58 protein-coding genes and 4 tRNA genes (1 of these 62 running past the window's edge) are annotated in these 54,968 nt (G+C 70.2%); 37 read left to right on the top strand and 25 right to left on the bottom strand.

The window, feature by feature from the left end; translation table 11 throughout:
* Positions 1–362: the start of a histidinol dehydrogenase gene (gene hisD / locus ACFULQ_RS24045; RefSeq protein WP_383547027.1), read on the bottom strand. Its footprint begins 961 nt before the window's first position; only the first 362 of its 1,323 coding nucleotides appear in the window; its start codon is at positions 360–362; the stop codon falls past the left edge of the window.
* 183 nt (positions 363–545) lie between these two features.
* Between hisD and ACFULQ_RS24040 the strand changes: the two genes are divergently transcribed.
* From ACFULQ_RS24040 to ybaK, 4 genes are all read left to right on the top strand, one after another.
* A complete protein-coding gene (locus tag ACFULQ_RS24040) occupies positions 546–2,132 on the top strand; it encodes an oxidoreductase (protein WP_383547025.1) in 1,587 nt (528 codons plus the stop codon).
* A gap of 121 nt (positions 2,133–2,253) precedes the next feature.
* Entirely contained in the window at positions 2,254–3,261 is a 1,008-nt protein-coding gene (locus tag ACFULQ_RS24035; RefSeq protein WP_383547023.1) for a hypothetical protein, read from the top strand.
* Positions 3,262–3,272: 11 nt separating this feature from the next.
* On the top strand, positions 3,273–4,013 hold the full coding sequence (locus ACFULQ_RS24030; protein ID WP_383547022.1) for an LON peptidase substrate-binding domain-containing protein: 741 nt from the start codon (positions 3,273–3,275) through the stop codon (positions 4,011–4,013).
* Between the two features lie 17 nt (positions 4,014–4,030).
* A complete protein-coding gene (gene ybaK / locus ACFULQ_RS24025; RefSeq protein ID WP_383547020.1) occupies positions 4,031–4,534 on the top strand; it encodes a Cys-tRNA(Pro) deacylase in 504 nt (167 codons plus the stop codon).
* A gap of 361 nt (positions 4,535–4,895) precedes the next feature.
* On the opposite strand, the gene ACFULQ_RS24020 is transcribed toward ybaK, so the two are convergent.
* Both ACFULQ_RS24020 and ACFULQ_RS24015 read right to left on the bottom strand, forming a co-directional pair.
* Positions 4,896–6,239, bottom strand: coding sequence for a sensor histidine kinase (locus ACFULQ_RS24020; RefSeq protein WP_383547018.1), 1,344 nt, complete (start codon positions 6,237–6,239; stop codon positions 4,896–4,898).
* A gap of 126 nt (positions 6,240–6,365) precedes the next feature.
* A complete protein-coding gene (locus ACFULQ_RS24015) occupies positions 6,366–7,583 on the bottom strand; it encodes a sensor histidine kinase (protein WP_383547016.1) in 1,218 nt (405 codons plus the stop codon).
* A gap of 204 nt (positions 7,584–7,787) precedes the next feature.
* Between ACFULQ_RS24015 and ACFULQ_RS24010 the strand changes: the two genes are divergently transcribed.
* The 14 genes from ACFULQ_RS24010 to ACFULQ_RS23945 all read left to right on the top strand — a co-directional run bounded on the left by ACFULQ_RS24010 (position 7,788) and on the right by ACFULQ_RS23945 (position 22,219).
* Positions 7,788–8,210 (top strand): NADH-quinone oxidoreductase subunit A, encoded by a 423-nt coding sequence (locus ACFULQ_RS24010; RefSeq protein WP_383547014.1) that lies wholly within the window; start codon positions 7,788–7,790, stop codon positions 8,208–8,210.
* Positions 8,201–8,878 (top strand): NADH-quinone oxidoreductase subunit B, encoded by a 678-nt coding sequence (locus ACFULQ_RS24005; protein WP_383547012.1) that lies wholly within the window; start codon positions 8,201–8,203, stop codon positions 8,876–8,878. The genes ACFULQ_RS24010 and ACFULQ_RS24005 overlap by 10 nt, the downstream gene beginning before the upstream one ends.
* The gene (locus ACFULQ_RS24000; protein WP_383547011.1) at positions 8,875–10,833 is read left to right on the top strand and encodes an NADH-quinone oxidoreductase subunit C; all 1,959 of its coding nucleotides are present in this window, start codon (positions 8,875–8,877) and stop codon (positions 10,831–10,833) included. Before ACFULQ_RS24005 ends, ACFULQ_RS24000 begins: the two co-directional genes overlap by 4 nt.
* A complete protein-coding gene (locus ACFULQ_RS23995; protein WP_123762475.1) occupies positions 10,830–11,798 on the top strand; it encodes a complex I subunit 1 family protein in 969 nt (322 codons plus the stop codon). The genes ACFULQ_RS24000 and ACFULQ_RS23995 overlap by 4 nt, the downstream gene beginning before the upstream one ends.
* Before the next feature lie 2 nt (positions 11,799–11,800).
* Positions 11,801–12,511, top strand: a complete 711-nt coding sequence (locus tag ACFULQ_RS23990; RefSeq protein WP_383547010.1) for a 4Fe-4S binding protein — start codon at positions 11,801–11,803, stop codon at positions 12,509–12,511.
* Positions 12,508–13,284 carry an NADH-quinone oxidoreductase subunit J gene (locus ACFULQ_RS23985; RefSeq protein ID WP_383547008.1) on the top strand — a complete coding sequence of 259 codons (777 nt, stop codon included), beginning with the start codon at positions 12,508–12,510 and terminating at the stop codon, positions 13,282–13,284. Before ACFULQ_RS23990 ends, ACFULQ_RS23985 begins: the two co-directional genes overlap by 4 nt.
* Positions 13,284–13,691, top strand: coding sequence for an NADH-quinone oxidoreductase subunit NuoK (gene nuoK, locus ACFULQ_RS23980; protein WP_383547006.1), 408 nt, complete (start codon positions 13,284–13,286; stop codon positions 13,689–13,691). Before ACFULQ_RS23985 ends, nuoK begins: the two co-directional genes overlap by 1 nt.
* Positions 13,688–15,682 (top strand): NADH-quinone oxidoreductase subunit L, encoded by a 1,995-nt coding sequence (locus ACFULQ_RS23975; protein ID WP_383547005.1) that lies wholly within the window; start codon positions 13,688–13,690, stop codon positions 15,680–15,682. Before nuoK ends, ACFULQ_RS23975 begins: the two co-directional genes overlap by 4 nt.
* Before the next feature lie 6 nt (positions 15,683–15,688).
* Positions 15,689–17,263: an NADH-quinone oxidoreductase subunit M gene (locus tag ACFULQ_RS23970; protein ID WP_383547004.1), complete on the top strand. Its 1,575-nt coding sequence runs from the start codon at positions 15,689–15,691 to the stop codon at positions 17,261–17,263.
* Positions 17,264–17,319: 56 nt separating this feature from the next.
* Positions 17,320–18,822: an NADH-quinone oxidoreductase subunit N gene (locus ACFULQ_RS23965; RefSeq protein WP_383547065.1), complete on the top strand. Its 1,503-nt coding sequence runs from the start codon at positions 17,320–17,322 to the stop codon at positions 18,820–18,822.
* 240 nt (positions 18,823–19,062) lie between these two features.
* Positions 19,063–19,926, top strand: coding sequence for a zinc metalloprotease HtpX (htpX, locus tag ACFULQ_RS23960; RefSeq protein WP_383547002.1), 864 nt, complete (start codon positions 19,063–19,065; stop codon positions 19,924–19,926).
* Positions 19,923–20,315 (top strand): YccF domain-containing protein, encoded by a 393-nt coding sequence (locus ACFULQ_RS23955; RefSeq protein ID WP_383547000.1) that lies wholly within the window; start codon positions 19,923–19,925, stop codon positions 20,313–20,315. The genes htpX and ACFULQ_RS23955 overlap by 4 nt, the downstream gene beginning before the upstream one ends.
* A 16-nt stretch (positions 20,316–20,331) precedes the next feature.
* Positions 20,332–21,492: a barstar family protein gene (locus ACFULQ_RS23950; RefSeq protein WP_383546998.1), complete on the top strand. Its 1,161-nt coding sequence runs from the start codon at positions 20,332–20,334 to the stop codon at positions 21,490–21,492.
* 157 nt (positions 21,493–21,649) lie between these two features.
* Positions 21,650–22,219 (top strand): SMI1/KNR4 family protein, encoded by a 570-nt coding sequence (locus ACFULQ_RS23945; RefSeq protein WP_383546997.1) that lies wholly within the window; start codon positions 21,650–21,652, stop codon positions 22,217–22,219.
* Positions 22,220–22,337: 118 nt separating this feature from the next.
* Here the strand turns inward: ACFULQ_RS23945 and ACFULQ_RS23940 are convergent, their stop codons facing one another.
* Positions 22,338–23,579, bottom strand: coding sequence for an APC family permease (locus ACFULQ_RS23940; RefSeq protein ID WP_383546995.1), 1,242 nt, complete (start codon positions 23,577–23,579; stop codon positions 22,338–22,340).
* Between the two features lie 239 nt (positions 23,580–23,818).
* Here ACFULQ_RS23940 and ACFULQ_RS23935 point away from each other — a divergent pair, with 239 nt between their 5' ends.
* Entirely contained in the window at positions 23,819–24,085 is a 267-nt protein-coding gene (locus ACFULQ_RS23935) for a GlsB/YeaQ/YmgE family stress response membrane protein (protein WP_123762486.1), read from the top strand.
* A gap of 106 nt (positions 24,086–24,191) precedes the next feature.
* Here ACFULQ_RS23935 and ACFULQ_RS23930 read toward each other — a convergent pair whose 3' ends face one another.
* Positions 24,192–24,680 carry a YajQ family cyclic di-GMP-binding protein gene (locus ACFULQ_RS23930; protein ID WP_007384029.1) on the bottom strand — a complete coding sequence of 163 codons (489 nt, stop codon included), beginning with the start codon at positions 24,678–24,680 and terminating at the stop codon, positions 24,192–24,194.
* 235 nt (positions 24,681–24,915) lie between these two features.
* Here ACFULQ_RS23930 and ACFULQ_RS23925 point away from each other — a divergent pair.
* Positions 24,916–24,997: transfer RNA gene (locus ACFULQ_RS23925), tRNA-Tyr, on the top strand.
* Between the two features lie 176 nt (positions 24,998–25,173).
* Here ACFULQ_RS23925 and ACFULQ_RS23920 read toward each other — a convergent pair.
* The 13 genes from ACFULQ_RS23920 to ACFULQ_RS23860 form a co-directional block, all read right to left on the bottom strand.
* Complete coding sequence (locus tag ACFULQ_RS23920) at positions 25,174–26,553, bottom strand: tyrosine-type recombinase/integrase (RefSeq protein ID WP_383546992.1); 1,380 nt, start codon at positions 26,551–26,553, stop codon at positions 25,174–25,176.
* Positions 26,554–26,614: 61 nt separating this feature from the next.
* Positions 26,615–26,803: a helix-turn-helix transcriptional regulator gene (locus ACFULQ_RS23915; protein WP_383546990.1), complete on the bottom strand. Its 189-nt coding sequence runs from the start codon at positions 26,801–26,803 to the stop codon at positions 26,615–26,617.
* Between the two features lie 74 nt (positions 26,804–26,877).
* Positions 26,878–28,335 (bottom strand): phage/plasmid primase, P4 family, encoded by a 1,458-nt coding sequence (locus ACFULQ_RS23910; RefSeq protein WP_383546988.1) that lies wholly within the window; start codon positions 28,333–28,335, stop codon positions 26,878–26,880.
* Complete coding sequence (locus ACFULQ_RS23905; RefSeq protein WP_383546987.1) at positions 28,332–28,691, bottom strand: hypothetical protein; 360 nt, start codon at positions 28,689–28,691, stop codon at positions 28,332–28,334. Before ACFULQ_RS23905 ends, ACFULQ_RS23910 begins: the two co-directional genes overlap by 4 nt.
* Positions 28,688–29,581 (bottom strand): bifunctional DNA primase/polymerase, encoded by an 894-nt coding sequence (locus tag ACFULQ_RS23900; protein ID WP_383546985.1) that lies wholly within the window; start codon positions 29,579–29,581, stop codon positions 28,688–28,690. Before ACFULQ_RS23900 ends, ACFULQ_RS23905 begins: the two co-directional genes overlap by 4 nt.
* Positions 29,578–30,327 (bottom strand): DNA methylase, encoded by a 750-nt coding sequence (locus tag ACFULQ_RS23895; protein WP_383546983.1) that lies wholly within the window; start codon positions 30,325–30,327, stop codon positions 29,578–29,580. The genes ACFULQ_RS23900 and ACFULQ_RS23895 overlap by 4 nt, the downstream gene beginning before the upstream one ends.
* Before the next feature lie 88 nt (positions 30,328–30,415).
* Entirely contained in the window at positions 30,416–30,736 is a 321-nt protein-coding gene (locus ACFULQ_RS23890) for a MazG-like family protein (protein WP_383546982.1), read from the bottom strand.
* Between the two features lie 12 nt (positions 30,737–30,748).
* Positions 30,749–31,216: a hypothetical protein gene (locus tag ACFULQ_RS23885; RefSeq protein ID WP_383546981.1), complete on the bottom strand. Its 468-nt coding sequence runs from the start codon at positions 31,214–31,216 to the stop codon at positions 30,749–30,751.
* A 207-nt stretch (positions 31,217–31,423) separates the two neighbouring features.
* Positions 31,424–33,544, bottom strand: coding sequence for an FtsK/SpoIIIE domain-containing protein (locus ACFULQ_RS23880; RefSeq protein WP_383546980.1), 2,121 nt, complete (start codon positions 33,542–33,544; stop codon positions 31,424–31,426).
* Positions 33,545–33,646: 102 nt separating this feature from the next.
* Positions 33,647–33,889: a hypothetical protein gene (locus tag ACFULQ_RS23875; RefSeq protein ID WP_383546978.1), complete on the bottom strand. Its 243-nt coding sequence runs from the start codon at positions 33,887–33,889 to the stop codon at positions 33,647–33,649.
* 59 nt (positions 33,890–33,948) lie between these two features.
* On the bottom strand, positions 33,949–34,266 hold the full coding sequence (locus tag ACFULQ_RS23870; RefSeq protein ID WP_383546977.1) for a hypothetical protein: 318 nt from the start codon (positions 34,264–34,266) through the stop codon (positions 33,949–33,951).
* Between the two features lie 49 nt (positions 34,267–34,315).
* A complete protein-coding gene (locus ACFULQ_RS23865; protein ID WP_383546976.1) occupies positions 34,316–35,185 on the bottom strand; it encodes a protein spdB in 870 nt (289 codons plus the stop codon).
* Positions 35,182–35,475 carry a DUF6284 family protein gene (locus tag ACFULQ_RS23860; RefSeq protein WP_383546974.1) on the bottom strand — a complete coding sequence of 98 codons (294 nt, stop codon included), beginning with the start codon at positions 35,473–35,475 and terminating at the stop codon, positions 35,182–35,184. The genes ACFULQ_RS23865 and ACFULQ_RS23860 overlap by 4 nt, the downstream gene beginning before the upstream one ends.
* A gap of 798 nt (positions 35,476–36,273) precedes the next feature.
* Between ACFULQ_RS23860 and ACFULQ_RS23855 the strand changes: the two genes are divergently transcribed.
* Positions 36,274–37,032 (top strand): GntR family transcriptional regulator, encoded by a 759-nt coding sequence (locus tag ACFULQ_RS23855; RefSeq protein WP_383546972.1) that lies wholly within the window; start codon positions 36,274–36,276, stop codon positions 37,030–37,032.
* Positions 37,029–37,718: an AAA family ATPase gene (locus ACFULQ_RS23850; RefSeq protein WP_383546970.1), complete on the top strand. Its 690-nt coding sequence runs from the start codon at positions 37,029–37,031 to the stop codon at positions 37,716–37,718. The genes ACFULQ_RS23855 and ACFULQ_RS23850 overlap by 4 nt, the downstream gene beginning before the upstream one ends.
* A 352-nt stretch (positions 37,719–38,070) precedes the next feature.
* Here ACFULQ_RS23850 and ACFULQ_RS23845 read toward each other — a convergent pair whose 3' ends face one another.
* Positions 38,071–38,742, bottom strand: coding sequence for a hypothetical protein (locus tag ACFULQ_RS23845; protein ID WP_383546968.1), 672 nt, complete (start codon positions 38,740–38,742; stop codon positions 38,071–38,073).
* A 476-nt stretch (positions 38,743–39,218) separates the two neighbouring features.
* On the bottom strand, positions 39,219–39,689 hold the full coding sequence (locus ACFULQ_RS23840) for a hypothetical protein (RefSeq protein ID WP_383546966.1): 471 nt from the start codon (positions 39,687–39,689) through the stop codon (positions 39,219–39,221).
* Positions 39,690–39,894: 205 nt separating this feature from the next.
* On the opposite strand from ACFULQ_RS23840, the gene ACFULQ_RS23835 reads away from it, so the two are divergent.
* Positions 39,895–40,107 (top strand): hypothetical protein, encoded by a 213-nt coding sequence (locus ACFULQ_RS23835; RefSeq protein ID WP_330265030.1) that lies wholly within the window; start codon positions 39,895–39,897, stop codon positions 40,105–40,107.
* Between the two features lie 216 nt (positions 40,108–40,323).
* Here ACFULQ_RS23835 and ACFULQ_RS23830 read toward each other — a convergent pair whose 3' ends face one another.
* Positions 40,324–40,980: an NAD(P)H-binding protein gene (locus tag ACFULQ_RS23830; RefSeq protein WP_383546964.1), complete on the bottom strand. Its 657-nt coding sequence runs from the start codon at positions 40,978–40,980 to the stop codon at positions 40,324–40,326.
* Positions 40,981–41,211: 231 nt separating this feature from the next.
* Positions 41,212–42,504, bottom strand: coding sequence for an amidohydrolase family protein (locus ACFULQ_RS23825; RefSeq protein WP_383546963.1), 1,293 nt, complete (start codon positions 42,502–42,504; stop codon positions 41,212–41,214).
* A gap of 255 nt (positions 42,505–42,759) precedes the next feature.
* On the opposite strand from ACFULQ_RS23825, the gene ACFULQ_RS23820 reads away from it, so the two are divergent.
* The 8 genes from ACFULQ_RS23820 (at position 42,760) to ACFULQ_RS23785 (ending at position 48,035) form a co-directional block, all read left to right on the top strand.
* A tRNA-Thr gene (locus ACFULQ_RS23820) sits at positions 42,760–42,832 on the top strand.
* Between the two features lie 46 nt (positions 42,833–42,878).
* Positions 42,879–42,951 (top strand) — tRNA-Met (locus ACFULQ_RS23815).
* Positions 42,952–43,040: 89 nt separating this feature from the next.
* Positions 43,041–43,205 (top strand): 50S ribosomal protein L33, encoded by a 165-nt coding sequence (gene rpmG / locus ACFULQ_RS23810; RefSeq protein WP_003948671.1) that lies wholly within the window; start codon positions 43,041–43,043, stop codon positions 43,203–43,205.
* A gap of 102 nt (positions 43,206–43,307) precedes the next feature.
* Positions 43,308–43,760 carry a MaoC family dehydratase N-terminal domain-containing protein gene (locus ACFULQ_RS23805; RefSeq protein ID WP_356455881.1) on the top strand — a complete coding sequence of 151 codons (453 nt, stop codon included), beginning with the start codon at positions 43,308–43,310 and terminating at the stop codon, positions 43,758–43,760.
* An 8-nt stretch (positions 43,761–43,768) separates the two neighbouring features.
* On the top strand, positions 43,769–44,197 hold the full coding sequence (locus tag ACFULQ_RS23800) for a MaoC family dehydratase (protein ID WP_383547063.1): 429 nt from the start codon (positions 43,769–43,771) through the stop codon (positions 44,195–44,197).
* A gap of 112 nt (positions 44,198–44,309) precedes the next feature.
* Entirely contained in the window at positions 44,310–44,879 is a 570-nt protein-coding gene (locus ACFULQ_RS23795) for a TetR/AcrR family transcriptional regulator (RefSeq protein WP_383546961.1), read from the top strand.
* An 82-nt stretch (positions 44,880–44,961) separates the two neighbouring features.
* Complete coding sequence (locus ACFULQ_RS23790) at positions 44,962–46,419, top strand: MFS transporter (RefSeq protein WP_383546960.1); 1,458 nt, start codon at positions 44,962–44,964, stop codon at positions 46,417–46,419.
* A gap of 560 nt (positions 46,420–46,979) precedes the next feature.
* Positions 46,980–48,035: a UDP-N-acetylmuramate dehydrogenase gene (locus ACFULQ_RS23785; RefSeq protein ID WP_383546958.1), complete on the top strand. Its 1,056-nt coding sequence runs from the start codon at positions 46,980–46,982 to the stop codon at positions 48,033–48,035.
* Between the two features lie 46 nt (positions 48,036–48,081).
* Here the strand turns inward: ACFULQ_RS23785 and ACFULQ_RS23780 are convergent, their stop codons facing one another.
* On the bottom strand, positions 48,082–48,714 hold the full coding sequence (locus tag ACFULQ_RS23780) for an NAD(P)-dependent oxidoreductase (protein ID WP_383546957.1): 633 nt from the start codon (positions 48,712–48,714) through the stop codon (positions 48,082–48,084).
* A gap of 131 nt (positions 48,715–48,845) precedes the next feature.
* On the opposite strand from ACFULQ_RS23780, the gene ACFULQ_RS23775 reads away from it, so the two are divergent.
* Positions 48,846–49,463: a TetR/AcrR family transcriptional regulator gene (locus ACFULQ_RS23775; protein WP_383546955.1), complete on the top strand. Its 618-nt coding sequence runs from the start codon at positions 48,846–48,848 to the stop codon at positions 49,461–49,463.
* A 19-nt stretch (positions 49,464–49,482) separates the two neighbouring features.
* Here ACFULQ_RS23775 and ACFULQ_RS23770 read toward each other — a convergent pair whose 3' ends face one another.
* Positions 49,483–50,523 carry an adenosine deaminase gene (locus tag ACFULQ_RS23770; RefSeq protein ID WP_383546953.1) on the bottom strand — a complete coding sequence of 347 codons (1,041 nt, stop codon included), beginning with the start codon at positions 50,521–50,523 and terminating at the stop codon, positions 49,483–49,485.
* A gap of 112 nt (positions 50,524–50,635) precedes the next feature.
* Positions 50,636–51,862 carry a pyridoxal phosphate-dependent aminotransferase gene (locus ACFULQ_RS23765; protein ID WP_383546951.1) on the bottom strand — a complete coding sequence of 409 codons (1,227 nt, stop codon included), beginning with the start codon at positions 51,860–51,862 and terminating at the stop codon, positions 50,636–50,638.
* A gap of 248 nt (positions 51,863–52,110) precedes the next feature.
* Here ACFULQ_RS23765 and ACFULQ_RS23760 point away from each other — a divergent pair.
* From ACFULQ_RS23760 to rplA, 5 genes are all read left to right on the top strand, one after another.
* Positions 52,111–52,183, top strand: a tRNA-Trp gene (locus ACFULQ_RS23760).
* A 108-nt stretch (positions 52,184–52,291) separates the two neighbouring features.
* The gene (gene secE, locus ACFULQ_RS23755; protein ID WP_123762496.1) at positions 52,292–52,579 is read left to right on the top strand and encodes a preprotein translocase subunit SecE; all 288 of its coding nucleotides are present in this window, start codon (positions 52,292–52,294) and stop codon (positions 52,577–52,579) included.
* Positions 52,580–52,660: 81 nt separating this feature from the next.
* Positions 52,661–53,512 carry a transcription termination/antitermination protein NusG gene (nusG, locus tag ACFULQ_RS23750; protein WP_383546949.1) on the top strand — a complete coding sequence of 284 codons (852 nt, stop codon included), beginning with the start codon at positions 52,661–52,663 and terminating at the stop codon, positions 53,510–53,512.
* Positions 53,513–53,678: 166 nt separating this feature from the next.
* Entirely contained in the window at positions 53,679–54,113 is a 435-nt protein-coding gene (gene rplK, locus ACFULQ_RS23745; RefSeq protein WP_030317334.1) for a 50S ribosomal protein L11, read from the top strand.
* A gap of 83 nt (positions 54,114–54,196) precedes the next feature.
* Entirely contained in the window at positions 54,197–54,922 is a 726-nt protein-coding gene (gene rplA / locus ACFULQ_RS23740) for a 50S ribosomal protein L1 (RefSeq protein WP_383546947.1), read from the top strand.
* The last annotated feature ends 46 nt before the right edge of the window (positions 54,923–54,968 follow it).

Genomic DNA, 54,968 nt, shown 5'->3' with positions numbered 1-54,968 from the left:
CACTTCTCGGTCACGCTGCCGCCCGGCACGACCTGGGTGGTGTGGGTGCCGCGGCGCTGCTCGCGGTGGACGAGACGGGCGCGGCGGATGGACTCCTCCAGGGCCGCGCGCACGGCGGGGTCGAGCTCTTCGAGCGCCTTTTCGAGCGCGGCCGCGGGCACCCGCACCCGGTCCAGCTTCACCCCGTCGAACTTCTCGGCGAAGTCGATCAGCGCCGCGTCGCCCCGATGATGCACGGCCTCGCAGATCGGACGCACCTTCTCCAGGGCGGCCGAGACGTCGAAGTCGGCTCGGGGCAGCAGGTCGCGCAGGGCGGGACCCTCGGGGAGGGCGTCGCCGCGCAGATCGATTCGGGAGATCACGGACCCAATTCTCTCAGACCCGCGTCAGGGCCCGTCCGCGCATTCCAATGGCTGATACGCCCCCTTCCAGGAACCCGGAAGATCCCCTTCACGTCTAGTGTTCCGGGCGTCACTCAACGGGCATGAACGGTTGTACGAATCCCACGAGCCGCAGGGCACGAGCCGCAAGGAGCTGGAAGAACCGTGACCGAGGGGGCCGGCATCCGGGGCATCCGCGACGGAGACCTGCCGGACGATCTGACCGCCGCCGAGGCCGGGATGTGGCAGGCCTTCCGCAACGGCAGCGTGTACGACCTGAGCAGCGGCGACACCGTCGTCGACGACCCGCACGGCGGGCATCCCTGGGGGCCCGAGCGGACGGTACGCGCGCGGATCATCTGCTGGCTGCTCCTGGACGGGCCGCCCGCGCTCGCGGGCCGGGTGTCGTCCCTGAAGCTCACCGGAGTGCAGATCAGCGGCACCCTGGACCTCGCGGGCGGCACGATCGTGCCGTACCTGGAGATGAAGGGCTGCCGCTTCGAGCGGGAGATCCTGCTGCCGGAGGCCCGCTTCACCACCGCGCGGTTCGTGGACTGCTCGGTGCCCCGCCTGGAGGCCGCCCGGGTGCACACCGAGGGCGATCTGCATCTGCCGCGCTGCCGGTTCCACAACGGCGTGCGGCTGACCGACGCGCACATCGGGACCGACCTGCTGATGAACCAGGCGATCGTCTACCGCGACCGCAGCGGCCGTTCGATCGCCGCGGACGGCATGACCGTGGGCCAGGACCTCCAGGCCGAGTTACTGGAGTCGCACGGCGAGCTGAGCCTGCGCAGCGCCACCATCGGCGTCTCGCTGAGCCTGCGCGGCGCCCGCCTGAACAACCCGTACACCCGGCTCGCGCTGAACGCCCCGCAGCTGACCGTCGAGCGCACGCTGTACCTGACCCCGGCGGGCGTCGGCGCCGCCATGCGCAGCGGGGCGACCCCCGCGCGCGGGACGCGGATCCAGCGCTTCGAGTGCCAGGGCGGGGTCCGGCTGGACGACGGGCGGTTCGGGGACGCGGTCGACCTGGAGCGGGCCCGGTTCACCTTCACCGACGAGCAGGAGCTGTCGCTGCGCCGCATCCAGGCCCCGGAGCTGCGCTTCCTCGGCGAGAAGCCGCAGCGCGGCAAGGTGGTCCTGTCGGGCGCCCGCGTCGGCAACCTCGTGGACCGGGCGACCGCCTGGCCGGGGCCCGGCAATCTCCACATGGGCGGCTTCGTCTACGAGAACCTCGTCCCGCACGGCCCCTTCCCGCTGGCCGAGCGCCTGGACTGGGTGGCGGCCGCGACCGCCGAGTACAACCCGGAGCCGTACGAGAGACTCGCCGCCGTGCTGCGGGCCGGGGGCGAGGACGAGGACGCGCGCGAGGTGCTGCTCGCCAAGCAGCGCCGGCGCCGCGAGAGCCTGCCACCGGCCGCCAAGCTGTGGGGATACGTGCAGGACTGGACGGTCGCCTACGGGTACCGGCCGGGCCGGGCCGCCGTATGGATGGCGGTGCTGTGGGCGGCGAGCTCCCTGGCATTCGCACACGCGAGCCATCCACCGCTCAAGGGAGGCGACCACCCGGCGTGGAATCCCGCCCTGTTCGCCCTGGACCTGCTGCTTCCGGTGATCGACCTGGGCCAGGTCGGCTTCTGGCAGCTGCGCGGCGGCTGGCAGTGGCTGGCGGCGGTGATGGTCCTTCTGGGGTGGATCCTGGCGACCACGGTCGCGGCTGGAGCAACCAGGCTGTTGCGGCGGAATTAGGGAGGTTTTTGGTACGTAAGGTGAACGAAGGTCAGCTCTTTACCTCCCCTTGACCTTCCGCCGTACAACTTTCTCCGAGTTGCACGTGCGCACTGGCGTAACGCCGAGCCGCGGTCTTTCAATGGTCGACACCATGGCTCTGCTGCCCCCCTTCCGTGCGTCGCGGATACCCCCCTACCTCACCGGCGGACTGACCGCCGACGACGAGGTACTGCTCGACGCGCCCGACGACCGGCTCGGACCCGCGCTGGTCGCCGCCGGACAGGGCTCCTACGGGCGCGCGGCCGAGCTGCTCGCCGCGACCCGCGAGGACGCCGCCTGGGAGCTGCGCGACCGGTACGTCCGGCGCCTGGCCGCCTTCGCCCGCTCGCGCCCCGAGTGGTACGACACCTGGCGCGCCGAGGCCCCGCAGGACGTGGACCGGCTGCTGCTGGGCGCCCAGCTCGCGGTGGACCGCGCCTGGGACTCACCGGCCCGCGCGGAGCTGCTGCGTGAGGTCAGCCCGCTGATCACGGCCGCCGCGCGCGGCGAGGACCGCGACCCGGTGCCCTGGCGGCTCGCCCTGGACCACGCGCGCGGATCGCAGGCGGGGCCCACCTACTTCGGCGAGCTGTGGGAGGCGGCCGTGCGGCGCGCCCCGCTCCACTACGGCTGCCATGTGGCCGCCCTGCGCTATCTGGCGACCTCCTGGCGGGGCTCGCACCGGGAGTGCTTCGACTTCGCCGAGCGGGCCGCGCAGGACGCCCCGGCCGGCTCGCTCGTCCAGGCGCTGCCCACGCGCGCGACGCTGGCCTGTCTGACCGAGGGCGCCGGGACCGTCGTGGCGCGGGAGCGGCTGGACGCGGCGGCGGACCGGGCGATCGAACTGTCCGCCACCTTCGCGGCGGCCACCCCGTGGCCTGCCGAGATCCGCAACAAGCTGGTGTTCGTCCTGGTGCGCCTCGGCCGCTGGACGGACGCCCTGGAGCAGCTGCGCATGGTCGGCCCCTACGCCACCTCGTACCCGTGGAGCCGGGAGTCGGAGGATCCCCTCGGCCGGTTCCTGGAGGTCCGCGAGGAGGTCCGCCGGCATGCCTTGATCCATCCACAAAGTGAGCACGGGGGACGTGTCCGCTCCGGAGGCCATTAGGCTTTGGCGCCGTGACCACCGTGCGGCTCCCGCTCTTCCCCCTGAACTCAGTGCTGTTCCCGGGGCTCGTGCTTCCTCTCAACGTCTTCGAGGAGCGCTATCGCGCCATGATGCGCGAACTGCTGAAGACGCCCGAGGAGGAGCCGCGCCGGTTCGCCGTCGTGGCGATCCGCGACGGCCACGAGGTGGCGCCCAGCGCACCGGGCATGCCGGACCAGACGTCCGTGCCCGAGCGCGGCCCGGCGGCCGGCTTCGGCGAGGACCCGCTCAAGGCGTTCCACTCCACCGGCTGTGTGGCGGACGCGGCGACGGTACGGGAGCGTCCCGACGGCTCGTTCGAGGTCCTGGCGACGGGCACGACCCGCGTCCGGCTGGTGTCGGTGGACGCCTCGGGCCCGTATCTGACGGCCGAACTGGAGGAGTTGGAGGAGGACGCGGGCGACGAGTCGGGGCCGCTGGCCGAGGGGGTGCTGCGGGCCTTCCGCCAGTACCAGAAGCGCCTGGCGGGAGCGCGGGAACGCTCCCTGTCGAGCGGCACGGACCTGCCCGACGAGCCCTCCGTGGTCTCCTACCTGGTGGCGGCGGCGATGATGCTGGACACCCCCACCAAGCAGCGCCTGCTCCAGGCCCCCGACACCGCGTCCCGGCTCCGCGACGAACTGAGACTGCTGCGCGCGGAGACGGCGATCATCCGTAACCTTCCGTCGTTGCCGGCGTCGGAACTGACGCGCGGCCCGACGAGTCTGAACTGAACCCGGGGAAGCGTCAGATGCCGAAGAAGGCCAAGAAGCAGCAGCAGTCCGGGGGTACCCCCGCGACGGTGGCCCTGACCGCCGCGGGCGTGCCCTTCACGGTCCACGCCTACGAGCACGACCCCTCCCACCCGTCCTACGGCGAGGAGGCGGCGGAGGCGATGGGGGTCTCCCCGGACCGCGTCTTCAAGACCCTGGTCGCGGACGTGGACGGGGCGCTCACGGTGGCGGTGGTCCCGGTGGCGGGCTCCCTGGACCTGAAGGCGCTGGCGACGGCCGTGTCCGGCAAGCGGGCCGCGATGGCCGACCCGACTCTCGCCGAACGCACCACGGGCTACGTCAGGGGCGGCATCTCCCCGCTCGGCCAGCGCAAGAAGCTCCCCACGGTCCTGGACGCCTCGGCCGCCGGCCACGCCACGATCTGCGTCTCGGCGGGCCGCAGAGGCCTGGAGGTCGAACTCTCCCCCACGGACCTGACCCACCTCACCGACGCGACCCTGGCCCCCATCGCCCGCGCGTGACCCCTCGACGAGACGCCCTTCCTCGACTAAGCAGAAGAGGCATGTCGAAGAAAACCCGCAAACGCAAGTGGCGCACAAAAAAGGGCCGCAGCAACCACGGCAGCCGCCCGGCGTAAATCATCAAACGCAGGTCCAGGCAATCCCAGCCCGTCCGGCGTTTGAGGACGAGGCCCCTTCAGGGCCGATGGGGGTCTGGGGGCGCAGCCCCCAGGGAGCGGCGGCCCCCGGGGGCGGGGTCGCGGGGTCGAAGGGGCGGCAGCCCCTGGTGGGGGTCCCCCCTCTGGGGGAGGGACGGGTAGGGGCAGCGGGGGCGAAGATCCCCACCGCCCCCACCGCCCACGTCACACAGAACCCGAACCCGTCACACCCGATCCCCCCGCCAAGGCAACTCCGCCGTCACCCGAGTAGGCCCCCCACCCGGCGAATCCACCACCAGAATCCCGTCGACCGCGTCCAACCGCTCCGCCAGCCCCGCCAACCCCGACCCGGCAGACACATCGGCTCCACCCACCCCGTTGTCCACCACCTGCAACAACAGCCGATCCTCCACCCGCCACACATCCACCGCCGCCCACGTGGCCCGCGCATGCTTGCTGACGTTCTGCAACAGCTCCGACACCGTGAAGTACGCGATCCCCTCGATCGCCGGCGCCGGCCGCGACGCCAGATCCACCTCCACCTGCACCGGCACCGTGCACCGAGAGGCCACCGAGGAGAGCGCCGCATCCAGCCCCCGGTCCGTCAGCACCGCCGGATGGATCCCCCGCGCCAGATCCCGCAGCTCCTGAAGCGCCGTCTTCACCTCACCGTGCGCCTCGTCCACCATCCGCGCCGCCGCCGCCGGATCCTCCGTGAGCTTCTCCTTCGCCAGCCCCAGATCCATCGCCAGCGCCACCAGCCGGGCCTGTGCCCCGTCGTGCAGATCCCGCTCGATCCGCCGCAGATCGGCCGCCGCGGTGTCCACCACGACCCCCCGGTCCGACTCCAGCTCCACCACCCGCGCCGACAGCCGGGTCGGCCCCAGCAGCCCGTGCACCATCACCCGGTCCACCGTCGTCAGCGCCCGCACGATCCACGGCGTGGCCAGCGTGAACAACAGCCCCACCAGCGCGGTCACCCCGATCTCGAACGGGTTGTCCAGATAGATGTGGTGGGTCTCGTCGCCGTACAGCTGAAGCCCGTCCTGACCGACGTACGCCGGAAAGACCCAGAACCACAGCGGATACGTCAGCAGCGCCCAGCCGTACACCCAGAAGTTCACCGCGACGACGAACGAGAACAGCGCCCACGGCAGATGCAGCACGGAGTACAGCAGCGTCCGCCACGACGTCCCGCTCTTGAGCACCGCCCCGATCCACGCCATGAACCCGGACCCGCGCATCCTGAGCGGCTCCGGATCGCCGACCTCGAGACCCAGCAGCCCTCGCGCCCGCGCCCGCTCCATCGCCCCGAGCCCCCGGCACCCGGCGAGTCCGGCCGCGAACACCGGGATGCCGAGGAAGGTCACCAGCAGTCCCGCGCCCAGCGAGACCATCGTGACGGCGTACGTGAACATCACGATGCTGATCGGCAGGCTCAGCAGCACATAGCCGAGCTCCCGCCAGGTCCGCCCCTCGAACGGCGCCCGCAGCCCCGCCGGCACCCGGTGCCGCCGTACTTCCTCGGGGAACCCGAGCCCACTGTCGTACCCGTAGTCCGTGGCCATCGACGTCGTCCTTCTTCCTCGTCCTGCGCCTGTGGTGTCGTACCTCCACCCTGCTGCGCCGCAGGTCTGGGGGACATGGAGTCCGTCGGCGTCTTGGAAGGGGGGTTTTCCCCACCCCTACGGCTGCTACGACCGCTCCGGCGCCCGGTCCCGCCACGGCAGCTCCGCCGTGACCACCGTCGGACCCCCCGGCGGCGAGTCGATGACGAACAGCCCGTCGACCGCGTCGAGCCGCTCCGCGAGCCCTCGCATACCGGTGCCGCCGTCGAGGCGGGCGCCGCCGCGGCCGTCGTCCCAGACCTGGATGAGCAGCCGGTCCTCCGCCCGCCACACGTCGACCGACGCCGACCGCGCCCCACTGTGCTTGCTGATGTTCTGCAACAGCTCCGAGACGGTGAAGTAGGCGATCCCCTCGATCGCCTGGACCGGCCGCGCGTCGAGGTCGGCGGTCACCTTCACCGGCACCGTGCAGCGCGAGGCGACCGACGAGAGCGCGGCATCGAGCCCGCGGTCGGTCAGTACGGCGGGATGGATGCCCCGCGCCAGATCCCGCAGCTCCTGAAGCGCCAGCTTCACCTCGCCGTGCGCCTCCGCGACCATCGCCTGCGCGTACTCCGGGTCCTCCAGGAGCTTCTCCTTCGCGAGGCCGAGCCCCATGGCCAGATTGACCAGCCGGGCCTGCGCCCCGTCGTGCAGATCGCGCTCGATCCGCCGGAGATCGGCGGCGGCCGTGTCGACCACGACCCCCCGGTCCGACTCCAGTTCGGCGATACGGCGTTCCAGCTCGTCGGAGGGCGACAGCAGACCCCGCACCATCGCCCGGTCCACGTTGGCGAGGCCCCGCGCGATGAACGGCAGCACCGGCCACAGCACGAACAACGACGTCAGCGTGACGGTGAAGGTGAGCACGCCCCACGGCAGCCGGATGAAGTCGTACAGCACCGTCCGCCAGCCCACCGGGTCCTTCAACCCCATCCACAGCCGGGCGAAGAAGCCGCTGCCGCCGTTCTTCGTGCGCCACGGCAGGGGGCTCGGTTCGTCCACCCGCACCCCGAGCAGCGCCCGGGCCCGCGCCCGCTCCAGCTTGCCCAGCTGCCGCGCTCCCAGCAGACCGGCCGCGAGCAACGGGAAACCGATCACCGTCACGGTCAGCCAGAAGCCGGTGAACAGCACCGTCATGACGTAGACGAATCCGAAGATCGACACGGGAAGGTTCGCCAGGAGGTGCGCGATCTCCTTCCAGGTGTGCGCGTCGTAGGCGATACGGGCCGGCGGCAGCCGCTCGCCCTCGCCGCTTCCTGCGGCGGTCACGGCACGGCTCGGGGACGATTGGCGTTCGGTCATATGGGCTAGCGTGCCGCGCGTGAGGGCCGTGCGCCATGAGGCGGACCGCCGCGACGTGCGGGGGAAAACCCCACCCCCGTTCCTTCGAGGGGTGACGGGCTGCTTACCGTGCCTTTACGAGGGCCTAGACTCCCGTGCGTACAGATCGTCGAACAGCGGTGTTCAGCAGCTCACAGGGCAGCTCACAGGGAGCGAGGAGCGGACGTGCCGGAACCGACCGTCGTCGGTGCAAGCGCCGTCGATCCGACTGTCGTCGCGGCGGACTACTTCCAGTCGTACTCGGTCGTCGGACTGCTCGCCGTCGTCGGCGTGCTGTTCGTCGCGGTCGCCTTCGGCGCCGGACGCCTGCTGCGACCGGTGGTCCCCACCCCCGAGAAACTCCTGACGTACGAGTGCGGAGTCGACCCCGTCGGCGAGGGCTGGGCCCACACCCAGGTCCGCTACTACGTCTATGCCTTCCTCTACGTCATCTTCGCCGTCGACTCGATCTTCCTGTTCCCGTGGGCGACGGTGTTCGCCGCCGACGGCTACGGCGCGACCACCCTCGTGGAGATGTTCATCTTCCTGGGCTTCCTCGCCGTGGGGCTGTTGTACGCGTACAAGAAGGGTGTCCTGACATGGACGTGACCCCCTCGGAACCCGTTCTGCTGCCGGAGCCGAAACGGCTGGGCGCGCTCGCCCGCCTCGCCCCCGAGCCGATGAAGGTGGTCCTCAACTGGGGCCGCCGGTACTCCCTCTGGGTCTTCAACTTCGGCCTCGCCTGCTGCGCGATCGAGTTCATCGCCGCGTCGATGGCCCGCCACGACTTCATCCGCCTCGGCGTCATCCCCTTCGCCCCGGGCCCCCGCCAGGCCGACCTGATGGTCGTCTCCGGCACGGTCACGGACAAGATGGCACCGGCCGTGAAGCGCCTGTACGAACAGATGCCCGAGCCCAAGTACGTCATCTCCTTCGGCGCGTGCAGCAACTGCGGAGGCCCCTACTGGGACTCCTACTCGGTGACGAAGGGCGTCGACCAGATCATCCCGGTGGACGTCTACGTCCCCGGCTGCCCTCCCCGCCCGGAGGCCCTCCTCCAGGGCATCCTGAAACTCCAGGAGAAGATCGCGCGGGAGTCGCTGGGGGAGCGGTACGGGGTGACGGCCGGGACGGCTGGGCCGGCTGGGACGTCCGGGGGCCGCGCGTCGGTGGCGGCGCTGCAGAGCGGGTTGGTGACGGGGCCGGAGGGGTCTGGAGGGCCGGAGAGTGCCTCTCGGGCTGCTCAGGCCGCTCAGGGTGAGGGGGACGCGACGTGACCGGCGCCGTCGGGTGGCTCCCCGCCCCCGCCGAGGAACTCTTCGGCCCGGAGGCCACCGCGGAGGAGTCCTACGAGGTCCTGACGGTGGACGTCCCGCCGACGGACTGGCTCACGGCACTCCGCGTGGCCCGCGACGACCTGGGCTGCACCTACTTCGACTGGCTGAGCGCGGTCGACGAACCCGGCACCGGCTTCCGCGTGGCGGCCCACGTGGCGGCCCTCTCCCCGGTCCGACGCCTGCTGCTCCGCACGACGATCCCCCACGAGACCCCGGTCCTCCCCACCGCCGTCGACATCTACGCGGGCGCCGCCTGGCACGAACGCGAGACCCACGAGATGTTCGGCGTCACCTTCGAGGGCCACCCCTCGCTCGCCCACCTCCTGCTCCCGGAGACCTTCGAGGGCCACCCCCTCCGCAAGGACTTCGTCCTCGCCGCCCGCGTCGCCAAGGCCTGGCCCGGCGCGAAGGAACCGGGCGAGTCCGAACACGGCGGCCCCAAGCGCCGCCAGATGCTCCCCCCAGGAGTCCCCGACCCCAACGACTGGGGCCCCCAAAAGGGCCAACTCCCCCCCACCCCCACCCGCCCGACCCGCACCCCCCGCCCCTCATCCGACCGCCCCGTCCGCCGCGCGCGCTCGGCGTCGGAGGGGTCGGCGAGCCAGGGGGAGACGGGGGTTGGCGGGGCCGGAGCCGGGGCCGCGGCTGGAGCCGGGGCGGAGGCTGCGGGTGCGGTTTCGCGTCGGGGGCGTTCGGCGGCGGAGGGGTCGGCGAGCCAGGCGGAGACGCCGGTTGGCGGATCCGGAGCCGGGGCGAGGGCTGCGGGTGCGGCTCCGCGTCGGGCGCGTTCGGCGGCTGAGGGTTCGGCGAGCCAGGCGGGCGGGGCTGGGACGCCGGGTGCGGCGGGCGAGGGTTCGGTGAGTCAGGCTGAGGTGTCGCCCGGTGCCGGTGAGGCTGCGGGTGCGGCTCCGCGTCGGGCGCGTTCGGCGGCTGAGGGTTCGGCGAGCCAGGCCGAGGTGTCGCCCCGTGCAGGCGAGGCCGGTGCTGGGCCAGGTCGGGCGCGTTCTGTTTCGGAGGGTTCGGCGAGCCAGGTAGAGGGGTCGGGGACGTCGGGTGCGGGGCCCGAGGCGAGGACCGGTACTCCGGGTGCCTCGCCCGCAGGCGTGCCCCGACGCACCCGTACCGCTGCGCAGGGTTCCGCCAGCCAGACGGCACCGGGAGCCGACAGTACGGGTGACGGTCCGGCAGACCAGGCCGACGGCACGCCCGGGTCCGCTGCTCCGGCAACCGGCTCGCCCGAGCCCTCGACCAAGGCCGAGGCGAAGGGCTCGCCCGCGTCGGATGCCGCCACCTCGCAGCGCCCGGCAGGGACCGGCGCCGCGCCGGCAGGGCCGCGTCGGGCTCGCAGCGCCTCAGGCGGTTCCGCGAGCCAGCGCGCCGCGACCCCCGCCGAACCGTCCTCCGACGACACGAGCGCCACCCCCGCACGCCCCCAACCCACCACCCCGCGCAGCCCGGACGCCCCCTGGCACCACGCCCGCCCGGCCTTCGACGACCCGGCAACGGAACGACCCCGCGCCCCCCAGGACGCGGAATCCCCCCAGAGCCCGGAGCCACCCAAGCCCCAGGAAGAGCCCTCGGCGTCCGAACAGTCCCCGGCGTCTCAACCGTCCCCGGCGTCCGAAGAGCCCTCGGCGTCCGAAGAGCCGACCCCTGAGACCGCCGCGTCGGCCCACGAACCGGCCGCACCGAATCCTCAGGACACCGGCCCAACTCCCGACGACCCCGCTGATGGGCCTAACCCCGACGGGCCAACTTCCGACGACTCGACCCCCGACGGCCGAACCGTCGACGAACCCGCCGACGACGACTCGACCCCGGACGACCCGCCGTCCCCGGACCTGACCACCCCCCACCCCCGCACCCCGGACACCCCACCAGGAGGCCCGCAGTGAACGACGCTCTCGACGTCGCCGTGCGACTCCTGATCGTCTTCGTCGTCTTCCTCACCTTCCCCTTGATCATCGGCCAGACCGAGCACAAGGTGATGGCCCACATGCAGGGCCGCCTGGGCCCCATGTACGCCGGCGGCTTCCACGGCTGGGCCCAACTCGTCGCCGACGGCGTCAAGTTCGCCCAGAAGGAAGACGTCGTACCGGCGGGCGCGGACCGCCGTATCTTCCAACTCGCCCCCGCCGTCGCCCTCCTGCCCTACCTCCTCGTCCTCCTCGCCATCCCGATCGGCCCCGGAGAGGGCGCCGTGGGCGAGGTCGTCGACGCGGGCGTGTTCTTCGTGCTCGCCGTGATGGGCGTGGGTGTCCTCGGCTCCCTCATGGCCGGCTGGGCCTCCGCCAACAAGTTCTCCCTCCTCGGCGGCCTCCGCACCGCCGCACAGCTCCTCGCCTACGAACTCCCGATGCTGCTCACCGCCGCCTCGGTGGCGATGGCGGCCGGTACGGTCTCCCTCCCCGGCATCCTCGACGCCTTCGAGTGGTGGTGGCTCCCCTGGCAGATCGTCGGCGCGATCGTCTTCTTCGTCGCCGGCCTCGCCGAACTCCAGCGCCCTCCCTTCGACATGCCCGTGGCCGACTCGGAGATCATCTTTGGCGCCTACACCGAGTACACCGGCCTCCGCTTCGCCCTGTTCCTCCTCGCCGAGTACGCCGGAATCGTCGTCCTGTGCGGCCTCACCACCGTCCTCTTCCTGGGCGGCTGGCACGGCCCCTGGGGCGCCGACGGTCTCGGCTGGGTCTGGACCCTCCTCAAGACAGCCGTGCTCGCCTTCGTCGTCATCTGGCTCCGCGTGACCTACCCCCGCCTGCGCGAGGACCAGCTCCAGAAGCTCTCCTGGACCCTCCTCGTCCCCCTCTCCCTCGCCCAGATCGCCCTCACCGGCATCGTCAAGGTGGTGATCCAGTAGCTATGGCCCCGATCCCCGGCAGCGGCCTCGCCAAGGGCCTGGCCGTCACCCTGCGCACGATGACGAAGAAGACCGTCACCGAGCAGTACCCCGACGTCCAGCCCGATCTCCCGCCCCGCACCCGCGGAGTGATCGGCCTGTTCGAGGAGAACTGCACGGTCTGCATGCTCTGCGCCCGTGAGTGCCCCGACTGGTGCATCTACATCGACTCCCACAAGGAGACGGTCCCCGCCGCGACCCCGGGCGGCCGCGAGCGCAGCCGCAACGTCCTCGACCGCTTCGCCATCGACTTCTCCCTCTGCATGTACTGCGGTATCTGCATCGAGGTGTGTCCTTTCGACGCCCTGTTCTGGTCCCCGGAGTTCGAGTACGCCGAGACCGACATCCGCGACCTCACCCACGAGCGGGACAAGCTCCGCGAGTGGATGTGGACCGTCCCGGCGCCGCCCGCACTCGACCCTGGTGCGGAGGAACCGAAGGAGATCGCCACCGCCCGCAAGACCGCCGAAAAACTGACGGCAACCCAGCCCAAGCCGGCGGCCCCGACCGGATCCAACGCCGAGCCCTCTGCTGCCGCGACGGACGCCAGCCCGGCCGCACCGAACCCCGAGCCGACGCCCCCAGCCGGACCCAAGCCCGACCCCACCGAGCCGGGCCCCCAGCCGACCGAGCCGCCCACCGGGCCGACCGCCCCCGAGGGAGACGCCCCGTGACCCTCGACGCAGCCACCGCGACGGCGGCGCACCCCACGCTCACCACGGTCGCCGCCGACTCCCACGGCTTTCTCTCCCCGACCGGTGTCGAGGTCGCCTTCCTGCTCGTCGGTCTCGTCACCTTCGGCGCCGCCCTCGTCACCGTCACCACCAAGCAGCTGGTGCACGCCGCCCTGTGGCTGGTGGTGGCGCTCGGCGGTCTCGCCGTCGAATACCTCCTGCTCACCGCCGAGTTCATCGCCTGGGTGCAGGTCCTCATCTATGTCGGCTCCGTCGTCGTCCTCCTTCTGTTCGGTCTGATGCTCACCAGGGCCCCCATCGGCCGCTCCCCGGACGCCGACTCCGGCAACCGCTGGGCCGCCCTCGCGGTGGCCGTCGCCGCGGCCGCGGCTCTGGTCTGGGTGGTCGTGGACGCCTTCCGCACCACCTGGATCGACCTGGACGGCCCCGCCGCCGGCTCCACCGAGGCCACCGGCGCCAGCCTCTTCCAGAACTGGGTCCTCCCCTTCGAGGCCCTCTCCGTCCTGCTCCTCGCGGCCCTGGTCGGCGCGATCGTCCTGTCCCGCAAGGCGAAGGCGGAGTCGAGCTCTCCCCCTGTGAACTCCCAAGCCGCGACCGGTAGTTCCCCATCCGCGCCGAATTCCCGTATTCACCCGATAGGGCGAAATGGGTCAGTCGAGGCAACCCGGTCGGCCGGGGGAGCCGAGCCCACGGCCCGGGGAAGCGAGCCGGCCGGTCAAACCGACCCGGCCGAGCAGGAAGGCGCCCGCTGATGCACCTCGCCTATCCCGCCGTGCTCTCCGCCCTCCTCTTCTGCACCGGCCTCTACGGAGTCCTCGCCCGCCGCAACGCCATCCTCGTCCTGATGTCGGTCGAGCTGATGCTCAACGCCGTCAACCTGAACCTGGTCGCCTTCGACGTCTGGCTCAGCAAGGCCGCCGAGGAGACCCTGCACTCCGGCCAGGCCCTGACCCTGTTCACCATCGCCATCGCCGCGGCCGAGATCGGTATCGGCCTCGCGATCGTCCTCGCCGTCCACCGCAACCGCGGCACCGCCGACATCGACAAACTCCGCGACACCGCCGAGGGCCACGGCCCCGACGATTCCGACGACGACGCCCACCCCGCCGAACAGACCGCGGAGACCGGGCGGACCGGGAAGGCTGAGGCCACCGCGTGACCACGACCACCCTCGCCGTCCTCGTCCCCCTCCTCCCCTTCCTGGGTGCCGCGGCCGGCCTGCTCCTGGGCCGCACCGCCCCCGGCTTCGTCCGCCCCCTCGCCGTCGTCCCGACGCTCGCCGCCCTCGCGCTCGCCGCCGTGGTCGCCGTGCGCCAGGGCGGCGACCAGACGGTGAACGCGGCCACCGAACTCACCCCGACCGGCTCGGTGCCGATCGAACTCGCCCTCTACATCGACGGCTTCGCCGCCCTCGTAGCCGTTCTGGTCGCCTTCGTCGCCATCTGCGTGCAGATCTACTCGACGGGCTATCTGCGTGACGACCCGCGCTACCCCTCGTACGCCGCTCTCGTCTCCCTGTTCACCTCCGCGATGCTGCTCGTCGTCTACTCCGGCGACCTGATCGTGCTGCTGGTCGGCTGGGAGATCATGGGCATCTGCTCGTACTTCCTGGTCGGCCACTATTGGGAGACCCCGGAGGCCCGCGCCGCCTCCCTGAAGGCCTTCCTGGTGACCAAACTCGGTGACGTCCCCTTCCTGATCGGCCTGTTCGCGCTGGCCACCGACGCGGGATCCTTCAGGATCACCAAGGTCCTCGACGCCGTCGCGCACGGCGGACTCGACCACCCGACCCTGATCGCCCTGCTCCTCCTCGCGGGCGTGGCGGGCAAGTCGGCGCAGTTCCCGCTGCACACCTGGCTCCCCGACGCCATGGCCGGCCCCACCCCCGTCTCCGCGCTGATCCACGCCGCGACGATGGTCGCCGCCGGTGTCTACTTCATCGCCCGTCTCCTCCCGGTCTTCGAGGCCTCCCAGGCCGCGATGGTGGTCCTCGCCGCCATGGCCGCCGTCACGATGCTCGGCTCCGGTCTCGCCGCGCTCGCCCAGGACGACATCAAGCGCGTCCTCGCCTACTCGACGATCGGTCAGCTCGGCTACATGACCGGCGCCCTGGCCGTCGGCGACCGCGGCGCCGCCGTCTTCCACCTCCTGTCCCACGGCGCCTTCAAGGCGCTGCTGTTCCTCGCGGCCGGCGTGATCATCCACGCCGCCGGCACCAACTCACTGGCCGCCATGTCCCGCATGAAGGACCTGCGCGCCCGTATCCCCGACGCCTTCTGGACGATGACCGTGGCGCTCCTCGCGCTCGCCGCGATCCCGCCCTTCAGCGGCTTCTTCTCCAAGGAGTCCGTCCTTGGCGCCGCCGAACACGTGGCCACCGGCCACACCGAGCACGCCCCCGGTGCCGCCGGCTGGATCACCCTGGTCGCCGGGCTCCTGACGGCCTTGCTCACCGCCGCGTACGCGACCCGCCTGTGGCTGCTGGCCTTCAACGGGCGCGGCACCGAGGCCCCCGACCACGGCCGCCAGCCGCTGACGATGACAGTGGTGCTGTGGGTCCTCGCGGCCCCCTCCCTCGCCCTCGGCGCGTTCGCCTACCGCGTGCTGCCCGACTGGTTCGACGGACGCGACCTCACCCCGACCCTCACCACCTCCGTGCTCGGCACGGGCGTGGCCCTGATCGGTGGCCTGGTCACCTACGCCGCCTGGCGCCACACCAGCGCGGTCGCGGCCCGCGTCCCCCTGGGCGCGGTCGCCGCCCACCCCGAGGGCGACGCCGGACTGGTCGAGGCCGAGGCCATCGCCACCCACGAGCCCGCCTACGGAGACGTGGCCTACGCGCCCGACCCCGCCGACCCCGGACGGCTGCTGCTCGGGCCTCTGCACCGCCACGCGGCCGTCGGCTTCCACCTCGACGCCCTGTACACGGCTGTGTTCGTCCGCCCGGTCCAGGCCGGAGCCGATCTTGTGCGGTTCCTGGACCGGGAGGTCGTCGAGACCTACGTACGCGGCGCGGGCGCGCTGCCCCGCTGGCTCGGCATCGCCGTACGGCGAGCCCAGACCGGCAATCTCCAGACCTATGTGAGCGCGCTGCTCGCCGGCACCGTCGTCCTCGCGGTCGCCGTCGTCCTCGTCGCCACGGGAGCGTGAGCAGGCGTGATCGATATCAACGAGTCCGTGATGCAGTTCCTTCTGGCATTGATCGTGGCCGGACCGCTCCTCGGCGCCGTCACGGCCCTGCTGCCCGCCCCGCCCGGACTGAAGGGGAAGTCGCCCGACCAGGCCGTACTGCGCCACGGGGTGACCGTCACCGGCGTGATCCTCATCGCCGCGATCGTCCTCGCGCTCGGCTTCGACCACGACCATCCGTCGAAGATGCAGGCCACGACCGACATCAGCTGGATCCCCGCACTCGACGTGCGCATCCACCTCGGCATCGACGGCATCTCCCTCCCCCTTCTGGTCCTGACCGCGCTGCTGACCTTCCTCTGCGCGCTCTACTCCTACTTCAAGATGCCTTCGGGACCGACCCCGAAGGCCTTCGTCGCGCTGCTGCTCGTCCTCGAGTCCGGCACCCTCGCGACCTTCGCCGTCCTCGATCTGCTGCTGTTCTTCCTCGCGTTCGAGATGGTGCTCATCCCGATGTACTTCCTCATCGCCCGCTGGGGCGGCGAGGACCGTCAGGCCGCCGCCTGGCGTTTCATCCTCTACACGCTGCTCGGCTCGGTCGTCATGCTGCTCGGCCTGCTCCTGATCGGGATCAAGGCGGGCACGTTCGACATGGTGGCACTCGCCACTGACAACGGCCGGTCACTGACCACATCCGTGCAGGTCATCGCCGTTCTGGCGATCGGGATCGGGCTCGCGGTCAAGACCCCGATGTGGCCGTTGCACAGCTGGCTGCCCGACGCCCACACCGCCGCCCCGACCGTCGGCTCGGTGCTGCTGGCCGGCGTCCTGCTGAAAATGGGTACGTACGGGTTCGTCCGTATTCTGCTGCCGATCGCACCCGACGGCTTCCGCGACTTCGCGCCCTACCTCGCTGCCTTCGCCGTCGTCGGGATCATCTACGGATCCCTGGCCTGCCTCGCCCTCGCCAAGCGGGGCGCGAAGGGCGACCTCAAGCGCCTCATCGCCTACTCCTCCGTCGGCCACATGGGCTTCGTCCTCCTCGGCATCGCCACCATGACCCCGACCGGCGTCAACGGCGCCCTGTTCGCCAACATCGCCCACGGCCTCATCACAGGCCTCCTGTTCTTCCTGGTCGGGGCGCTGAAGGACCGTACGGGCACCACCGACCTGGACACCCTCGCCGAGGAGACCGGTGCCGCCCTGTACGGCAAGGCCCCCCGCCTCGGCGGCCTGCTGGCCTTCGGAGCGGTCGCCTCGCTCGGGCTGCCGGGTCTCGCCGGATTCTGGGGCGAGATGCTGGCCCTGTTCGGCGCCTTCGAGCCCGCCGACGACCTGAGCCGCCCCGCCTTCCTCACCTTCATGGCGATCGGCGCGTTCGGCACTCTCCTGACGGCCGCGTACATGCTCGTCGTGGTCCGCCGCGTCTGCATGGGTGCCGTCCCCCAGGACGCCCCGCGCCTCGCCGACGTCCACACGTACGAGTTCGCCGCCTGGACGCCGCTCGTCGCCCTCACCGTCGTAGCGGGCCTGTGGCCGAAGGCCCTCCTGGGCCTGACCGACCCGGCCGTGCAGCAGCTCCTCGCAGGAGGCAACCGATGAGCACCCTGGCCGCCGTGGCCCAGCCCTTGGCTTCTTCGGCCGAGCCACCGGCCGCGATGGCCGCGAACCTCGTCCAGTCCGTCGACTGGCTCGCCATCGCGCCACCCACCATCGCGGCGGTCGTCGGACTCGTCGTCCTGGTCGCCGACCTGTTTGTCGGCGACCAGAAGAAGGCCCTGCTCGGCTGGCTGTCGGTCGCGGGCCTCGCCGCCTCCGCGCTCCTGTTGCTGCCCCTCCTGGACGGCGACCGCAGCACCTTCTGCCTGACCGGCGACACACGCGTGTGCAGCTATACGGTGGACCGCTTCACCCTCGTCATCCAGTTCCTCGTCCTGGGCGGCGCCCTTCTGGCGGCCCTCCTGTCGGTCACCACCCTCAAGGACGCCGACAAGCGGCTCCCTGAAGGGGAGTACTGGTTCCTGCTGCTCTCCTCCGCGGCCGGCGCCGCCCTCCTGCCCGCCTCACGCGACCTGGCGACCCTGATCGTCGCCCTGGAGGTCGCCTCCCTGCCCGCCTTCGCGCTCGTCGGTATCCGGCACGGCGACCGGAAGTCCTCGGAAGCGGCCCTGAAGTTCTTCCTGTCCTCGGTCACCGCGACCGCGGTCAGCCTCATGGGCATCAGCTTCGTGTACGCCTCCACCGGCACCCTGTACCTCACGCAGGTCGCCGACCGCATCCAGCACGTCGACGGACAGCTCCACACCCTCGCCCAGACCGGCGTCGTCCTCACCCTCGTCGGCTTCGCCTTCAAAACGGCCGCGGTGCCCTTCCACTTCTGGGTTCCCGACACCTATGTGGGCGCGCCCCTCCCGATCGCCGCGTACCTGTCGGTCGTCGGCAAGGCGGTCGGCTTCTCCGGCCTGATCCTCATCACCGTCGTCGCTCTGCCCTCGTACGCCGACGTCTGGGGCCCGGCGCTCGCCGCGCTGGCCGCCCTCACCATGACCGTCGGCAACCTCGGGGCCCTCCGACAGCAGGCCACGCGCGCGTACAGCGCCGTACGCCTGCTCGCCTGGTCCTCGGTCGGCCAGGCCGGCTACCTCCTCGTGCCGATCGCCGCGGCCGCGTACTCCGACGACGCCGAACGGTCCGTGGGCTCCACCGTCGCCTACGCCCTCATGTACGCCGCCGTGAACCTCGGCGCCTTCGCGGTGGCCGCGCTGGTGGGCCGTACAAGGACCGCGAACCGCATCTCGGATTACCGCGGCCTCTACGCCACCAACCCGCTCGCCGCTCTCCTCCTGGCCTTCTTCCTGCTCTGCCTGGCTGGGCTGCCGCCGGGCATCATCGGCCTGTTCGCCAAGGTCACCGTCTTCTCGGCGGCCGTCGACGCGGGACTGGGCTGGCTCGCCGTGGTCATGGCCGTCAACGTCGTGATCGCGCTGTTCTACTACCTCCAGTGGACGACCCTGCTGTTCAGGGCCCCCGAGGGCGAACCCGCCGCCCACCGCGTCCCCGCCCCCCTGACGGCGGCGCTCGCCCTGACCGGTGTTCTCGGCCTTGCCCTCTCCGGCGCACCCCAGTTGGTGCTGCGCTTCACCGACACCGGCCTCTTCTGAGACCGGTCCCTCGGAAGCGAGCCCTCCTCCCTCCCGGACCCGAACCCGGCCCGGCCTCCTGAACCGTCACCCGGACGGCCCACCTGGGCCTCCATGTCCACCAGGGAACTCGTGGCCTTCGTCTGGCGTTGAGCAGAACGGGAGGGTCCACTGGGCGTGACATCACGGACCGGTGGCTCGGAAGACATCGGAGACCAGCAAGCAAAGGGTTCCCCTGCTGCACCACTTGGAGGGCGTACCGTGCACCGCCGGCACAACGGGCTCAGGACCGCAGTCCTCCTCGGGGGACTGTCCGCACTCATCATCGTCATCGGCAGCTTCTTCGGCCGCATGGGGCTGATCGTGGCCGTCCTGATCGCGCTGGGCACCAACGCGTACGCGTACTGGAACAGCGACAAGCTGGCTCTACGCGCGATGCGCGCCCGCCCGGTGAGCGAGTTCGAGGCGCCGGCCCTGTACCGCATGGTCCGCGAGCTCTCCACGCAGGCCCGCCAGCCCATGCCGCGCCTGTACATCTCACCGACCGAGGCACCCAACGCCTTCGCGACCGGCCGCAACCCGCGCAACGCCGCCGTGTGCTGCACCGACGGCATCCTGCGCATCCTGGACGAGCGCGAACTGCGCGGTGTCATCGGCCATGAGCTCAGCCACGTCTACAACCGCGACATCCTGATCTCGTCGGTCGCCGGCGCGCTCGCCTCCGTGATCATGTTCCTGGTCAACTTCGCCTGGCTGATCCCGATCGGCCGCTCCGACGACGACGACGGCCCGGGCCTCCTCGGCATGCTGTTGATCATGATCCTCGGGCCGCTGGCGGCCAGCCTGATCCAGTTGGCCATCAGCCGCTCCAGGGAGTACGAGGCGGACGCGTCGGGCGCCCAGCTCACCGGCGACCCCCTCGCGCTCGCCAGCGCCCTGCGCAAACTCGAAATGGGCACCAAGCAGCTGCCGTTGCCCCCGGAGCCGCGCATCGAGACCGCGAGCCACATGATGATCGCGAATCCTTTCCGCCCTGGCCAGGGACTGTCCAAGATGTTCTCGACACACCCGCCGATGGCGGAACGCATCGCCCGGCTCGAGAAGATGGCAGGTGGCCCCCAGTGAAAACCATCCTGAATGTCATTTGGCTCGTCCTGAGCGGCTTCTGGCTGTTCCTCGCCTACCTGGCCGCGGGCGTGGTGCTGTGTATCACCATCATCGGCATCCCGTTCGGCATAGCGGCCTTCCGTATCGGCGTCTACGCCCTCTGGCCCTTCGGGTACACCACGGTCGAGCGCCGTGATGCGGGTTCACCGTCCTGCATCGGCAACGTCCTGTGGCTGGTCCTCGCCGGATGGTGGCTGGCCCTGGGCCACATCGCCACCGGCCTGGTCCTCTGCCTGACGATCATCGGCATCCCGTTCGGCATCGCCAACTTCAAGCTGATCCCCGTGTCCCTGTTCCCCCTGGGCCGCGAGATCGTCCCCACGGACGAGCCGTTCGCGACCCGCTGACGGGCAGGCCGGGGGAGTGGGGGCGCCGAAGTACGTCCTGTTGTCGTACGACCGCGAGGCCGAGTTCGAGGGCGAGGACGGCTACGAGGAGACCTGGGCCCTGTGCGAGGACGCCGCTGACCTCTTCGCCGACCCGCCCCCTCCGGCCCGGGAGACGTACGAACTCCTCGGATGCGCTCCTGGGGGCGCCCTTCGGGAAGCACTCACGCGCGCGCGTGCCACGGGCTCGGCGCCCCTCGGTGAACTGACTCTGGAGATTCTCGACAAGAGCGGGGCGGCGGTCGACGAGTGGTACCTGGAGGATGTCCGCGTTCTCGGCGACCGCCCCTGCGCCCGTGACCTGACCCGTCGGGACGTCACGATCGAGGGCACCGAACACGACGACAATCCGTACGACTACCCCAGGTGCCCACCGCTGTCCCCGGGCTACCGGCTGCTGGACCCGGAAGGCGGACCGAACGGCACGTGCCGCGACCTGGCCCGCGTCCGAGAGCCTCAGGACGACCCGATGGAACCGCCGGTGCGGTTGCTCGGCTGCTCACCACAAGGCGCCCTGAGGGCCGCGCTGGACGCGGGGGAGGAGGACCTCGGCCACGCGAAACTCCTGCGCGTCGATGCGTCCGGGCACCCGGTGCAGAATGCCGCCGAAGGCGAACTGCGGGCCTGGATCCCGTCCGCACGAGGCCACGGCCTCGTCGATCTCACCCTCGACCTGTGGTCGGAGCGGCCACCGCTCGCGGCCCGGGAGGTGTGGGAGCTGTGGGGAGCGGGGCGCCCTGTGGAGCACAACCGCTGGGGGCGGTGCGGTACCGACGGGCGCCGGTTCTGGCTCGGAACGGCTCTCGACAACCATGAGCACGGCCGCCCGGACCGGCCGCCGGGCACGACCTACCATCTCGACGGCCGTCACATCACCGACCTGCCCGGCTTCTTCTGCGCCTTGGGCGAGGCGGTCAACGGCCCCGGCGGCTACTTCGGGTGGGGTCTGGACGCACTGAACGACTGCCTGCACGGTCGCTGGGGCGCCGCGCCGCCCTTCCGCCTGGTCTGGCACGACTCCGCAGTCGCCCGCCGCTGTCTGGGCGTCACCCCGCACGCCGTCCACCGCCCGCCGGCCTTCGAGGAGCTCCTCGCCTTCCTCTCCGAGCGCGATCGGGTCGACGTCCGCCTCGCCTGAGCCGGGCCGGGGGCGAGCTGAGGCATGGCCGTGGCTGAGCTGAGGCCGACTCGGTTTTTTTCCAGGCTGGTGGTTATCCACAGACGGCAGTTGTCCACAGAGCGAAGGTTGTCCACAGGCCTGCCCGGCTGTCAGTGCCGCCCTGCATCATGAATGCATGACCGAGAGCGAGCAGTTGCTGGCACGGGTGGCGGACAAGGCCCGCAACACCCGGCCGTGGGGCTGGGCTTCCCTCCCCGACCCGGTGGACGCGGCCACCCTCACCCGCGCCGAGGCCGCGCTGGGCTTCCGCCTGCCCCAGCTGCTCGCAGATCTCTACCTGCACATAGGCGACGGCGGATTCGGCCCGGAGTACGGCCTGTTGCCCCTGCTCGAGGGCCCTCCGGCCGGCGAGCCCGCAGCCGTCGTGCAGTACCTCGCCAACCGCAAGAGCGGCCGCAAGGACCCCGACTGGCCCTGGCCCGAAGGAGTCCTGCCGATATCCCACTGGGGCTGTGCGATGTACGCGTGCGTGGACTGCCACAGCCCGGGAGCCACCGTCCTGCTGTTCGAGCCGAACGGCGGTGACTGCGACCACTCCTGGTTCGTGGACAGCGTCACGCTCGCCGACTGGCTGCAAGCGTGGGTCGAGGGCACGGGCTGGTACGAGGAGATGAACGAGGAGCTGGAGATGGCACCTTGGGCGGAGTTCCGCATACGTACGGCTCGGTCGGCCCAGGCGTCCTGACGCACCGGATCCCGCAGGGGACGGCCCGTGCGCGTCCCACGCGGCGTCAGACGCAGGCCGCGAGGATCACCGCGGCCTACCTCCCCGGCGCACTGACGTGCTCCGCGCGTCGCTCCACCTACCGCGTCCCCAGCTTCCGCACGCCGTACGCCACCGCCCCGACCCCCAGCACTCCCGCCCCCACGACCACCGAAACCGCCGGCAGCGCGAACGCCAGCACCCCGCACCCGATCAGACCCACCACCGGCACCGCCCGGGCCGCCGGTGCCGAACGCAACGTCCAGGCGGACGCATTGGCCACCGCGTAGTACGCCAGCACACCGAAGGAGGAGAACCCGATCGCGCCCCGCACGTCCACCGTGGCGGCGAGGACCGCGACCACCGCGCCCACGGCAGCCTCGGCCCGGTGCGGTACCTGGAAACGGGGATGGACGGCGGACAGCAGGCCCGGCAGATGTCCGTCCCGGGCCATGGCCAGGGTCGTCCGTGAGACGCCCAGGATCAGGGCGAGCAGCGAGCCGAGCGCGGCCACGGCGGCGCCGACCCGCACCACCGACACGAGCCCAGGCACCCCGGCCGCCCGCACGGCCTCGGCCAGCGGAGCGTCCGCCCGCCCCAGAGCACCGGCACCCAGCACGGAAAGGACAGCCACCGCCACCGCCGCGTACACGACCAGCGTGATGCCCAGGGCCAGGGGGATCGCGCGGGGGATGGTGCGCGCGGGATCCCGTACCTCCTCACCGAGGGTCGCGATGCGCGCGTACCCCGCGAAGGCGAAGAACAGCAGACCGGCCGCCTGTAGCACCCCACCCGCGCCACCGGAGGCGCCCACGTCCAGCCGCCCGGCGTCGGACGCGCCCGACCCCAGACACACGACCACCACGGAAGCGAGGACAGCGAGGACCACTGCCACGATCGCCCGGGTCAGCCAGGCGGACTTCTGGATGCCGCCGTAGTTCACCGCGGTCAGCACCACCACCGCCGCGACGGCCACGGCATGGGCCTGCTCCGGCCATACGTACGCCCCGACCGTCAAAGCCATCGCCACACAGGAGGCCGTCTTCCCGACCACGAACGACCAGCCAGCGAGATAACCCCAGAACGGACCGAGCCGCTCACGCCCGTACACGTACGTGCCGCCGGAGGCCGGGTAGAGGGCGGCCAGCCGGGCCGAGGACGTGGCGTTGCAGTAGGCGACCACGGCGGCGACCGCGAGTCCGAGCAGCAGTCCGGACCCGGCCGCGCGTGCGGCCGGCGCCAGGGCGGCGAAGATCCCGGCACCGATCATCGAACCGAGCCCGATGACGACGGCGTCGGCCACCCCCAGCGTGCGCCGCAGCTCGGCACCGGAATGCGTCATGAGGCGCACCCTACTGATCGGGTGCAACCGCGGAGTGCGGCCCTGACGTCCTCTTCGGCAACGAGACGCGAACACCCGCTCGACGAACACCGCACACGGGCCGCCCAGGTCCGGGTAGGCCGCCAGGCCGTACGAGCACGACGGACGACCCATGCACACGAGGAGCCGCACGGTTCGCCGGGACGTAGATCACAGCGGCCGGACAGTGCGGGCACAGCGCGGAAGGGCAGGTTCAGGGCATGAGCATCATCGGCTGGATCATCCTCGGGCTGTTGGCCGGAGCCATCGCCAAGTTCCTGCTGCCGGGCCGTGACCCGGGCGGCATCGTCGGGACGACCCTCATCGGTGTCGCGGGGGCGTTCATCGGCGGCTGGATATCGGCCCGTTGGCTGGACCACCCGATCTCCAAGGACTTCTACGACGGCGCCACCTGGGCCGCCGCGATCGGCGGCTCGCTCGTCCTCCTGATCGCCTACCGCCTCCTGTTCGGCAACTCGCGCGACTGACCCCCGAACCGCAGCCAGCAGGCGAGAAGGGTGGGCACCCGCCCCGTGCCCACCCTTCCTCGTGAAGCCGTGCAGCCGTGCAGCCGTGAAGCCGTCGATCAGCGGCTCACCGGTAGTTCACGAACTGGATCGCGAAGTCGAAGTCCTTGCCCTTCAGCAGGGCGATGACGGACTGAAGGTCGTCACGGCTCTTCGAGCTGACCCGCAGTTCGTCGCCCTGCACCTGGGCCTTCACGCCCTTCGGGCCCTCGTCACGGATGATCTTCGCGACCTTCTTCGCGTTGTCCTGGGAGATGCCCTCCTCGATCGACGCGAAGATCTTGTACTCCTTGCCGGAGAGCTGCGGCTCGCCCGCGTCGAGCGCCTTCAGCGAGATCCCGCGCTTGATCAGCTTGGACTGGAAGACGTCGAGGACGGCATTGACCCGGTCCTCGGAGTTCGCCTCCATCAGGATCTTGTCACCGGACCACGAGATCGAGGCACCCACGCCCTTGAAGTCGTAGCGCTGGGAGATCTCCTTGGCGGCCTGGTTGAGGGCGTTGTCGACCTCCTGCCGCTCGACCTTCGAGACGATGTCGAAACTGGAGTCGGCCATGTCCTGTGGCTCCTTGTATCGGGGTGCGTGTCGGCGTGCGTACGCATGCGTATCGGCGTACGTGGGGGCGGGCGCCGAGCCCGGCGTGGACCCGGGCCGCATCCGCCCAAGCCTAGTCACCCCAAGCCCTGTGGGCGCAGATCAATCGAGTGGCGAAGCACCCCTGGGCATCGGGTATTGTTTACGTCGTTGCCACGGAGCACCGCCGAAAGACGGTTCGAAGGGCAGCAACCCCGGCGGTGTGCCCGAGCGGCCAAAGGGAGCAGACTGTAAATCTGCCGGCTCAGCCTTCCCAGGTTCGAATCCTGGCGCCGCCACGCTGAGAAAAGACCCCCTCTGATCAGGGATATGACCTGATCAGAGGGGGTCTTTCATTGATCATCTCTGTTCGACTTGCAGTGGACGGGGGCATGGATGTGTCTCACCTCGTACCGCCCATATCCCACTGTCGATCAGTGCGTGTCCCCCAGGTGTCCCCCGGGGGTGAGCATGGTCACTCGGGCTCGTTCCACTCCCGAAGTGCGGCATCGATCCTGCTGTTCGCACGCTCTCGGGTCTGGTCAAGCACCTTGGCGTACACCTTGTGCAGCACCGCGATGCTGTGTCCGGCGCGGCGGGCGCACTCCATCGCGTCCACCCCGGAACTGAGCCAGAACGAGACGCCGGCGTGCCGGAGGTCGTAGGGGCGGCGGGCTAGCAGCGAGGATGTTTCCGCCTCGGTCAGCACGTCCTTCCGGGCCTTGGCCCACACCTCCCCATAGCCGGTCTCCTGTAGCAGGCCATCGCGGTTCGTCCGGAAGAGCCGTCCATCGGGCGCCGTGCCATGAGTGGCGATGTGCTGCCGCAGCATACGGACGAAATGCGGCGGGATCGGTACCGGACGGGAGTCCTTCTTGGCGCGGGCCTTGAGGTGGCGCATCTCGTGTGCCGATCCGTCGTTGGTCCAACTCCGTCCGGCGCGGACCACCCCTTGCCGCAGAGTGAGCATCCCCCATCCCGTCTCCGGAAGGTGGCACTGGTTCACCCGCAGTCCGGCGACCTCAGCGGGGCGCATGGCCGCGTAGTACAGGCACCCGAAGAACGCTTCCAGGTGTCGCCCCCGCGGGCCCTGCTCACGCACCCCCGCCAGCAGGGCGCGGACCTGGCGAGGGTTGGCGACGCTCTCGGGGTCCACCGCTTCCACCGACTTCGGGGCGGTCCACTTCACGGCCGTGATCGGGTTGACCGGCATGGTGAAGTACTGCTCTTCCACGGCGAGTCCGAGAACGTCGCTCAGGCAGGCCCGCTTGCGCTTCGCAGTGCGCGGCGATGCTTCTTTCCCGTCGAGCCGTAGGGACAACGCGTCCAGGGCCAGACGTACGGTCGCCGGGTCTTCCATGGCGGAGACCGGCATGGAGTGCTTGGCGATCCAGGCGAGGGCACGGGCCACATCGTCCGGCGGGGTCTCGTCCCAACGGTTTCGGTTGTACGCCCACCCGTAAAGCGCGCGCCGCATGAGCGCGGTATCGGGCATTCCCGTCTTCGTCTTCACGAGCGCGGGTGTGATGGTTGCCAGCGCATCGGCGTAGTTCTTACGCGACTTCGCCGGCGCCAGTGGCCACTTGCGGTCGACGTACGTGCGGCTGTGCTCGTACCAGGTGATGGAGCCCTGTTTGGCGCGTAGTTCCGATACGGGCAGGCCCGTCTCTTCGTCGAACTGGTCGCCGCGTCGCACGGCGGACATGAGTTCCGAACGGCGGCCCTCTGCCTGCACCTTGAGCGTGTAGCTCTTGGAGTGCTTGCGTTCCCCGACCAGCCAACGCAGGCGGTAGGGCTTCGGGCGATCCTTGCGGACCTCGATGGAGTAGAGGCGAACGTCGTAGGTCAGTGCCATTTGAACTCCAGAGGGGCCCGCCGGAAGCGGGCCCCTCGTGTCTCGGGTGTGCGGGGAGTGGTCAGGCGGCGGCTTCTTCGATGGACGACCACCAGGCGTCGAGGTCGGTGCGGCGGCAACGGATCTGCCCGTTCGGCAGCTTGATGAGCTTCGGGGCCTTGCCTCGGGCGCGCATGCGGTAAAAGGCGGCGCGGCTCATCTCGATCTCTTCGAGGACTTCGGGGAGCTTGAGCATCTTGGGGCGAGCCATGGCACTCCTCAGCGAAGGCGGAGCGGGCGGGGGGAGTTGGAAATACATTCCTCTGAGTCGCGACTCATCGGCACTCAGCGGCTCTCAGAGGGGCCTTGAGACGCGATGAGTCGCGACTCAGGCAAATGTGGTTCGGACATGTTCAGCGTGATCCCGGTGTAGGTGATCACCTGTCGGCCGTACGCGTCGCGGGGCCGGGAGCGGCTGAGCTGGGGGATCACGGAGAGCAGGTTGCGGCCGAACACCTGCTTCGTGCCGGGGCGGACGCCGTTGTCCTCGGCCCACTCGCGCCAGACCGTCCACAGCGCGTCCACTGGCACTGAGCAGGTGGGCCCGGTGGTGCAGCGCTCACGGATGAACGCGGACGTGGGCGAGGCGGTGTCCTGCATGGTGGTGACCGCCTCGCGGCTGGACGCCGGTTCGGTGATCCGGCCCGTGCGCTGGAGACGGGCAAGCCCTTCCAGTGCCCAGTTGAGGATGCCGGGCATCTCCGCCGTGAGTCGGTCGAACAGGGTGGGATCTTCCTTGCCCAGCCACGACACCCGCATGTTGAGCAGCACGAACCGGCGTGCGATCACGCCGGAAGAGTCGCCGAAGTGCGGCAGCTCGTTGGACAGGATCACCAGCCTGGTGGGGAGCTTGCCGGTCCACACCGCGCGGTACTTGCGGTCGATGTCGATGGTGTCCTCACCAGAGATCGTCAGCAGCCGCTCGACGACCTGGCTGTTGTCGTTGCCGGACAGACGCGCGTCGGAGATGACCGCGAGCGGCTTGCCGATCAGCGTGGACAGCCCGAAGTTCGTGCCGAGTCCGGCGAGCGTGGGTCCGGCCAGGTTCTCCTTGCCGACCAGCTCTTTCAGTACGCGGGCGATGGTGCCTTTGCCGGAGCGGGACGGGCCGACGATGAGCAGGATTTTCTGCTGGTCGGTCCGGCCGGACAGCACGTAGCCGAACCACTCCTGGAGAGCGGCGATGGCGTCGGGGTCGTTCGGCCAGATCTGCGCCAGGAAGCGTTCCCACGTCGGTGCCCTCGCGGCGGGGTCGTAGGCGAAGGGGACGGAGACCAGGTTGAAGAATCCGGGCCCGTGCGGCAGCAGTGCGCGGTCCCGAATTCTGAGCAGGCCGTTCTCACACGCCACCATCGGCCCGCCGTCCGCCGCGTCCCCGCCCTCGATCCAGGCGGGAGCGTCGGTCTCGGTCGGCAGCAGAGTGATGGCGCCCAAGGCGTCGAGAAGGTTGCTGATCTTCTGTTTCGTCGGGGCCCAGTCGCGTTCCTCGAACTCCCCGTCCTTGACCGGGGCGAGGTAGACGGCGTGTTCGAGGCGGGTGTACATGGCCGCGCGCACCTGCGCTTCGTCCATCTCCCGCCAGCACGTTCCCGTCCAGCGCATCCAGGATGCGCGCCAGCGCCGGCACACCAACTGCCCGTCCTCGCTCTGCCAGTCCGGCAGGAGACGGCGGGCGACGGCCAGGGGGTTGGACGGCGGCGGGAGTTCCTCGCTCGGGCTGTTGTCGGGGCGGGTGTCCATCATGCTGCGGTCCTCCCTTCCGGTGAGGCACGGAACGGGCAGTTCGCGCGGTGGTCTTCGTGGTCGGTGATCAGGGCGAGTACCTGGCGCTTGCCGACGGCGCTGCGGTCGCGGCCGCACAGGCACGTGGACGTGGCGGTGGGGGTGGCGCCGCGCGGGGCGCTGATGCGCAGCCAGGCGACGGGGTACCGGCCGTCTCCGGTCTGCGGGTCAGGGCGAAGAGCAGTGCGGACGCCCTTGCGGGCGGCGCCTGTCGGCTCGCTCACGGCCGGACGGGGCTCGGCCTGGTCGGCGGCATGCGGGCCGTCCGGTGCGGGGGTGAGGCTTTTACCTGCGGGGCGGCGTCCGGGGGTGGTCATGCCGTCCTCCGGGGCCAGGCGGTGCGGATGGAGTAGTCCAGGGCTTTGCGGATGGTGGCGCGGCACTCGCCCGGCGGCAGTCCGGCCGACTCGCCCCCGCAGGTAAAAGCCGCTTCGACGGTGGCGCGGTCGAGGTCTCCCCAGGCGACGAACCGGCCCACGGCCCGTACCGCGCGCAGGAGTTCGGCCTGGCGTCCGCCCTCGGGTGTGGTCGCCACGGCGTGTACCTCGCGTCGCAGGACGGCGGCGGCGTACCGGTCGGTGTCGCGGGCGAGGATCGGCAGGACCGGGGCCGTGACGGGCCTCTGTGGGGCCGTCAGAGCCCTATGGAGCCATTCGGGCAGGTTTGCAACGGGCTGGTCGTCCAGGACCGTGTACGGGCCGTGGGGCGTGATGCTGCCGGGGGCGACGACCTGGCCGCCCCACGCCCGTGTGTCGACCTTGGGGGTGAGCGTGCCCGTGGTGTTGGTGAAGCGGGCGCCGTCGGGGGCGGCGAGGTACAGGTGCTCTCCCCCGCTGGGGGTCCGGATGCGCCGGGTGAGGGGTGCGGCCTGCCCGGCGCGCTCGCAGAGCGCCTGGAAGTTGGCCGCGCCGTCAGGCGTGCCGTTTTCGTCTGTGGGCTTGGGGGTGTCGAGGTCGACGACCAGCAGTCCGGCGGGTCCGGTGGCGATGCCGACGTTGAACGGGCCCGAAGCCCAGCAGCGTTCGATGCGGTCGGGGTCGGTGGTGGCGCGTTGCTCGAAGGTGCGGTGTCCGTGGGTGCAGTCGCCGGTTCGGGGGCAGCGGCGTTCGCCGTGCAGGGCGGGGACCTTGCTGCCGGGGCGGAGCGGGATGACGGGCCAGCCTTGTGCGGCAGCGTCCAGTGCGGCGTGCATCAGGTGTTGGCTCATGCCGCCACCCCCGACGCCGGGGCGAGCGAGGCAAGGAAGGCGCGGCCGATCCACTGGGTGTAGGCGGGCGGGAGGGCCTCACGGAGGCGAAGATGGTCGGTGGACCAGTCGATGCCCTTGGCGGCGCGGATCTCGTCCACGGTGGCCTTGCCGCCGCCGTTGCCGTACGCGGCGACGTAGGGGCCGTCGAAGTACTGGCCGTGTCGCCAGCCGCGCACCCTCCCGCGGTGGCGGGGGTGGGCGGGCTGTGGCGCGGTCCAGCCTCCGAGTTCGAAGTAGCGGTGCATGAGCACGGCGAGGCCGAACTGTTCGCCGCACAGGCGCAGGTCTTTGCGGACCTCGGAGCCGGCCACGTTCTCCATCACGTACGGCCGGCCGGTCGCCTCCAGCGCGGTACGGACTGGTCGGATGAGGCGGGGGTAGGTGCGGCCGATCGCCGCGTTGCGCGCGGCGTTGGTGCCCTTGGTGGGGGCGCCCTCGCCCTGGCAGGGCGGGGAGACGTGGATGAAGTGGAAGGTGTGGCCGTGCTCGCGGATGAAGTCGACGACGTCGCCCTGGTGGAAGGCGTCGCCCCGGTAGTCGGGTTGGGGCTCGATGTCCACGCCGGTGATGTGGACGTTGGGCCCGAACGCGCGCCGGTATCCCTCGGTGGCTCCGCCGATGCAGCAGCAGCCGTCCAGCACGCGGAAAGGCTCGGTCGGGGCGAGTGCGGTGTGCACTCGCCGGATGTCGGTGGGTTGCGTCATCCTGGATGTCTCCAGTTCCTGGTTGGGTCCTGGTTGGCAAGGGCGACCCCGCGACTTTGGCGAGACGGAGGGGTCGCCCTTGGCGTAGCTAGAGGTGCGTGGCGGTCAGGCGGCGGGCGACGGTGTCGAGCTTGGCGGTGAGGTCGGGGCCGGGGGTGTCGGTGAAGGCGTGCAGGGCGACGGTGGCCGCGATGATGACGTCGCACAGTTCGTCGGCGACGTCGGCGGTGGTGTGGGTGATGCCCTTGCGGGGGTTCTGGCCGGTCATGCCGATGTAGGCGGTGGATGCCTCCCCGGCCTCTTCGGTGACCTTCATCAGGCGCATGGCGATCTCGTGTTCGCCTACGCCATTGGCGGTGTCGAGGGCGGCGGCGATGCGGGCCGCGACGGGGAGCAGGATGGCGCTCATGGGTCTCCTTGGTCAGCCGTTGAAGTGGTTGCGCTTGAAGATCGCTTTGCGGATGTTGACCGTGGTCCCGCCCTGGTGGCCGTGCGGCTTGAAGATCTGCACCGCGACGAACCCGCCGAAGCAGACAGCGGCGAGCGTGATGAGCTGAGTGATCAGCGCGGTCAGGGCGGCGATGAAGGTGGTGAGCAGCAGGAGGCCGCCGCACACCGCGAGGAACCCGACCCCGCCCAACGCGGCGTTGACGGCCGCGCGGGAGACGGGCGGCTTAGCGGCGAGGGGTTCGGGCTGTGCGGGGTTGACGGCGTAGCCCGTGACCACGCGGCCGTCCGGGAGGACGATGCTCGCGACCGACGGGACCGCGCCCGGCTGGACGGGCACCATCGGTGCCTGCTGGACGACGACGGCGGGCGGGAGCGGGGTCGGCTGGTAGGCGGTCACGGCCCGTTCAGCGGCGGTGTTGCCGGGGTGTTCGGGGTGCATGCGGAATCCCTTCCGGCGGGTGGCCAGGGAGGTGGAGACACCCCCTTGCGGGGGTGCTGTGGAGGGGGTTTTCGGGGTCTGGCCTGCGGTGCCTCCCTGCCTCCCTGAACGATCATCAGTGCAGGTCAGGGCCAGGGAGGCGGGTCAGGGAGGGGTTCAGGGAGTTCTCCCTGCCTCCCTGGCCCGCGCGGGTCTGCCTCCCTGGTGTCAGGAGGTGGAAGCGGAACCGTCCGTGTCGCGGCCTGCGAGGGCGCGTTCGACGCGCTCGCGGGCGACGACCATGACGCCGTCGGACTTGTACGGTTCGGCTCCGGTGCCGTCCAGGACGCGCTTGAGGTCGAGGAACGTCCATCCCTGGTAGGCGTCCGCGTTCAGGCGGGCGAGCCGGGTGATGACCTCCTGGGTGCGCACTCGGGAGGCGTTCCCGAGCGCGGCGGCGATGTCGGCGAGCGGGTCGCGCTCTTCGCCGCGCTCGATGGCGTGCAGGGTGGTCACGCCGTCCCGCAGGGCCTTGGCGCGGGTGGTGAGGGCCTTGGCGCCGTCGTCGTCGATGTAGTGCGTGCGCACCGTGATCGAAGACTGCCCCGCGGGGATGGTGATGCCGTCGGAGGCGACGACCAGGGTTCCCCGGTCCAGGCCGGGACGCAGCAGGTTGGGGGCGGCGCCGCCGTCGACGGCCTTGTCCCCGAGTGCCATGCGGGCCTGAGACTCGGTGCCCAGTGCGAGGGAGGCACGGGTGTGGGCGCCCTCGCGTACGAGCTTGGGCAGGTTCTCGTTGGTGGGGTCCTGGGTGCCCTGCCACATCAGGACGTTCACGGCACGCCCCTGGTTGTGGATTTTGCGGACGGCCATGAAGTAGCGGGAGTTGGCCTTGGAGCCGCCGTAGGGGCGCTTGTCGTCGTCCTTGGCCGGGCACATGAACGCCACCTGCGCTTCGTCGACCAGCACGATCAGCGGCGGGAACTGCGTTCCGGGCGGGGCCTGGATGCGGCGGTTCATCTCATCCACGGCGCTTTCGACCATCTCCGTGACCTGGATGACGTGGTCGTCGGTCGGGCCCTGGATGAGCGTGTCGGCGAGGCCGTCGAACATGGCCCAGTCGCCGACGCCCTTGAGGTCGCCCATCAGGAAGCGCACCGACTTGTCCAGCGCGAGCCACAGGGCGAGGGAGCGCAGGGCGACCGTCTTGCCCTGGTTGGACAGGCCGGTGATGAGCAGGTGGCGCTGATACAGCGACAGGGCCGCCGCGTCGCCCCGCAGGTCCTGGCCCCACGGGGCCTTTCCCTTGGCGTAGTCGGCGGTCATCGTCTCGTCCGTGACCAGCGGGGACGGGCCGATCGGCTCGTCCAGGGCGCCGGAGTCGGCGACCCACAACCTGACCGTGCGGGCGGCCTGAGGGATGGTGATGAACACCTCGTGCTCGTGCCGGGTCAGGTTCTCCGCCAGCTTGCGGCGACGCTGCTGAACCTCGTTCGTCGACACCCCCGAGGGAAGGGTGACGTCGACCTCGACACCGCATCCGGCGATCCGGATCGGACCCAGCATCGACGCGCCGGCGTCACCCATCTCCGTGATCGCCTTGCGCAGCGCGGGAACCCCCAGGTCACGCAGAGCCTTGACGACGATGGACGGGGTGATCGGCTCACCCTCGCCGTTGCGCACGTTGGCGGGCAGGGCCCACGCGGGTGCGGCCTGTTGCTTGCTGCCGACCGCCCACAGGGCCAGCAGGGCGAACAGCGGCCCGAGGATCATCGCGTACGGCCAGACGACCTGGACGATCCGGATCAGGGTGCCGATGAACTCGATCGTGGCCTTGAGCGGGGTGATGACGTCGGTGATGTCGTGGTTGTTGATGGCCATCACGACCCCGAGCGCGACCAGCACCCCGATGCTCATTCCGACGCCGACCCCGACGCCCTTGGCGACGTCGAGGGGGGAGTGGAGCAGGTCCATGCGGCGGCGGTGGCGGGCCTCGCGGAAGCGCTGAAGCCGCTCCTCCCACTCCTCCGCCACCTCGTAGTTCCCGGCGGCCTCCGCCGCACGGAGCATGCGTTCGTAGCGGGCGCCGGTCTTGCCGTCCCACGTGCGGCGGGCCACGATCCGGCCCCCGTTGACGGTGTAGAGGCCGTGGCGGGCCACCGTGCGCACGGTCGTCTTGGTGGTCTCGTGCGTGACCACGGTGCGCACGGCACGGCCGGAACGCACCCACAGCGGCACGGGCTTGGCCGGGGCGGGGTCGGGGACGACAGTCAGCGTGGTTACGCCGGCCGTGTCGGCGGACGGTGCGGGGTCGGGGCTCTTGTGGAGACTGACGACGTTCTCGGACATGCTCAACGTGCTCCTGACTGCCCTGATCAGGGCGGGAGTTGAAGAAAGAAGAGGTGCCGGGGTGGCCACATCCGTGGCAGCGACGGCCACCCCGGCGGCAGATCAGCGGCCCTGGCGGGCGCGGTTCTCGGCACGGCTGAGCTGCGAGGGCTCGGTGCGCGGGCCGTCAACCCAGCAGAACGGGCGGAGACCGTCAGCGGCCTTGAAGGTACGGATGGCGGCGCCGGGCGGGGCGTCAGGCAGCGCGTGAACGCGGGCGCCGTCGAGGGAGGCCAGCATCCGGGCGCCGTGGTGCTCACACCCGTCGGCCCCCGCGCCGGCCGCGTCCAGCACGGTCACGGACACCGGACCGACGCAGCACGTGGGGTCTTCCGGGTGAGCGGCGGGGCAGCGGCCGTCCACGGTCACCACCACCCGGACGACTTCTTGGCCGCCTTCTCCTTGGCGGCCTCCGTCACGATCCGGGCCCGCTCCATCTGCAACGCGGTCACCTCAGCGATCAGCCGCGTCTCAGCGGCGGTGGACACGGAGTCCATCTGCTGTTCGGCGCGGTCGGTGCTCCTGCCGCGCATGACGCGGTAGGAGCCGCCGACCAGGCCACGCAGCACCTGGCGGCGTTCCTGGCTGGTCAGCGGCCACAACTCACCGTTGCGGACGGCTTCCAGCTTCCGGTTCGTCAGCCGGATCTCCTTGTCCAGGCGACGAGTGTCGGGCTTACCCATGGTCAGCAACTCCCAGAGAGGTTGGGGGTGTTGGGGGGCGTGCCGGGCATCAGGCGGCCACCACGCGCTTCCACGCGGCCCGCAGGCGCACCTCGGAGGCGGAGTGACCCGACTGACGGAAGCGGGTCGCCATCTCGCGGTAGGACAGGGCCGGAGTGCGGCTGTGGCGGATCTCGTCGACCAGCGCGTCAAGGGCCGCGTCGGTGAGCGCGGGCCCCGACTCCAGCGCGGCAACCGGCTCGACCGGCCCCCACACCGGGAGTTCCCAGCGGGGTGTGACGTCGGGTGTGACGCGGCTCGTCACGCTGGTCAGCGCCCTGCCTGTGTCCTCGCCCTGCCGTGCGCTCTCCAGCGTCGACCACGCCCCGGCAAGGGTTTTGGCGGTGCGTGCCTGGACGCGGGCGACGCGCGCCCCGGCAGCCGTCACGGCAGTCAGCCGGGTCTCCTCGGTCGTGGCATCGGCCCGGAGTCGAGCGCGAGCCACGGCCGCTTCGTCGCGGGCCTCCTGCTGAATGCCCCGGATCGCGTCCAGCGCGAGCGGGGTGAGCGCGGTGCGCTCCCACAGCCCGTGCACGAGCCACAGGGCTTTCGCGGCGATCGGCAGCCACGCTACCGCCAGCCACGCGCCGGCCGACGTTTCGGCGGTCAGGGCGTGCGTGACCAGGACCCCGGACGCGATGAGCCCGAACGACCAGCCCACGGCGGTCACCACGCGGTTGTGGTCGCCCTGCGCGGCCAGGCGCCGTTCGTAGGCCAGGGTGGCCAGCCAACCGCCGTCGATGCCGAGTCCGACGACCAGGGCGACGGGCCACGGCACCGACGTGCCGAGCCACATCACGACCACGGCCAGAGTGAGCACCATGCTCACGGCCGTCATCGCGACGGCCGGAAGCACGGTCTTGCCGGTACGGGCGCTCATGCCACACCGCCCTTCGCGCCGGAGACGCGGTTGGCGAGCGTGCGCCGCTCGATCAGCACCCGGTTGCGGGCCCGGCGGACGCGCCGGGTGTCCAGCTCGTTCGGGGTGCGGTCGAGGGTGATGATGTGCGCGTCGAGCAGGTCGACCTCCGCCAGGATCAGCGGCATCTCGGTCTCGATCGCGTCCAGCTCCGCATCCGTCGGCTTCATGAAGGAGTCGGCGAAGTCGGCGAATGGTGTCCAGTCATCGGACGCCGTAACAGTGCCCTGAACAGTGACGATGTGTTCCATTGGGTCGTGTACTCCCTTGCAGGTGGAACGGCCCGAACAGAGCCCCCGGAGTTGCACCTCCGGGGGCTCACGCCGTTGAAGTCGGAAACTCCGGCTCCCCGCACTCCCGTCCGTCCCCCGGCCCCAAGTGCGCAGCGAGGTACGGGCGGGAGAGGCAGCCGGCCGCAGCGTTCAGCGCTGCGAAGCCAGGGCGGACCGGAAGAAGCAGGGGCACCGCCGACCGGTCCATCGCGGCGGCGCCTTGGTATGCCGTCGGCCCATGCCGACCTCCCGCGAATCGCAGGGACACGGCTTTCACCGGTCCGCCGTTGCCACAGCGGACCGGCCCCGAGCCGGGAACATCGGGCGCGTCATCGTCACTGCTCTGACGCCAGCAGGGCGGCGCGCGCCAGGTGGTAGACAACGGGTTGACCTCCCGAAAGGAAGGGATGATCCCGAGGACTGTTCTCCAGAGCTGGCACGCAGGGCGGGACGGGTTCACCCGCCATGAAGTGGCCGCCGTCGGCCATCACCCGGGCCGCAACGGGGACGAGGACTCACACCCCGTCGAACTTGAATCCCTATTGAATTCTCAACCAACTGACGCTGTCTTCGTACTCACCCCTGCGGGGCTTTCCTCCGGGCGTTGGTGCAGCTCCGAGGCGGTGCGCCCCTGTTTGATGCGGGCATACCGGGACACGGTGACCTCCGGTCGACGTTCCGACCGACGGGCACATCCCTAAGGTTCCCTAGGGTTCCCTGCGGTGTCAAGCGGTAAGCTAGGGAACCTCAGGGAACCGAGACGAAGGAGCAGGCGAAATGGCCGGTCAGGCCGACAACCGGGCGCCGTACGCGAAGATTGCCGCCCACTATGCGGAGCTGATCACGTCCGGCCAGCTACCGCCGGGGACGCTCCTGCCGAGCATTAAGAACCTGTCGGAAGAGTGGAGCGTGAGCACGGCCACGGCTGAGAAAGCGCTGCGCAAGCTTCGCAACGAAGGCATGGTTCGAGGCATCCACGGGATCGGAACGGAAGTCCTAGACCAGCCGGGCCCGATGTCGTCGGGATCTCAGCGTCAGGACCGGGGCCGCCGTACAGGATCAAGTTGGGGGTCCGGTGAACGATCCGACTCGCACAAGGCTGGCGTGGTCCCTGCGCCTCTGGAAGTGGCGCAGGCTCTCGGTATCGAGCCTCGCTCCGACGTGATTCGTCGGAGCCGCGTGTACCGGGACCGACACGGCATCGTGGCGCACAGTACGTCTTGGATTCCGGCTCGGTACGGGAAACTGATCCCGCAGTTGGCGAAGAGCGAGCGATTGACGGGGGGTACCTCACTCCAGCTCATCGCCGAAGCGACTGGCCTCCCGATCAGTCATCGGATCGACACCGCGTCAGCGCGCCTGCTCACTGCGGAAGACACCGAGCACTTGGAGCTGGACCCGGAGAACCCGCCGGCGGAGCCTGTGGTCGTGATGACCGCGAAGTTCATCGACAGTGAGAACAACGTCGTGGAATACGGTGTTGACCTAGGTGGGCCTGGTCGAACCTGGCGGACGGAGTCGGAGGTTTCCCCGTGACCACCTTGGATGACACGCTCTTGAGTGTCCTTGAAGATCGGATGGGCGCTCTACTCACCGCTCGCCGTATCGGCATGCCCGCGCCCGAAGCCGAAGTGGAAATCTCTGCGATCTCCCAGACCCTGACGAGACCAATGACCGCGCCTGCGCCCTTCTGCATCCTCATGGCCGGGCTTCCTGGCTCCGGCAAGACCACGCTGTCCCGAGCCCTCACCGACCGCGGGTTCGTTCGTCTGTGCCCAGATGAAGAGATGTACCGCCGACACGGCGTCTACGGCGTCGACTTCCCGCGGGGCACTTTCCCTGCCCTTGAGCGGCCAGTACTCGAAGACGTGGCGGTTGAACTCAGGGAACGACTCAAGGCAGGACGTGACGTGGTCGTCGACCACGGCTTCTGGACCCCGGAAGATCGTGCTAGGTGGCGAGCCATCGCCACGGACGCCGGCGCCACCCCGGTACTGGTCTATCTCGCAGCGAGCCATGACGAACTCTGGGCGAGGATCAGCCGGCGCAACGACTTCCACGCGGATGATCCGAACTCGATCTACTTCTCGGAGAGTGATCTCCAGCGGTACCGAACCCGGTTTATTCCCCCCCAAGCAGACGAACCTCATCTCCTCTACGAGGGCGACTCCGCAGGCGTGATCGCGGCCATGGAAGCCCTTCGTCCCTGCCCGCCAACGTAGCGCTCCCATCAAGCGTACGTTTGATGACGAGCCCCCTGAAGTCTGAAGGGCAGCTCAACGGAGCGACGCGTGCCTGGCAAGGGCACAGCGCCTGTAACTGGGTGGTAGGAAATGAGTGAGTGCCGTCAACGGAGTCGTTGACGGCACTCTTGATGTGGTCTGTCAGCGCGTGCTGGCGGGCTGTCCATCCACACCGCAGCAGCTATGAAGATTGCTCTTCGCTGTCTGCCGCCGTACGCTTACGGCTGCGAGCCACGCAAGCCAAGCTCCCTGCCAGGAAAATGGTTAGCTTACGGCCCGGTGGCGACCGGCGGTCCCAACAGACCTACTTATGCCGGTCGCCGCTTCATTTTTACCCGGCATCACGGCGCTCCTGGTCGGGGGGCCCTCCAGCGTCGGATCTACCTGGAGGCAGTTGTAGACGTTCGTCGAACGCCAAACTTTTCACAAAGGCTGAAATACGGGCGGCATCTGCCCCAGTGAGATCGATCGGAAGCTCAATTCTCACAATGAGGTCTGGTCGCAGCGGCAATGAGTAAGACACCAGGGCAGGTTGAGCCACTGCGTCGGAGCGATGGGTCAGCGGCGCCGACTGCGTAGGCACTTGATCAACAGCGATCTCCGTACCTGCCTCGATGTCGTCGCTAGCCGTGGGCGACTTCTCCTCCGTTGAGCGTCCGTTTGTCCCGTTCTTCGGTCGCCGGATCTTGATAACAGGCTTCCAAGAGCCGCCATCCAAGTACTTCTTGTACATGCTAACGGCTTGGCGGAAGCGAGATCGGTACGTCGAGATGCTGGCGGGGCTGAGCTCAGCACTCTTCAGATTCTCGAAGCGTTGGATGAGATCCTCTACGTCCAGCGAGCGGATGTCGATGGCATCAAACTCGACCTCTTCCGTGCCGAGGATGTGCGTAACCGAGATCCGCAGTGCCGTTGCTGTCCCCCGGGGGATCTCACCACGCTTGGCAGCTCTGTCGATGAAAGCGATGAGGCCAGCGCCAGTGCCATCGTTGTGGTTAGGCATGTCGCCTCCTTCCCGCTTCAGTCGATCGTTCAGTGAGCTTGATTTTGAAGCACGGCGGGACGAGACGTCAAGCGGATCAGAGGGCAGTTTGAATCTCGATCTTGATCGGAGGGTTTCGATCAAGAGTGAAAGCTTTCGATCAGTGGAGGTGGCGGCAGCCGCCCCTGGGCTGGGATGCATTGAGCCCCGGGGCCTTCGCTATCTGTCGCTCGTCTCGCCCTCAAGCATCGGTTTCCCCCAGGTGTCCCCCCAGCGCGCCTCAACTGTCGGTAACCGCAGGTCAGATGGCCGGGAAGCGGCCCGCTGTAAATCTGCCGGCTCAGCCTTCCCAGGTTCGAATCCTGGCGCCGCCACGCTGAGAAAGAGACCCTCTCCGAACTGCGGAAACGCAGGGCGGAGGGGGTCTCTTCGTGTTCGGGGGTCTCGGGGTGCGTGACTCGGGACGGCGTGATGTGTCTCACCGGTCGGGGCGTGGGTCAGGACGCGTGTTCGTGTTCTTTCTGCAGGGCCGAGCGCATGTAGTGGAAGCGGTCCAGGGTGCGGCGGCGCACCCAGAGGATCCAGCAGCAGAAGGCGGCCGTGCCGAGTGCGAAGACGAGCGGGAAGACCACCGAACCGGTGGCCACGCCCAGGGCGAGGATCGCGGCCGCCATCAGGCCCATGAAGCCCAGCCAGTACGGCAGCCAGCGGGCGTTGCGTTCGAAGCGCTCCAACTGATCGTCCACCAGCCTTCGCATGGCCGCCCGTTCCTCGGGGTCGGTCGGCACCTCGCGATGCCGGATCCTGCGGCCGAGTTCGACGAGTCCACGTGAGTCGGTGCCTGCCGCGCGGCGGGCCCTGCGGCGCTGTACGGCCACGAACGTCATGGTGACGGCGGTGAAGAGCGCCCCTCGGACCACCCACACGACAGGGTCGCGGTCCCAGCGGATCAGAGCAGTGACACCCACACACACAAGGAAAACCAAGACCGCCTGTGCGGTCAGACTGCGGTCGAGCCAGCGCTTGAAGGAGCGCACGGCACGTACCTCCTCAGAATCGACGGATACCGCTGTCGTTTCCGAATACCCCTTCGAGAACGGCCTATTGGGGGTGGGGGAGGGGGCGAGGGCTCCAAGACGCACGATCCCCGCCCGTCCGGGGCACACTGACTGCATGTCCAGTCGTCGCAGGCTCTGCCCCGAATGCCGTCGCGAGATCGCGGTCGTCGCCGGTCGCTTCGCCCGGCACGATCCGCCCGGAGCCCGCGAGAGAGGTCAACTGGTCTCCTGCCCGGGCTCCCGCAGACAGGCGGAACTCGGAGCGGCACAGCCGTCGTTGGACGGGTACACGGTCCCGACCGTCCCCGGCCAGCTCCCACTCTTCTGAGCCGCGCTCCGGCCAGCCCCCGCTCTTCTGAGCCGGGCTCTCGCAGTTCCGACCTGCCGGGCACGGGCCACCTACGACCCTCGTGCGCCGGGCGGCCTACGCTCCCCGCCCGACCCCGTGCCCCGGTGAGCCCAAAGCCCTACGCCCCGCCCCGAGTCCGCACGGCCGGCCGCCGAAGTGCCTCCCGCGCGGCCGGCACGCCCCCTGCGCCCGCCCTCAGTTGCCCGCCACCGACTTGACCGCCACCGACACCGGCGTGGAGCCACTGATCAGCTCCAGCGTCAGCCCGGCGGTCGCGGGCGTGTCCAGCAACTCCGCGATTACGGCGGCCACGTCGTCGCGCGGGACCGAGCCCCTCCCGGTGTGCGCCTCCAGCCGTACGAGGCCCTTGCCCGGGTCGTCCGTGAGCGCACCCGGGCGCAGGATCGTCCAGTCCAGGGAGTCCAGGCCGCTCACATAGGCGTCCGCCTCGCCCTTGGCGCGCAGGTACACGTCGAAGATCTCGTCGCCCTCGTGGTGCGGGTCGGCGCCCATGGACGACACGATCACGAAGCGTCGTACGCCGGCCTGGACCGCCGCGTCCGCGAACAGCACCGCCGCCGCCTTGTCCACCGTGTCCTTGCGGGCCGCGCCGCTGCCCGGACCCGCGCCCGCCGCGAAGACCGCCGCGTCGGCGCCCTGCAGAACGGCCGCGACCTCCTCGACCGAGGCCGACTCCAGGTCCAGCACGACCGGTTCGGCGCCGATGTCCCGAAGGTCGTCGCTCTGCTCCGCGCGGCGGATGATCCCCGCGGCCTCGTCCCCACGCGCGGCGAGCAGTCGCTCCAGCCGCAGCGCGATCTGACCATGTCCTCCAGCGATGACAATGCGCATGTCTTCGACCGTACGCCCCAACAGCCGCATCCGCCTGTGCCGTCCGGCGCCGACGGCCCCTGCGACCGACCAGCCGCGCACCACCCCGGCGCCCTCAGACAGGTCCAGCCGACACCCTCGCCCCCTCAATCAAGCGCAGACCTCACACCCCGCCCCTCAATCAACCGCGACCCCACACCCCGCCCCTCAAGCAGCCACAGCCCGCACCCTCCACCCCTCCAGCGCCCGCCCCTACGACACCTCCCCCCGCCCCTGCCGAGGCAACCCCAACTCCGACGTCGCCGAGTTGCAGTACTCCCGTACCGCGCTGGTCCGCGCCACCACGCGCCCCCCGTGCACCACGATCCGGCTGTACGCCAGGGAGAGCGCGCCGGCCAGGCGGTCGCCGCGTACCGCGAGCAGCTCGGCCGGGAAGCCCGCCTCCACGCGCACCTCGGGGAGCCCGAGGACGGCCCGCGCGGAGCAGCTCACCGTGTCGTAGGCGTCCTCGGGCCGCAGCCCGTGGCGGGAGGCGAGCAGATACGCGGCCTCCAGGGGGTCACCGCGCCCCACCGGGTTCGAGACGTCCCGCAGCGCCCCGCTCCCGGCCGCCACCCGGACCCCGGCCGCGCGCAGCAGCCGTACCGGAGCCGTGGCCGCGGTGGCCGCCGTACCCCGCCGGTCGTCGACGCCCCCGCAGCAGCCCTGCGGCAGGCACACCACCGCCACCCCGGCCGCCGCGAGCTGGTCGGCGGTCCTGGACACCACCTCGGTGGGCAGGTGGTCGAGGCCCGCGCAGGGGCCGAGGGTCACACCGGGCCGCAGTCCGCCGGCCATCGCGGCGAGCCGGGCGAGACGGGCAGGGTCGGCGGCGTCGGTGTGCAGGTCGACGGGGCAGCCGTACTCCGAGGCCACCTCCAGGACCGCCTCCGCGTAGCCGGTCGGATCGGGGTCGAGGTCCGGGCAGCCGCCCACCACCGAGGCGCCCATCTTCAGCGCGTCCCGGAGCATCGCGAGCCCCTCGGCGCCGGCCACCCCGGTCAGCACCCGTGGCATCGCCACCGCGGTCAACTCGGCGAGCCCGCGCAGCGAACGCCGGGCCTGGAGTACGGCGGCCAGCGCGCCGAGGCCCTGGACGTCCCCCACGCGCACGTGTGCCCTGAGCGCGGTCGCGCCGTGCCCGAGCTGGAGCAGGGCGGCCTCGGTGGCCCGGCGCTGGACATCGTGGGGGTCGTAGGAGAGCGGTCCCTCGACGTCGGCCGACAGTGCGGTGTCGGCGTGGGCGTGCGGCTCGGCCGGGGCCGGCAGCAGGAGGTAGCCGCTCAGGTCCACGCGCGCCCCACGCGCGCGCGTGCCGCCCATGGCCAGGCTCCCGGCCGTACCGACCGCCTCGATGCGCCCGCCGCCCAGCCGTACGTCCACGGTCCGGCCGTCGGTGAGCCGCGCCCCGCACAACAGGAGGCCGGCCCCGTCCGGTCCGCCCGACGACGGGGCGCCCGACCAGGACGACGAGGAGTGGTGCGGCTGCGGCTGGCTGTCGGGCATCGCGCTCCAGGGGCTCGGGGCTGCGCTGCCCGGAGCCACCGGAACCGCGCAAGGGACGCAAGATCACGCAGAGTGAGTCGAGCCTAGGGTGGCCGCGCCCCCGTCACAGGGAGGAGCGCAATAGTCGTACCGGTGTGGTCCGCCGTGCGGGAGAGGCGCCCGAGACCTCCGTGAAGCCCGTGGATCAAGGCACCCGGGGCGCCACGAAACGGATTTGGGTGAACGGCTGCGGACCGTGTAATGTCTTCATCGCTCGCCCCAATAGCTCAGTCGGCAGAGCGTCTCCATGGTAAGGAGAAGGTCTACGGTTCGATTCCGTATTGGGGCTCTGGTGTGTGAGGTTCCCGTCGCAAGGCGGGAACGGATCGCATCTCAGCGGTGTAGCTCAGTCGGTAGAGCAAGCGGCTCATAATCGCTGTGTCACCGGTTCAAGTCCGGTCACCGCTACTGACAGTAGCCGATTGCGGGGTCGGTCCTTCGATCGGCTACTCTTCTATGCGTTAAACCATCCCATCCGTTCGTCAAGGAGCACTCACGTGGCTGCCACCGACGTCCGCCCGAAGATCACGCTGGCCTGCGTGGAGTGCAAGGAGCGGAACTACATCACCAAGAAGAACCGGCGTAACAACCCGGACCGACTGGAGATGAAGAAGCACTGCCCGCGTTGCAACGCGCACACCGCGCACCGCGAGACGCGATAAATCAGGCTCGTACACGAGGCCGTCCCCGAGAGATCGGGGGCGGCCTCGCGTCGTTGAGCGACCCCGTACCGGCCAGTAGAGCAACCAGGAGGTGCCGAGGCCATGGCACTCGACCAGTCCTTCGTGGGGCGGAGCTACCCGCCCACCGACCCCTATGAGGTGGGCCGGGAGAAGATCCGCGAGTTCGCCGAGGCGGTGGGGGACACCAACCCCGCGTACACGGACCCGGAAGCCGCCAAGGCGCTCGGCCACCCCGATGTGATCGCCCCGCCGACCTTCGTCTTCTCCATCACCTTCAGGGCGGCCGGCCAGGTCGTCCAGGACCCGCAGCTCGGGCTGGACTACAGCCGCGTGGTGCACGGAGACCAGAAGTTCGCCTACGTCCGCCCCGTGCGCGCCGGCGACCGGCTGACGGTCACCTCCACCATCGAGGCGATCAAGTCCATGGCCGGCAACGACATCCTGGACATCCGCGGCGAGGTCCACGACGAGGCCGGCGAGCACGTCGTGACCGCCTGGACCAAGCTGGTCGCCCGCGCGGCCGAGGGGGCGTGACGAAGAACATGACGGCGAAGATCGCATACGGCGACGTCGAGGTCGGCACCGAGCTGCCCGCCCGGACCTTCCCCGTGACCCGCGCCACCCTCGTCCAGTACGCGGGCGCCTCCGGGGACTTCAACCCCATCCACTGGAACGAGAAGTTCGCCAAGGAGGTCGGGCTGCCGGACGTCATCGCGCACGGCATGTTCACCATGGCCGAGGCGATCCGCGTGGTGACCGACTGGGCCGGCGACCCGGGCGCGGTCGTCGAGTACGGCGTGCGTTTCACCAAGCCCGTCGTGGTCCCGAACGACGACCAGGGCGCCACCATCGAGGTCAGCGCCAAGGTCGCCGCCAAGCTCGACGACAACACGGTCCGCGTGGACCTCACGGCGACCAGCGCCGGGCAGAAGGTCCTGGGCATGTCGCGAGCCGTCGTACGACTGGCCTGAGGGCTGCCTCCAGGTGCCGATGTAAGGAGCGTCCTCCATGGTGGGGCGCTCCTTACATTTCCTCCGCGATCCGCCTCTTGCCAAGTTAGTGATTGAGTACTAACTTAGCCGCATGGCCAGGATGAGTGCGGAAGAGCGGCGCGAGAGCGTCATTCGTGCGGCGATGATCGAGTTCGCCCGCGGCGGTTACCACGGCACCTCGACCGAGGCGATCGCCAAGCGGGTCGAGGTCTCGCAGCCGTATCTCTTCCGGCTCTTCCCGGGGAAGAAGGCGATCTTCGTGGCGGCGGCGGAGCGCTGCGTGGACGACACCATCCGCACCTTCGAGGAGGCGTCCAAAGGTCTGGAGGGCGAAGAGGCCCTTCATGCCATGGCGGACGCGTACACCCGGGTCATCACGGAGCAGCCCGAGCGGCTTCGGATGCAGATGCAGATGTATGTCGCGGTGGGCGCCGCCGAGCAGGAGGGCGACCATGAGTTCGGCGAGGCGGTGCGGGCCGGCTGGATGCGGTTGTGGGACACCGTCCATCTGCCGCTCGGCGCCGACGTCAACGAGACGACGACCTTCCTGGCGTACGGGATGTTGATCAACTGCCTGGTGGCGATGGGGTTCCCGCCCGAGCACCGGGTCTGGGAAGGGCTCTATCCGTCGGCGCGGGTCACGGGCCGGCTGGAGAAGTGAGCTCAGCGGAGGAGGCGTCATCGGCGCCTTTTCATGATCGAGAAACTTAGTGACCAATAACTAATCACCCGTTGGGGGAGCGATGTCACAGCAAGCGCAAGCCACACCGACCGCACGCCGCGGGGGAGCCCTCTGGGCCCTCGTCATCACCAGCGTCGCCGGATTCATGGCGGCCCTCGACAACCTCGTCGTCACCACCGCCCTGCCCTCCATCCGCGAGGACCTCGGCGGAGCGCTGCACGACCTCGAATGGACCGTCAGCGCCTACACGCTGACCTTCGCCGTCCTGCTGATGACCGGCGCGGCCCTCGGTGACCGCTTCGGCCGCCGCCGGCTCTTCCTGGTCGGCCTCACGATCTTCACCGGCGCCTCGGCCGCCGCGGCCCTGGCCCCCGGCATCGACTCCCTCATCGCCGCCCGCGCGGTCCAGGGCGTGGGCGCGGCGATCATGATGCCGCTCACGCTCACCCTCCTCACCGCGGCCGTCCCCGCCGCCAGGCGCGGAATGGCGTACGGCATCTGGGGCGCCGTCAACGGACTCGCGGTCGCGTCCGGACCGCTGATCGGCGGGAGCCTCACCGAGCACATCTCCTGGCAGTGGATCTTCTGGCTGAACGTCCCGCTCGGCGTCGTCCTGCTGCCCCTCGCCCGGGTCCGTCTCGCCGAGTCCCACGGCACGGGGGCGCGCCTCGACATCCCCGGCACGCTGCTCGCCAGCGGTGGTCTCTTCGGTGTCGTCTACGGCCTGGTCCGCGGCCCGTCCGACGGCTGGACCGACTCCCTGGTGCTGCTGGCCCTGTTCGCGGGCGGTGCGCTTCTGGCCGCGTTCGTCCTCTACAGCACGCGGGCCAAGAACCCCATGCTTCCGATGCGGCTGTTCCGGTCCCGGGCCTTCTCCGGCATCAACGCGGCGAGCCTCCTCATGTTCCTCGGGATGTTCGGTTCGATCTTCCTGCTCAGCCAGTACATGCAGGGTGTTCTCGGTTACTCGCCCACCGAGGCGGGGCTGCGGATGCTGCCGTGGACCGGCATGCCGATGCTCGTCGCGCCGATCGCCGGGATCCTCTCCGACCGCATCGGCGGGCGCCCGGTCGTGGCGACGGGGCTGTTCTTCCAGGCGGCGGGGCTCGCGTACCTGGCGTCCGTCGTCACCGTCGACGCGTCCTACGGCTCGCAGCTTCCCGGTCTCGTCCTCAGCGGCATCGGCATGGCCCTGTTCTTCGCCCCCGCGTCCAACCTGGTCATGTCGAGCGTGCGGCCCTCGGAGCAGGGCATCGCTTCCGGGGCGAACAACGCGTTGCGTGAGGTGGGTGGGGCGCTGGGAATCGCGGTCATGGCGTCGATCTTCTCCGCGCAGGGCGGCTACGAGACGGGCCAGTCCTTCGTGGACGGGCTTCGGCCGGCGCTGGTCACTGGGGCGGGGGTTGTGGCGGTCGCTGGGCTGGCGGCTCTGCTGATTCCTTCGCGGAAGCGGGTTGCGGGGGATGTGGTGCGGGGGGTTACTGAGGAGGTGCGGGAGTTGGAGGGGGTGGCTGGCTGAGCTGCCTGGTCAGGTCGACGGTCCCGTCCGGGGAGGGCGGGACCGCTGCGCTGGGCTTGGGCCGGGCGCCTTCTGGGGTGCCGGGTGCGGTTGTGGGGCGGGTGCGGGTGTGTGGGGGCTGGTCGCGCAGTTCCCCGCGCCCCCGCTGCGCTGGGCTTGGGCCGGGCGCCTACTGATGTGCCGGGTTCGGTTGTCGAGCGGGTGCGGGTGCGTCGTGGCTTGTCGCGCAGTTCCCCGCGCCCCTGGGTGGGTGCAGTCACCTGTGCCACGACGTGCCGTTGGCCGCGTACGGCGTGAAGGGGACGGGGTGGGGGGTGTCCGCCCGCAGCGGCCGGCGTCCGGAACCGAGCACCACTTGAAGGACCGAGCCGCCGGACCGAGGACGGATACCCCCCACCCCGGCACCGACCCACCCACCGGACCGCACGCGCTACACACGCCCCCACCGAACAGCAACGGGCCGCCGCAGGCATCTCAGGGGCGCGGGGAACTGCGCAAAAACGCCCGCCCCCACCCAGCCGCACCCGGCCACACCCCAAGCCCCCCGTACCCTGTACCGCGTGCAGGAACGACACGACGCCCCCCTCGCCCCCCTCACCACCTTCCGCCTGGGCGGCCCCGCCACCCGGCTCGTCACCGCGGTGACCGACGCCGAGGTGATCGAGGTCGTCCGCGAGGCCGACAGGACCCGCACCCCCCTCCTCGTCATCGGCGGCGGGTCCAACCTCGTCATCGGGGACAAGGGGTTCGAGGGCACCGCCCTCGTCATCGGCACCCGGGGCTTCGAACTCACCGGCACCCACCTCGAACTCGCCGCCGGCGAAGTGTGGACCGACGCCGTCGCCCGCGCCGTCGACGCCGGACTCGCCGGTATCGAGTGCCTCGCCGGCATCCCCGGCTCCGCCGGCGCGACTCCCATCCAGAACGTCGGCGCCTACGGCCAGGAGGTGTCCTCCACCATCACCGAGGTCACCGCCTACGACCGCCACACCGGCGAGACCGTCACCCTCACCAACGACGACTGCGCCTTCTCCTACCGCCACAGCCGCTTCAAGCAGGACCCCACCCGCTACGTCGTCCTGCGGGTCCACTTCGAGCTGGAGGACGCCGGCGGCCTCTCCGCGCCGATCAAGTACGCCGAGACCGCCCGCACCCTCGGCGTCGAACCCGGCGACCGCGTCCCCCTCGCCGACGCCCGCGAGACCGTCCTGAAGCTGCGCGCGGGCAAGGGCATGGTCCTGGCCCCCGACGACCACGACACCTGGTCGGCCGGCTCCTTCTTCACCAACCCCATCCTCACGGCCGCCCAGTTCGATGAGTTCCACGCGCGCGTGAAGCAGCACCTCGGCGAGGACGCCGAACCCCCCGCCTACCCCGCGGGCGACGGCCACACCAAGACCTCCGCGGCCTGGCTGATCGACAAGGCCGGCTTCACCAAGGGCTACGGCACCGGCCCCGCCCGCATCTCCACCAAGCACACCCTGGCCCTCACCAACCGGGGCGACGCCACCACCGAGGACCTCCTCGCCCTGGCCCGAGAGGTCGTCAAGGGCGTACGGGACACCTTCGGGATCACCTTGGTCAACGAACCGGTGACCGTGGGCGTCAACCTGTAGAACCTGTGGCCGACCAGGCCCGAAAGCGTCGTACGCCACCAGAGCGTCAGTACGCCACCCCCACCCCCTGCTTCACCACCCCCGCGTCCCCGACCATCCCCAGCATCGCGTGCGCCACATCCGCCCGCGCGATGAACCGTCCCCGAGCCGGAAAACCCCCGGCCACCACGCGATACTCGCCGGTCACGGGCTTGTTCTGAAGGCGCGGCGGACGCACGACGGTCCAGTCCGTACCGCTCGCCGCCAGCTCCGCCTCCATCTCGCGCAGATCGGCGTAGACATCCTTCAGTACGGCGGACACGAGCCCCCGCATCCACCGGTCCACCGCCCCGTCCTCCGCGGGCGCCGGCCCGACCGGCCCCGCGCTGACGACCAGGACCCGCCGGACCTGCTCCGCCTCCATCGCGGCCAGGACGATGCGGGTCAGCCGCGTCGCGATTCCGGCGTCCTTGCGGGCCCGCGGCCCGAGCCCGGACAGCACCGCGTCCCGCCCGGTCACGGCGGGCCGCAGGACCTCCGGGTCGGTGAGATCCGCACGCACCACCTCCAGCCGTGCGCCGGTGACGGCCAGCCGGGCAGGATCCCGGACGACCGCCGTGACCTCATGGCCTGCCGCCAGGCCCTGCCGGACGAGCTCGCGCCCTATGCCCCCGGTGGCACCGAAAACCGTGAGTTTCATGGGTACTCCCGTACTCGAAGGAGGTGGGTGAGTATTCACTCACCTCTGCCTCCTTCTAGAGTGGGTAAGTACTCACCCACCCGTCAAGCCCGCCATCCGACCCACATCCGACCCAAGGAGAAACGCACAGCATGGAGCCCAAGCCCGGTCCGGCCCGCGTTCGCATCCTCGACGCCGCCCACGAGCTGATGCTCACCGTTGGGCTCGCGCGTGCCACGACCAAGGAGATCGCCAAGGCGGCCGGCTGCTCCGAGGCGGCGCTGTACAAGTACTTCGCCAGCAAGGAGGAGGTGTTCATCCGCGTCCTCGCGGAACGCCTCCCGAAACTGGCCCCCCTGCTGCACGCCCTCGCCGCCGAGCCGGGCCGCAACAGCCTGGAGGAGAACCTCACCGAGATCGCCCGCCAGGCCGCCCTCTTCTACGAGCAGAGCTTTCCGATCGCCGCCTCGCTGTACGCCGAGACCCAGCTCAAGCGGCGTCACGACGACGCGATGCGCGAGATGGACTCCGGCCCGCACAAGCCGATCGAGTGGCTCGACACCTACCTCCGCGCCGAGCAGTCCATCGGCCGGGTCGCCCTCACCGCCGACACCTTCGCCGCCGCCTCCCTCCTGCTGGGAGCCTGCGCGCAACGGGCGTTCGCCTACGACGCCACCCAGGACGGCGTACGGCCGCCGGTGGAGGAGTTCGCCGCCCGGCTGGCCCGGACCCTGCTGGGCGGAATCGCGGCAGCGGGGGAATCGGTGTGACCGTCAGGCCCGGCCCACGTCAGGAGGCCGGGCCGCTGAGCCAGTCGTCCACCCCCGACAGCAGCTTCGTCTTCATGTCCTCCGGTGCCGCCGAGGCCCGTACCGACTGGCGGGCCAGTTCCGCGAGTTCCGCGTCCGTGAAGGCGTGGTAGCGGCGGGCGATCTCGTACTGCGCGGCCAGGCGGGAGCCGAAGAGCAGGGGGTCGTCGGCACCCAGGGCCATCGGTACGCCGGCCTCGAAGAGGGTGCGCAGCGGAACGTCCTCCGGCTTCTCGTACACGCCGAGCGCCACGTTCGACGCCGGGCACACCTCGCACGTCACCCCCCGGTCCGCGAGCCGCTTCAGCAGCCGCGGGTCCTCCGCCGCGCGCACCCCGTGCCCGATCCGGTTCGCGTCCAGGTCGTCCAGGCAGTCCCGCACCGAGGCAGGACCCGCCAGCTCGCCGCCGTGCGGCGCCGACAGCAGGCCGCCCTCGCGCGCGATGTGGAAGGCGCGGTCGAAGTCCCGGGCCATGCCCCGGCGTTCGTCGTTCGACAGGCCGAAGCCGACCACGCCCCGGTCCGCGTACCGCACCGCCAGCCGGGCCAGCGTGCGCGCGTCCAGCGGGTGCTTCATCCGGTTCGCGGCCACCAGCACCCGCATCCCGAGCCCGGTCTCCCGCGAGGTCGTCTCCACCGCGTCCAGGATGATCTCCAGCGCCGGGATCAGCCCACCGAGCCGGGGCGCGTACGAGGTCGGGTCGACCTGGATCTCCAGCCACCCCGACCCGTCGCGCACGTCCTCCTCCGCGGCCTCCCGCACCAGCCGCCGGATGTCCTCGGGCTCCCTGAGGCACGAGCGGGCGGCGTCGTACAGCCGCTGGAACCGGAACCAGCCGCGCTCGTCCGTGGCCCGCAGCCTCGGCGGCTCCCCGCTGGTCAGCGCGTCGACCAGCGCCTCGGGCAGTCGTACCCCGTACTTGTCGGCCAGTTCCAGAACCGTCCCCGGGCGCATCGAGCCGGTGAAGTGCAGATGCAGATGGGCTTTCGGCAGCTCAGAGACATCACGTACACGCTCCATTCGCCGATCCTGCCGTACGCCACGGGCGTCCCGGTACCGCTTTCCCCTTTAGTGGTCTTGCTCGCACAAAAAAGCACCCCCTCCACGGAGGGGGTGCTTCCGGTACGGCGGCTCAGTCCTGCGCCTCCGCCAGCAGCTTCTGGATCCGGCTGACGCCCTCGACGAGATCCTCGTCACCCAGCGCGTACGACAGCCGCAGGTAACCCGGCGTGCCGAAGGCCTCGCCCGGGACGACCGCGACCTCGGCCTCCTCCAGGATCAGCGCGGCGAGCTCCACCGTGTCCTGCGGACGCTTGCCGCGGATCTCCTTGCCGAGCAGCTCCTTGACCGACGGGTAGGCGTAGAAGGCACCCTCGGGCTCGGGGCAGAAGACGCCGTCGATCTCGTTGAGCATGCGGACGATCGTCTTGCGGCGGCGGTCGAAGGCCGTGCGCATCTCCGCCACCGCGTCGAGGTTGCCGGAGACCGCGGCGAGGGCGGCGACCTGGGCGACGTTCGACACGTTGGACGTGGCGTGCGACTGGAGGTTCGTCGCGGCCTTGACGACGTCCTTCGGGCCGATGATCCAGCCCACCCGCCAGCCGGTCATGGCGTACGTCTTGGCGACACCGTTGACCACGACGGTCTTGTCGGCGAGCTCGGGCACGACCACCGGCAGGGAGTGGAACTCGGCGTCGCCGTAGACCAGGTGCTCGTAGATCTCGTCGGTGAGGACCCACAGGCCCTTCTCGAGCGCCCAGCGGCCGATCTCCTCGATCTGCTCGCGGCTGTAGACGGCACCGGTCGGGTTGGAGGGCGAGACGAAGAGGACGACCTTGGTGTTCTCGGTGCGGGCCGCCTCCAGCTGCTCGACGGAGACCCGGTAGCCGGTCGTCTCGTCGGCGACCACCTCCACCGGGACACCGCCGGCCAGCCGGATCGACTCCGGGTACGTCGTCCAGTACGGCGCCGGGACGATGACCTCGTCGCCCGGGTCGAGGATCGCGGCGAAGGCCTCGTAGATCGCCTGCTTGCCGCCGTTGGTCACCAGGATCTGGGACGCGTCGACCTCGTAGCCGGAGTCGCGCAGCGTCTTCGCGGCGATCGCGGCCTTCAGCTCGGGCAGGCCGCCGGCCGGCGTGTAGCGGTGGTACTTCGGGTTCGAGCAGGCCTCGATCGCGGCCTGGACGATGTAGTCCGGGGTCGGGAAGTCCGGCTCACCGGCGCCGAAGCCGATCACCGGACGCCCGGCGGCCTTGAGGGCCTTGGCCTTGGCGTCCACGGCGAGGGTGGCGGACTCGGAGATCGCGCCGACTCGGGCGGAGACCCGGCGCTCGGTGGGAGGGGTTGCAGCGCTCATGGGGCCCATCGTTCCAGACCGGAAACTTCCCCGGCACACGGGTTTCACAGACTGAACAACAGTGGAACAACCGTCCGGATTCGCACCGCACGCTGGGCGATCTTCCTTCCCCAAGGCCCCTACGGGCGCTTTCTGTTCGACGGGGGGCCGCGGACCACGTACACTCTCACCTCGTTGGCCTTCAGCAGCCGCCCCGCCAGGTGCACACCGAGCACCCGGTCGGATGCGGTACGTTGGGGGGCACGCAAAGGGTCGTAGCTCAATTGGTAGAGCACCGGTCTCCAAAACCGGCGGTTGGGGGTTCAAGTCCCTCCGGCCCTGCTACACACCTCCCCGCCAGGATGTGTGCGCATGTACGTACAGCACTGCACCGCCGTGCGGCTCCGACCGGGCGCGGCACGGCCACGACCCGGGAACAGGTGAGGACGAATGGCGGACGCCGTGGGCTCCATCGATACGCCTGGCGCCCAGGATGAAGTGCCGGAGACCCAGAAGAAGACCCGCAAGGGCGGCAAGCGTGCCAAGAAGGGCCCGCTGAAGCGTCTGGCGACCTTCTACCGGCAGATCGTCGCAGAACTCCGCAAGGTCGTCTGGCCGACGCGGAACCAGCTGACGACGTACACGACCGTGGTGATCGTCTTCGTCCTCGTCATGATCGGTCTGGTGACCGTGATTGACTATGGACTCAACCACGCCGCCAAGTACGTATTCGGCTGAGCACAGAGCGAAGGGCGCCGAGGTTACCGGCGCCCCTTTTCGCATGTTCCACCCCTAAGTATCCAGGAAGAAGCAGCCACCGTGTCTGACCAGAACCTGAACGACGCCATCGAGCCCGACGAGTCTGTCGACGACGAGCTCGACATCGTCGAGGGCGCGGACGAGGACCTGGACGAGGTCGAGGCTGCCGACGCCGAGGCCGGCGAGGCCGCCGAGGAATCCGCTCTGCACGTCGAGGGCGAGGCCGAGGTCGAGTCCGGTGGTGACGTCGAGGCCGTCGAGGACGAGGCGGAAGAGGAAGAGCCGGCCGAGCCGGTCGACCCCGTCGCCGCCCTGCGCGAGGAGCTGCGGACCCTTCCCGGCGAGTGGTACGTCATCCACACCTACGCCGGTTACGAGAACCGCGTGAAGACCAACCTCGAACAGCGTGCCGTCTCGCTGAACGTCGAGGACTACATCTTCCAGGCCGAGGTGCCCCAGGAAGAGGTCGTCCAGATCAAGAACGGCGACCGCAAGACGATCCGTCAGAACAAGCTCCCCGGCTATGTGCTGGTGCGCATGGACCTGACGAACGAGTCCTGGGGCGTCGTCCGCAACACCCCCGGCGTGACCGGCTTCGTGGGCAACGCCTACGACCCGTACCCGCTGACCCTGGACGAGATCGTCAAGATGCTCGCCCCGGAGGCCGAGGAGAAGGCCGCCCGCGAGGCCGCCGAGGCCGAGGGCAAGCCGGCTCCGGCCCGCAAGGTCGAGGTCCAGGTCCTGGACTTCGAGGTCGGCGACTCGGTCACCGTCACCGACGGCCCCTTCGCCACCCTCCAGGCCACGATCAACGAGATCAACGCCGACTCCAAGAAGGTCAAGGGCCTGGTGGAGATCTTCGGCCGCGAGACCCCGGTCGAGCTGTCCTTCGACCAGATCCAGAAGAACTAGCTTCTTCCGGACAGAGCTTCCGAGCAGGTCAGGCGGGCTTTCAGAGCCTGTCTGACCTGCTCGGTTTTTGGCCGCGCATCTATACCCGCTATCGTTGTGCGGTATGCCTGCGTCCGGGTGGTCCCCGAGCGCAGGCAGGACCCGAATCGAAAGGACCCGGAGAGCTATGCCTCCCAAGAAGAAGAAGGTCACGGGGCTCATCAAGCTCCAGATCCAGGCCGGTGCCGCCAACCCGGCTCCGCCGGTCGGCCCCGCGCTGGGTCAGCACGGCGTCAACATCATGGAGTTCTGCAAGGCGTACAACGCCGCGACCGAGTCGCAGCGTGGCTGGGTGATCCCGGTGGAGATCACGGTCTACGAGGACCGCTCCTTCACCTTCATCACCAAGACGCCGCCGGCCGCGAAGATGATCCTCAAGGCCGCGGGCATCGAGAAGGGCTCCGGCGAGCCGCACAAGACCAAGGTCGCCAAGATCACCGAGGCGCAGGTCCGCGAGATCGCCACCACCAAGCTCCCCGACCTCAACGCCAACGACCTGGACGCCGCCGCGAAGATCATCGCCGGTACCGCGCGTTCCATGGGCGTCACGGTCGAGGGCTGAGCCCCAACCCCCCGTACATCAAGCAGAAGTGGCAGGGCCGGCTCGGCCCGTACCACGACTCCTAAGAACACACAGGAGCAGTTGTGAGCAAGCGCAGCAAGGCCCTTCGCGCTGCGGACGAGAAGATCGACCGGGAGAAGCTGTACGCCCCGCTCGAGGCCGTCCGTCTCGCCAAGGAGACCTCCACGACCAAGTTCGACGGCACCGTCGAGGTCGCCTTCCGTCTGGGTGTCGACCCGCGCAAGGCCGACCAGATGGTCCGTGGCACCGTGAACCTCCCGCACGGCACCGGTAAGACCGCCCGGGTCCTGGTCTTCGCGACCGGTGACCGTGCCGAGGCCGCTCGTGCCGCGGGCGCCGACATCGTCGGCGCCGACGAGCTGATCGACGAGGTGTCGAAGGGCCGTCTGGACTTCGACGCCGTCGTCGCCACCCCGGACCTCATGGGCAAGGTCGGCCGCCTCGGCCGCGTGCTCGGTCCCCGTGGTCTCATGCCGAACCCCAAGACCGGCACCGTGACCCCGGACGTGACGAAGGCTGTCACGGACATCAAGGGCGGCAAGATCGAGTTCCGCGTCGACAAGCACTCGAACCTGCACTTCATCATCGGCAAGACGTCGTTCGACGACACCAAGCTGGTGGAGAACTACGGTGCGGCGCTCGAGGAGATCATCCGTCTGAAGCCGTCCGCCGCCAAGGGCCGCTACATCAAGAAGGCCGCCATCAGCACCACGATGGGCCCCGGCATCCCGGTCGACTCCAACCGCACCCGCAACCTCCTCGTCGAGGAGGACCCGGCCGCGGTCTGAGACACCGGCAGGTTCACGGGCCCCGCACCTTTCGAGGTGCGGGGCC

Source organism: Streptomyces sp. NPDC057253 (genome assembly GCF_042669125.1).
GTDB lineage: Bacteria > Actinomycetota > Actinomycetes > Streptomycetales > Streptomycetaceae > Streptomyces.
The sequence above is the reverse complement of the archived record's forward strand: the minus strand, read 5'-3'. Positions and strand labels throughout refer to the sequence as shown.

Coding starts and splice junctions, on each gene's coding strand:
- ACFULQ_RS24035 (WP_383547023.1), top strand. CDS start 2,254: ATGGTCGACACCATGGCTCTGCTGCCCCCCTTCCGTGCGTCGCGGATA.
- ybaK (WP_383547020.1), top strand. CDS start 4,031: ATGCCGAAGAAGGCCAAGAAGCAGCAGCAGTCCGGGGGTACCCCCGCG.
- ACFULQ_RS24020 (WP_383547018.1), bottom strand. CDS start 6,239: ATGGCCACGGACTACGGGTACGACAGTGGGCTCGGGTTCCCCGAGGAA.
- ACFULQ_RS24015 (WP_383547016.1), bottom strand. CDS start 7,583: ATGACCGAACGCCAATCGTCCCCGAGCCGTGCCGTGACCGCCGCAGGA.
- ACFULQ_RS24005 (WP_383547012.1), top strand. CDS start 8,201: ATGGACGTGACCCCCTCGGAACCCGTTCTGCTGCCGGAGCCGAAACGG.
- ACFULQ_RS23990 (WP_383547010.1), top strand. CDS start 11,801: ATGGCCCCGATCCCCGGCAGCGGCCTCGCCAAGGGCCTGGCCGTCACC.
- nuoK (WP_383547006.1), top strand. CDS start 13,284: ATGCACCTCGCCTATCCCGCCGTGCTCTCCGCCCTCCTCTTCTGCACC.
- ACFULQ_RS23965 (WP_383547065.1), top strand. CDS start 17,320: ATGGCCGCGAACCTCGTCCAGTCCGTCGACTGGCTCGCCATCGCGCCA.
- ACFULQ_RS23945 (WP_383546997.1), top strand. CDS start 21,650: ATGACCGAGAGCGAGCAGTTGCTGGCACGGGTGGCGGACAAGGCCCGC.
- ACFULQ_RS23940 (WP_383546995.1), bottom strand. CDS start 23,579: ATGACGCATTCCGGTGCCGAGCTGCGGCGCACGCTGGGGGTGGCCGAC.
- ACFULQ_RS23935 (WP_123762486.1), top strand. CDS start 23,819: ATGAGCATCATCGGCTGGATCATCCTCGGGCTGTTGGCCGGAGCCATC.
- ACFULQ_RS23930 (WP_007384029.1), bottom strand. CDS start 24,680: ATGGCCGACTCCAGTTTCGACATCGTCTCGAAGGTCGAGCGGCAGGAG.
- ACFULQ_RS23920 (WP_383546992.1), bottom strand. CDS start 26,553: ATGGCACTGACCTACGACGTTCGCCTCTACTCCATCGAGGTCCGCAAG.
- ACFULQ_RS23915 (WP_383546990.1), bottom strand. CDS start 26,803: ATGGCTCGCCCCAAGATGCTCAAGCTCCCCGAAGTCCTCGAAGAGATC.
- ACFULQ_RS23910 (WP_383546988.1), bottom strand. CDS start 28,335: ATGATGGACACCCGCCCCGACAACAGCCCGAGCGAGGAACTCCCGCCG.
- ACFULQ_RS23905 (WP_383546987.1), bottom strand. CDS start 28,691: ATGACCACCCCCGGACGCCGCCCCGCAGGTAAAAGCCTCACCCCCGCA.
- ACFULQ_RS23900 (WP_383546985.1), bottom strand. CDS start 29,581: ATGAGCCAACACCTGATGCACGCCGCACTGGACGCTGCCGCACAAGGC.
- ACFULQ_RS23895 (WP_383546983.1), bottom strand. CDS start 30,327: ATGACGCAACCCACCGACATCCGGCGAGTGCACACCGCACTCGCCCCG.
- ACFULQ_RS23890 (WP_383546982.1), bottom strand. CDS start 30,736: ATGAGCGCCATCCTGCTCCCCGTCGCGGCCCGCATCGCCGCCGCCCTC.
- ACFULQ_RS23885 (WP_383546981.1), bottom strand. CDS start 31,216: ATGCACCCCGAACACCCCGGCAACACCGCCGCTGAACGGGCCGTGACC.
- ACFULQ_RS23880 (WP_383546980.1), bottom strand. CDS start 33,544: ATGTCCGAGAACGTCGTCAGTCTCCACAAGAGCCCCGACCCCGCACCG.
- ACFULQ_RS23870 (WP_383546977.1), bottom strand. CDS start 34,266: ATGGGTAAGCCCGACACTCGTCGCCTGGACAAGGAGATCCGGCTGACG.
- ACFULQ_RS23865 (WP_383546976.1), bottom strand. CDS start 35,185: ATGAGCGCCCGTACCGGCAAGACCGTGCTTCCGGCCGTCGCGATGACG.
- ACFULQ_RS23860 (WP_383546974.1), bottom strand. CDS start 35,475: ATGGAACACATCGTCACTGTTCAGGGCACTGTTACGGCGTCCGATGAC.
- ACFULQ_RS23855 (WP_383546972.1), top strand. CDS start 36,274: ATGGCCGGTCAGGCCGACAACCGGGCGCCGTACGCGAAGATTGCCGCC.
- ACFULQ_RS23845 (WP_383546968.1), bottom strand. CDS start 38,742: ATGCCTAACCACAACGATGGCACTGGCGCTGGCCTCATCGCTTTCATC.
- ACFULQ_RS23835 (WP_330265030.1), top strand. CDS start 39,895: ATGTCCAGTCGTCGCAGGCTCTGCCCCGAATGCCGTCGCGAGATCGCG.
- ACFULQ_RS23830 (WP_383546964.1), bottom strand. CDS start 40,980: ATGCGCATTGTCATCGCTGGAGGACATGGTCAGATCGCGCTGCGGCTG.
- ACFULQ_RS23825 (WP_383546963.1), bottom strand. CDS start 42,504: ATGCCCGACAGCCAGCCGCAGCCGCACCACTCCTCGTCGTCCTGGTCG.
- ACFULQ_RS23805 (WP_356455881.1), top strand. CDS start 43,308: ATGGCACTCGACCAGTCCTTCGTGGGGCGGAGCTACCCGCCCACCGAC.
- ACFULQ_RS23800 (WP_383547063.1), top strand. CDS start 43,769: ATGACGGCGAAGATCGCATACGGCGACGTCGAGGTCGGCACCGAGCTG.
- ACFULQ_RS23795 (WP_383546961.1), top strand. CDS start 44,310: ATGGCCAGGATGAGTGCGGAAGAGCGGCGCGAGAGCGTCATTCGTGCG.
- ACFULQ_RS23790 (WP_383546960.1), top strand. CDS start 44,962: ATGTCACAGCAAGCGCAAGCCACACCGACCGCACGCCGCGGGGGAGCC.
- ACFULQ_RS23780 (WP_383546957.1), bottom strand. CDS start 48,714: ATGAAACTCACGGTTTTCGGTGCCACCGGGGGCATAGGGCGCGAGCTC.
- ACFULQ_RS23775 (WP_383546955.1), top strand. CDS start 48,846: ATGGAGCCCAAGCCCGGTCCGGCCCGCGTTCGCATCCTCGACGCCGCC.
- ACFULQ_RS23770 (WP_383546953.1), bottom strand. CDS start 50,523: ATGGAGCGTGTACGTGATGTCTCTGAGCTGCCGAAAGCCCATCTGCAT.
- ACFULQ_RS23765 (WP_383546951.1), bottom strand. CDS start 51,862: ATGAGCGCTGCAACCCCTCCCACCGAGCGCCGGGTCTCCGCCCGAGTC.
- secE (WP_123762496.1), top strand. CDS start 52,292: ATGGCGGACGCCGTGGGCTCCATCGATACGCCTGGCGCCCAGGATGAA.
- rplK (WP_030317334.1), top strand. CDS start 53,679: ATGCCTCCCAAGAAGAAGAAGGTCACGGGGCTCATCAAGCTCCAGATC.